This window comes from Elusimicrobiota bacterium (genome assembly GCA_041660925.1).
Taxonomy (GTDB): domain Bacteria; phylum Elusimicrobiota; class Elusimicrobia; order UBA1565; family UBA1565; genus JBAZUV01.
The window spans coordinates 115,344-173,014 of the sequence record JBAZVI010000006.1; the positions used below are offsets into that span (position 1 = coordinate 115,344).

Sequence of the window (57,671 nt, forward strand, 5' to 3'; positions counted from 1 at the left end):
GCGCGGCGCCCAGGCTCAGCGCGAGGAGCAGGACGGCGAGGAGTCCCTTTCTCACAGGCCGCTCCCCTTGATGATGGCCATCTTGAAGAACTTGTTGTTCGAGCCCCACTTGAGCTGGCCGATGTAGACGCCCGAGGCGACGGTCTTGCCGCCGTCGTTCTTGCAGTCCCAGGGCGAGTAGTACGTCACGCCGCCGACGAGCTGCCCCTGCGGGATCTCGCGCACGAGCTCGCCGGCCACGTCGTAGATCTTGATCTTGAGGTCGGAGGTCTCGCCCGCGGGCAGGTCGTAGTGGATCATCGTGCCGTCGAAGGAGACCGTCGGGTTCGCCGCCGCGGTGTCGTTGAGCGACTTGGTGTGGCGGATGCAGTCCGCGGGGTTCGGGAAGTTGAAGACCTTGATCTCGCCGCCCGTGTAGGGCGTCTGGCTCGAGTAGATGGGCGTCGAGGCGAGCACCACGAAGGTCGAGAAGTGGTCCACGGAGACCGTCACGGTCTTGTTCACCGTGTCGAGCCGCCGGTTGTTCGCCTCCATAACGTAGCGGCCCTGCGTCGGGTTGTAGTACCAGACGTTCACGTCGGACTCGTTGGCGGAGGTCGAGGCCGAGAGGTCGTAGGAGAAGGTCAGCTCGACGGCCTTCTTCAGCTGCGAGCGGATGCCGAGCGGCAGGAACACGTCGTAGAAGGCGCCGAGCGGGTTGATCCCGGTCGAGGCCATCGCGCGATAGAGCTCGACCGGCATGGCCTTGGGGCTCTCGAGGACCGCGAGATGCTGCGGCGCGTAGCCGAAGCGCTTGACGTACGCGGCCGACGCCGACTGGCGGCTGCGGGCGCGGCGCAGTTCGAGGGTGAACTGCGTGCTCGCCCCGGCGCCGAGGCCCTGAGAGTACTCGCTGTCGGTCTCGAAGGTCCCGGGCGGGATGTCGGCGCGGAAGCGCTCGTCGCGACCGAGGAGCACGTCCTCGTCGGTGGGCTCGAGGCGCACGTTGCCGCCCTGGATGTTGCTCACGCGCTCCTTGCGGGCCGACTCGAGACCGGTGAAGAAGTCGAAGATGCGGGAGTACTGGTAGTTGCGCCCGGTGGTCTGGTCGACCGTCTGCGAGTAGCCCTCGAGACGGAGGCTGAAACGGGTCTCGTTGGCCGCCGTGCGGTAGAGGGCCGTGAGGACCCGGCGGTTCTCGGCGATGCGCTTGTCGCCGCCGAGCAGCTGCCCGGTCCCTTCGGGCGCCGCGTAAGCGACGCCGGACGAGTTGGCCGTCGAGATCGTCAGGAGGGCGTCGAGGTCGTTGTCGGTCGCGACCTGGTTGCGCATCGGCTGCGAGCAGGTGATCTTGATCTGGAACTGTCGGCCGACCGCCGTGATCGTGCTCAGCTTCGCGTCGGCCTCGCAGTCCGGGCGCGTCGCGCCGTAGGTCAGGTTGATGCTCTTGGTCGTCTCGGCCTCGGCGGAAGTGAAGGTGACTCCCTGCCCTTCCGGCGGGAAGGAGAGTTCGTTGCCTTCCTTCGGCGTCAGGACGAGGTTGTAAGTCACCCCGGGCTTGAAGCCCGAGATGGAGTAGCCGCTGATCGTGCGCGCCACCGGGTCGGTCTCGACGGCTCCGATGACGAACTCGGTGAACCCGCGGTTGGCGGCGGCGATGCCGCCGACCTGGGTGTCGCTCGGCGCCGAGCCCGAGGGCAGGAGGATGCGGCCCGTGACGACGGCGCCTCGCGCGAGCGTCAGCGCGGTGGTGCAGGCCGAGGCCGCCGCCGTCGAGACGCAGAAGGAGCCGGTCGCAACGGTCACGTCGGCGTTGAGGACGCTGTAGCCGAGGCTGACGGCGCGCAGGGTGTAGGTGCCGGTGCTGAGGCCGACGATGCTGAACGCTCCGAACGCGTCGGTCTGCGCCTCGATGTCGCCGAGCGGGTTGCTCTTGGGCACGACGTTCTTCGGCTGCAGGAAGAGGGCCGCGGCCGGATAGCCCTTCTGCCCGCCGAAGGGATAGCTGAGCGCCCCGCCGTCGGCGGTGAGGACCTGTCCCGTGACCTGGCCGAGCAGCTCGGTCAGCAGCATCGTCGGAGGCTGCGTCGTCGAGATGCTGAAGTTGTAGAGGGTCTGCTCGCGGTAGACCTTGCCCGAGGAGGCCGTGTTGCCGTCGCGCGGGGCGAAGGTCAGGTCGTACTGCTGGGACACGAAGGTGGAGACCCAGATCGTGTACTCGCCGGAGGCGTTCGTGTAGGTCTGCACGACGATGTCGCTGGCGCCGAACGAGGGACGGGCGACGACCTTGATGCTGCCCAGCGCGGTCGTCGTCGAAAGCGCGTCGACGACGGTCCCGCGCACCGACTGTCCCTGGTTGAGGCCGAGCGTCCCGACGTCCTTGGTCTCGCCGGGGCCGGGCTTGAGCGCGGCCACGGTCATCGGGGCGTAGTTCTGGCTGCCCTGCGCGAGGTAGGCGAGGTCCCAGCGGTCCTGACCGAGACGCAGGTCGTAGGCCGTGTCGGGGATGAGCGGGCCGACGAGGAAGGTGCCGTCGGCGCGGATCGGACGCAGCGACATGCTGGCGGCGGCGACGACGTAGCCGCCCTCCACCCAGGGGTTCGCGGTGGCGGCGATCTTGAAGTTCGGCGCCAGCATCGTGGCATTGTCCTTCGTGATCTGCTCGCCGGTGTTCGCGTCCTTGACGCGTCCCGTGATGAAGGCGGCGCGCAGCAGCGTCAGGCTCTGGCGCGTGAGGTCCGTCGTCAGGCCCTTGGGAGAGAGCGACGGGTCGGGGAACTTGATGGGCCGACCCGCGTACTTCGGGACCTCGGCGACGTCCTCGACGGAGAGGGTGTAGAAGTCGCCGGCGGGCAGGTTGCGGAAGGTGTAGTCGAGCGAGTTCGCGACGGCGCCGGCGCCGGCGTTGCCGAGCGCGGAGTTCGTCGAGCGCACGAGTTCCTGGCGCTGGTTGTAGAGGTTCAGGCGCAGCGTGCGGGCGTCGAGGATGCCGTTGTCGAGCGAGACGGTCCCCGCCACGCTGTAGCCGTCGCGCAGGGTGATGGTGACCCCGGCGACGCTGTAGCTCGTGACGCTGACCATCTGTCCCGTGAGCGGTACGAGGGTCTCGCAGGTCGCGCAGGTCCGCAGGTTGGCCGTGCGCACGAAGTAGACGCCCGGCGCGACGTTGTTGATCGCGAAGCGGCCCGCCATGTCGAGGAAGCCGACGCGGTCGACGGCCGGGTTGGCGGTCGTCGTGATGGCCACGTTCAGCGTGCCGAACTCCTGGCGAAGAGCGACGACGCGGGCGAGGGAGTCCGTCGAGCGTGTGGCGATGGCCGGGTCGATGGCCCAGAGGCGGTTGTTCGCGTCGCGCAGGGGGACCGTCGCCGCGCCGACGAAGATCTTGTCGTTGGTGTTGAAGAGGGAGTTCTGGACCTGGTTGGCGATGGTCCCGGAGATCGAGTAGGTCGAACTGCGCACGTCGGTGACGCGGAAGTCCACCGTGGCGGAGGTGGTCAGGCCGTTGACGACCGCGACGCGGTGCTTGCGCGACATGCCGGTGGTGCGGTAGGTGAAGAGCACGTCGACGGTCTCCGTGTTCATGTTGGAGACGTGGAAGGTCGCCGAGCTGTTCTTGATGCCGCCGACGTTCGGGCAGAGCCCCGTCGCGGCCGGCACGGCCGCCCCGGTGCCCGTGCACTTGATGCTGAGGTCCGCGGTGGCGTACTGGACCTGGAACTTCTCGCCCACCCGCTCGGGCCGCACCGACGAGATCGTCTCGCCCTGCAGGTCGATGCTGCCGAAGTCGTTGCTTCCTTCGGGGAGGTAGATCATCCCGTCGATCGCGCCGGAGGACGCCTCGAAGGTGAACTGCAGGGAGGCCTCGGGGTTCTTGAACGGCGCGACGGTGGCGATGGTGACGCGCTTGGGGAAGCCGCCGGGCACGTCGAAGTCTCCGCCGCCGTGCTGCTCCATCCACGCGTAGAGCTGGTACTCGACGCCCGGGTCGAGGCCGGTGATGTGGAAGTTCGCCGAAGAGGTCACGGCGTTGGGATAGATCGAGAACTCCGCCTGACCGAAGTTCATCGAGCCGGGGGCCCAGGCGTTGACGTGGATCTCGACCGGGTAGCCGCTGTCGAGGTTCGGGAAGCCGGTCGTGTCGCCCTTGACGGTCACGGTGCCGGAGATGACGTTGGACGCGCTGGGGTCGCTGAAAGTGAAGTCCGCCGTAGAGATGTCGACCCCTCCGCCCATCCCGATGAGCGGGAGCGTCCGGGCGGCGAAGCCGCGCGTGTTGGCGACCATCCGGTACTCGCCGGCGACGAGGCCGCCCATGTCGTAGGCGCCCGAGACGACGCCGGGGGGCAGCCACACGCCGCCGAAGCCCTGCGGTAGCTGCGTGGTGGTGCTCAGCGGGATGGCGTTGACGGAGACGAAGAGGCCCGCGGGGTTCATGCCCGCCGGCATGTAGACCGTGCCGCCGAGGTGCAGCTGGCGGGTGAAAGCCGGGAGATTGACGTACGTCGCGCCGCGCTCGACGAAGACGCCCGTGGCGACCGCCTCATCGAAGCCGAAGACGTTCGCCCGCACCGTGTAGGTGTCGGAGGGCACGTCGTAGCGCAGCAGGGTCTTGGTGACGAAGCGCTGGACCGAGTTGTCCCACTGTCCGCCGTCGTCGAAGGTCGTCGTGCCGGCCGGCAGGTGCAGCGGGGCGAAGAAGGCCCGCGTATAGCTCGAGGTGTGGATCTGCATGCCGCCCCAGACCTCGCCGAGCGGCTTCGCCGGGTCGGTGCTGATCGACGGCGTCACGAACAGCGCCGAGGCGCGGTTCAGGTAGGCGTTGAGCGCCCCGGCCGGGGTCGAGGCGAGCGTCACGTCGGCCGAGGTCGCCGAGAAGGTCGAGACGATGCCGTTGGAGTCGATGCGCATCGAGCCGCTGCCCGCGAGGTAGCCGTCCTTCGTGAGGTAGAGCTGGTAGTCCCCCGCCGAGAGGCCGGGCATCACGAAGCCGCCGCGCGAGTCGCTCACGGTGTTCTGGCCGCCGAAGGGCCCGTAGGCGCTGATGTTCACGCCGGAGAGCGGCACCTGCGGCACCGTGCCGGAGTCGAGGACCTGGCCGCTCAGCTGCGGGGTGATGACGCGGACCTGCAGGGAGTCGTCGCGCACGCCCATGCCGACCTCGACGCGCACGAAGTAGCTGCCGGTCGGGACGCGGCTGCCGTTGTTGAGCCACGGGCTGTAGCGTCCGTCCCAGGTGACCTGGCCGCGCGTCGGCTGGCCGTAGCCCCAGGTCTGCCAGATGGGGTCGGGGGTCGTCTCCCCGCCCTTGTAGGGGATGGAGGCGACCATGACCGTCCAGCTCATGTTCGCGCTGGCGAGGTCGAAGTTGACGTAGGCCTGGTTCGGGGAGCTCGGGTCGCCGTTGGGGATGATGGTCGCCGACGAGAAGCCGAGCATGTACGGCTGCGTCGCGATGGAGACGCCCGTCAGGGTGTTCGTCGCCACGACGCTGAGGCCGGCGTAGAACGAGGAGGTGGCCGGTCCCTGCAGCATCGACAGGATCTCGACGTTCATGTCCCCGGTCGTCGTCGAGCGCGCCACGAAGGTCCGCGAGGAGCGGCCGGCCGTGAAGGTCAGCTGCAGCTCGTCGACGTACTGCCCGGTGGCGGCGCTCGAGAACTTGAGCGCGCCCTCGGGCTGGAAAAGGCCCGTCGCATAGTCGTAGCGGCGCGCCCGCAGGGTCGCCGTCGTGCTGACGAGGACCGTGGCGGTGTTGCCGCAGTTGTCCTTCGCATCCAGGACCTGGCGGTCCGAGGTCTGTCCCTGCGAGAGGGAGAACCAGCCGTTGCGGAGCATGAAGTACTGCGGCGTGCCGGGCGCGAGCGCGATCGTCGGCTCGCCCGAGATGAGCGGCATCGGCGCGGCGCCGGCGAGCGTGCCGGAGGAGGCGGAGCCGATGCGGAAGGTGTTGTCCTGCGAGTAGCAGGGCGCCCAGACGTTGTTGTAGGTGAAGGTCAGCGTCGAACCGGCGATGAGCTTCGTCGCGGAGGTCACGCGCGCCTCGACGGCGCCCGAGCCGATGTTGTTGTAGATGGGGGCGGCGGTCACCGTCGGGAGGAGGCCGGAGGGCGTGGAGACCCGCACGCTCACGTAGCCCCAGCCGCCGGCCTGCGTCGTCTGCGGCCAGGCCCAGCCCATCGGAACGCCGAAGACGACGACGCCGGAGGTCGGTTCGATGCCGTTGGCGCCGATGAGCACGGAGACGTTGATCGTCGAGACCGTGGCGCCCGAGGGAACCGCGGTCGGGACGGCGACGGCCCAGCCCTCGCCCGCGGGGTAGCCGCCCGTCAGGCCGCCGGCGGTGGCGTCGTAGATCGGGAAGTCGATGCCCGCGATCATGCCGTTCATCGGCGTGTACACGGCCTCGGCGCCCTGGTTGCGCGGCTGGTACATGCCGCGCGGCTCGTCGGGGTCGAGGAGGAAGTTGTGGTTGACGTCGAGGTAGGCGCGCACGAAGTAGGGCTGCCCGCCCGGCACGCTCACGTCGTAGGGGCCGACGCCGGTCGGTATGCTTCGAACGCCGACCGGTCGGCCTTCGAAGCGGGAATCCGCCCACATCTCGACGCGGAGTTCGCCGGACAGGGTGCCGTCATAGCTGACGACGCCCGTGACGCCCGCCTGCGGGACGGCGATGGAGGTGGAGGCGATGAGGCTGAAGTCCGCGCCCGTGAGCGCCTGACCGGCGCGCAGGTAGAGCGGGTCGGCGAGGCCCGGCGTCACGCCGAAGGTGCCGAAGTCCTCGCCGGGGTCGGGGTTGCCGTTGAAGTTCGCGTCGGCGAAGGCCGCGATGTAGTAGGTCGCTTCGGTCTTGAGGCTCCCGAAAGTGTACGGACCGGGGCCGGAGAGGTCCGTCCCCGCGACGTAGGAGTTCGAGCTCATGCTCAGCGACGAGAACAGGCCGGCCTTGATGGCGGCGCCCTGGCTGCCGTTGTAGCTGATGTTGCCCGTGATGGAGCCGAGCGCGCCGCCGCCGGAGCCGCCCATCTTCAGCGTGAAGCCGCCGGTGATGGCCGCGGAGAAGGGGCTGGCGGCGATGGAGTAGAGCCCGTCCTTGGGGAGGATCAGGTTCGTGACGCGGGCGTTGCCGTTGCCGCCGCTGTCGTCGTCGGAGCTGAGGAGCTCTCCGTCCGGGTCCATGACGTTCAAGTAGCTGTCGTAGAAGCCCGTCCCGATGAGGTCGATGGTGACGATCTGTCCTCGGCTCCCGTTGAAGGTATAGACCTTCTGGTAGGCGCCGCTCCGGTCGGCCGAGGTGCAGTCCGCCGCGCTGAAGCTCCCGGCGATCTCGGTGCTGAGCGAGATCGGGCGGCGGTCGCAGATCGAGACGTCGAGACCCGTCTGGGAGCCGCCCGAGAAGTAGAAGCCGGAGGAGGCGCCGCGGCCGGCGGGCTCCCCCTCCTCGGGGATGAAGTTGGAGTTCTGGTCGACGAAAGCGCGCAGGACGTACTGTCCCATCGGCACGTTGTTGAAGAGGTAGGGGCGGACCGCGCCGAAGGCCGCCGTGGAGCTGCGGATGGGCGCGACGGCGCCGACGGGGAAGAGCATGGCGCGGATCGTGCCGGAGCTCGCGAGCGTCCCCGCGTAGCGGATGCTGCCGGAGACCGTCTCGCTGAGCGTGCCCGTGCCGGCGCTGCCCGCGGAGCTGACGGCGCCGCTCGCGTTCATGTTCGTGCGCAGCACGATCCAATCGAGGTTCTGCCCGTTGTTGACGGTGCCCGCGAGGTACACGTTGGTGGAGTCGACGACGTCCAGACCGGCCGGCATGTCCTCGAGCGCGTTGTCCCTGCCGTCGAAGGTGCGGGTCGCGAGCAGGTTCAGGTTCGCATCGTAGCGGTTGACGCCGATGTCGCCGGCGTTCGTGCCCGCCTCGTAGCCGAGGTACACGGTGCCGTCGGGGCCGAGGCGCAGGCCGCCGGCCATATCGCCCCCGAAATGATTGAGCACCGGGCTCACGGAGACGTTCGCCGTCTCGTTGAACGCGGAGTCGAAGCGGCGCAGGCGCCGCGTGATCATGGCCGTGTCGCGCTCGTGGTAGGAGAGGTAGACGCTGCCGTCGCCGGCGACGGCGAGCTCGCCCCCCTCGCTCGCGAGGGAGCTGTAGTAGCTGACGTCCTTGACGGCCGTCGGCGCGCCGAGACCCGGGCCGAACTTCACGATCGCGGCGAGCACGCCGACGCCGTTCTGGTCCTTGCGGCGCTCGAGGGCGTAGACGTTCGTTCCGTCGGTGGCGATGCCGGAGCAGTCGAACCAGCCGCCGTTGTTCGGGGAGCCGGGGAAGTAGTAGTAGCCGGTGGCGTCCGCGGCGAGCGTCGCGGGATCGATGCGGAGCACGGGCTGACCCTGGGGGCCGAAGCTCCCGATGCTCGCGTAGATCTTCCCCCCCGCGTAGGTCATGCCGTTGATGCCGTCGCCGGTGTTCGCGTTCGAGGTCGTGAGCCGCACCTGCGCCGTCGTCACGAGGTTCCCGTCGAGCTTCTCGATGACCGCGCCGCGGTCGCCTTCCGGCAGGCCGTAGCCGACGAAGAGGTTGCCCGCCGGATCGACGAGCATCCGGTGCATCACCCCGCTGAGGTCGCTGGTGAGCGTGCGCGAACTCTTCAGGGCGCCGGAGGAGTCGATCTTCGCCAGGGAGAGGACGGTGCCGGTGTTCTGGAGCGTCGTCCCGAGCACATAGGCGTACGGTCCGCCGCCGCTCACGTTGTCCACCGCGAGGTCGATGCCCAGGTCGGTGGCGCCGCCGTCGAAGCGCACGCCGCCGGTCGCCGTGGAGAGCGTCCCGCCGAAGGAGTTGACGCTGCCGCCCGCGCCGCGGTCGGTCAGGATGCCGCCCCACACGCCCGCGTGGTCGTGGAACTGCGTGAGCATCGCCGAGCCCAGCGACGCGTAGGGCTGGAAGGCGGGATTGAACACTCCCGTCCCGGTCGGATCGCGGAAGGCGTCGAAGTAGAAGGTCGTGTTGTAGGGAAGGTCCGTGAAGCGGTACCGGAAGTCTCCCGGCCCCGCCGGAGCGTCGAGCCGCTGGGTCCACCGGGGCGCGCCGGTGAGCGTCGCGTTGTCATAGACCCGGATGAAGACGGGTCCGCCCTGGACGCCGAGGTAGACGACGCCGGCCTCGATCTGGCCGACGTTCGAGAAGTTGTTGCCGTAGCTGCCGGGGTCGCGGACCTCGATGTTGATGCCGTAGGTCGGCATCGTGCCCGCCCCGGTGGAGACGGTGACGGGGCTCCCGTAGCACGGCCCGTTCCCCATGCAGGTGGTCTGGCCGTACTGGGACATGGGCTCGCCGAAATCGCTGCGCCCGCTCCCGTTGGCGTCGACGTAGGCCATGAGGCTGTAGCTGGTGGCGGCGCCGAGGAAGTCGAGTCGGTAGGGGTAGGTGTTCTGCCCCGCGACGCGCTCGATGGTCGCCTGGGCCCAGTTCCATTCGCCGCCGGAGGTCTGGGGGTTCCACGCCTGGACGCGCAGGGACTGTCCGAGCGGAGCGGAGCCGTTGTAGGTGACCTGGCCGAAGACGGAGCCGGTCGGCGGGTCCGTGAGGGTCAGGGTCGTGGAGACGACCACGGAGCTCGACGCCGGGACGTAGAGCGGGAGGGAGTCGCCGTTGGGCAGTTCCAGGCCGCCCATCGGCTCGCCGAGCTCGCGGTCGGGCGAGCCGTTGCCGTTGCGGTCGAGGAACGCCCCGATGTAGTACGTCGTATTGCCGAGGATGCCGGTCTTCAGGAAGGTCCCGGCGCTCGAGAGGATGACGTAGTACGGGATGTACTGCAGCTCGCTGTCGGCGCCGATGCCGACGTAGAAGGGGCCCGTCGACGGCAGGGTCGGGTAGGCGATCGTGGCGACGAGCGAGGAGTTGCCCGAGGCGCCCGTGCCCATGTCGCGCAGGAGCAGGTTCAGCGTCGTCGTCGAGTTCGGAGAGACGGTGACCGGGGAGGAGGAAACGGCGGTCTCCAGGCCGTCGAGGGAGTCGCTGGCGTTCTGGTCCAGGTAGGCGCGCACGGCATAGTTCGTCGCGGGAGCGATGAAGTCGAGCGCGTAAGCTCCCGCGGCCGGCAGCGTCGTGAAGGCGACCTCCGTGAAGTCGTGCGTGCAGGTCGGGCAGTAGTAGGTCCCCACCGCGACGCGGATGGTGCCGGCCGCGCTGCCCTCGCGCAGGAGCTGGCCGGAGATGCGGCCCCCGACCGGATCGAGCACCGAAAGGTCGATGGCGGCGGGCGTCACGACGCCGCCGACGATGTTGATGCGGGTCGGGGAGCTGTCGCTGACCCCGTAGACGGCCGCCGGCTCGCCGCGGTCGCGCACGCCGTTGGAGTTGGCGTCCTTGTAGGCGCGCAGATAATAGGTCCCGTCCGGCATGCCCGAGACGGAGTAGGCGCCGGCCGCCGTGAACGAGGAGAGGCGCACGGGGAAGGCGCTGGTGTCGGGAGAGGTGAAGACCTGCACATAGTAGCGGCCGGGGCGGCTCCCCGCGTAGCTCAGCGTCCCGCCGATGGACGCGTTGAAGCCGCCGACGACGTTCAGCCGCAGGGCGTAGGGGAAGGTCATCGCGGGGTCGAAGGAGGTCGGCTCGATGCGGTAGATGCCGGCCGTGTTGACGGTGTGGCGGATGTACGCCCCGCCGGTGCGGTTGTCCTGGGCGACGACGTTGCCGTCGGGGGCCAGGAGGAAGAGCCGGTTCGGGTTGGCCCCGGACTCGAGGCGGATCTCGACGTCGGTGCCGAGGCCGATGGAGCCCGCGGCGCCGCCGCCCACGCGGAAGGTGTAGATGTCGGTGTAGTAGCTCGGGCCCTGGTCGAGCGCGACGCAGTCGGAGAAGCCGATCGTGCCGTTCTGCTGGCTGTTGGGGGCGATGGCGGTGCGGTCGCAGATGTTGACGCGCGTGCCGGGCACCGCGTTGCCGTTGGCGATGGGGATCGGGAAGGGCGCCGAGATGCCGCCGTAGGTGCCCGAGGGCTCGACCGCGGCGTCCTGCTGGTTGTCGCCGTTGAGGTCGCGGAAGCCCCGCAGGTAGTAGCTGCCGTCCGGGAGGCCCGTGAAGCTGAAGGGCGTGAGCGTGGTCTCGGCGTAGAAGGACACGGCGGCGTCCGGGCTCGTCGAGATGCGGACGCGGTTGACGCCGTAGGTGGAGACGCCGACGTACTGGAAGTCGCCCGAGATCGTGCCGCCGAGCGAGGGCTGGGCCGAGATGACGCCCGAGGGCAGACTCTGGTTCTGTCCGTAGTCCACGGCGAGGACGCGGTAGTAGTTCATCGCGCCGGAAGCCGGGGCCGGGTCGGTGTAGAGCGTCCCCGCGACCGCGCCGGTGGTGCCGAACACCGTCGAGGTCGTGATCGTCGCGAAGGTCCCGGCCGAATAGGTCGTGCGCTGGACGCGGTAGGCCGCGAGGTCGGAGAGCGTCGTGTTGTTGTAGTTGCGGGTCGGCGCGTTCCAGGTCAGCAGGACCTTGCCGATGCCGGCGGTCGCGACGACGCCGACGGGGCTCGCCGGCGGCATCGTGTCGACGGCGATGGAGAAATCGCGGCTGCCGATGGGGGCGCCGGCGACGGCCACGCTGGTGACGTACTGTCCGAAGTCCTCTCCGAGTCCCCGCAGGCCGTTGCCGTCCGCGTCGACGAAGGCGCGCAGCCAGTAGGTCGTGCCCCCGCTGAGGCTCAGGTAATAGGGAAGCTGGCCGCCGGAGGGGAGCGTGGAGATGCGTACCGGCGCGCCGGTGAAGGTGCTGGTGGCGTAGGCGTGGACCAGGACGCTTCCGGCCTGGCGGCCCGCGTAGGTGATGAGGCCCGCCGCCGAGGGCCCGCTGGCGGTCGGCGTCACCGCGGAGTAGGCGCTGTAGGTGCTCGACTGCACGCCGTTGTAGTTGAGCGCCCGGACCCGGTAGTGATAGGTCTGGGACGGGGCGACGCTCAGGTCCAGGACCGGGGCGCCGGTCGAGAGGAAGAGGAGCGCGTAGGGGGCGCTCGGCGAAGTCGCCCGCCGCACCTCGTAGGTCGTCGCCGGCGAGGTCGAGTTGCCCTGGTAGGACCAGGTGAAGGCGGCGCTGCTCACGCCCGTGAAGAGCTCCGTGACCGCTCCGGGGGTGACGGCGAGGGTCGCGAGCGGGGAGAGGGGCGTGCTCGCCGCGCCGTCGCCCTGGGCGTTGGCGGCCCGGATGGCGACGAACGGGGAGACGTAGTTGGCCGTGGAGAACCATTGGTCGTACGTCGTCGTCGAGGCGGAGACCTGGACGAGGGACCCGCCGGTGGAGCTGAGGAGCTTGTAGCTCACGGCGCCGGGAGCCGCGTCCCAGCTCCAATGCAGGGTCGCCGAGGAGAGAGGGGTCCCCGTGAAGCCCGTCACGCCGCCCGGAGCGGAGGCCGCGGCGATGTAGACGTCGGCGTTCGCGTAGCCGCCGACCGGGACGGAGACGAGGTTCGCGCTCTGGCCGAAGAGCTCTCCGGTGTCGTACTGCCCGTTGCCGTTGGCGTCGGAGAACATGAACACCGAGTAATCGGCGTCCGCGCTCAGCAGGCCGACCTGGTACCAGCGGTTGGTCATCATCGCCATGCCGGGCGACTGGTCGAGATAGTTCTGGTTCTCGAAACGGTAGCCGGGCTTGCCGAAGAAGCCGTGGCCCACGATCGCGATGATGGGCTTGTCGTCCGGGACGCTCGCGTGCTTCGTCATCTGGCCGGAGACCGCGCCGTGGTCGAAGAGGGCGATGTCCTTGCCGGTGACCGCCGCCCCGGTGTCCACGAAGACCGGCGCCCAGGCGCCGCTGATGAGGTCGACGAAGGTCGCCGTGGAGACCCCGTAGAAGCCCAGGGCGTCCGCGCCGTTGGGCTTGCCGCCGAGGTAGCCGCGGTAGGAGAGGAGGTAATAGGTGGCCGGGGAAGGCAGGCCGCTCATCGTGTAGGCGCCGCTGCTCGACTGCGAGTGGATGCCGACGAAGTCCACCTCTCCCTGCATGTTGGTGTGGGTGGCGGCGAGGATGATGTAGTCGCCCCAGGTCGTCGTGCCGGTGCTCGGATAGTTGACGGTGCCGGCGATGGAGCCGAAGCCGAGGGGGATCGTGAGGGCCACGGTGGTGGTGGAGTTGGCCTGGCAGTAGAACTCGCGCTCCGTCTTCGCGTTCTTCGCGACGTCGACCGAAAGCTCGGCCTCGACGCGGTAGGAATTCTGCGGGAGGCCGGAGATGCTGAAAGCGTAGGTCCGACCGCCCGCCACCGGGGTCCCGGAGCCCATCGGGAGAGTGACCGTGCTGACGAACGGCGGATACGCCCAGGGCTGGACGGCGCGCACGATCAGGTTCCCGGAGGTCACGCCGCCGGGATAGAAGACCGCGCCGTTGATGAACGCGGTCGTGGTGCCCGAGACCGAGTAATCGACGAAGAGGCGTCCCGAGTTGTTGTAGTAGTCGCCGGAGTAGTCGTTGGCGGCGAGGAAGAGGCGGCCGCTCTGGTTCGCCGTGAAGGTCGTGCCGGTGCCGATGCGGACCCAGTTGGAGCCCCACTCCCAGCCGCCCACGCGTCCCATGAGCTCGCCGATGTTGGCGTCGGGGGACACGCCCTGGTTCCCGGTGCCGGCGTGTCCGCCGGGCCCCGTGAGCCCGGACCCGACGGTCCAGGTCCCGGTGGCGCTCACCGTCACCGCGAGGCCGGGGTCGACCTGCAGACCCGTGTCCATGCCGCCGCTGTTGGGGCCGTTGTAGCCGGCGTTCTCCATCGCGCTGATGGAGAAGCGCACCGGCAGCAGGCCCGTGTGCACGGGGTACATGGACGGCTGGGCGAGCATCGTCCCCTGGCCCATGGTGAAATACGTGGCGCTCATGCTCAGGTCGACCGGAGCCGGGAAGGTGCCGTTCATCCCCCCCATGAGGTTCAGCGAGAGCAGGTAGGTCCGCGTGGAGCTCGCGGGGACGGTCTGCGGATTCCAGAAGGTCAGCGCGCCGGAGGAGACGTCGGCGGTCGGGGTCATCGTCAGGCTGCCGACCATGGAATCGTTGTCTTCCGGCATCCCGCCCGCGGGCATGTAGGTATCGATGACGCCGTTGCCGTTGGCATCGCGCCAGAGTTCGACCATGTTCGAGTGGCTCAGGTCGCCGTGGACGAGGTCGTACTTGAGGGCGGAGAGGGTCGCCGCGCTGCTGGGGCTCGCGTTGTAGAGGTCGAGCCGGATGAGCGGGTTCGAGCCGCTCATGGAGAGCGCTCCCGGGTGGAGCGCCGAGGTCGAGAGGGAGAGGTAGCCGCCAGGAGCCGTCCCGCCGCCGGTGAGGGTGAAGTTGCCCACGACCCGGGTGGAGCCGGCGACGACCGCGGAGACCGCGGCGGTGGACTGCGCCTCGAAGGGGTCCGCCAGGCCGTTTCCGTTGACGTCGACGAAGGCCAGGACCTGGTCCGCGCCGGCGGGGGCGCCGAACTCGTAGGAGCCGCCCCAGCTCGCGAGCTGGGCCGAGAGGCTGCGCGTCGAGACGGCCGGCGTGGCGGGGTCGCCGATCCAGGGCTGGACGCGGACCGGCCCGAACTGCGAGGAGTTGTTGTTGACCCAGCCGTTCACTCCGCCCCACGCGGAGAGCGTGATGTCGATGTTCGAAAGGTTGGTGCCGTTGGCGACGAAGACCGGCTCGGAGCGGGCGAGGCCCGCGTGCAGCCAGCCGCCGCGCGCAGTATGGCCCTCGGGATGCGCCCAGCTCGGGCCGCGCCAGGCGAACACGTAGTAGGTGTTCGGGGCCTGCAGGGTGTTGAGGGAATAGGCGCCGACGGCGCTCAGCTGCGTCGCGGAGTAGATCGTCTCGCCGCCGTTGGGCTCCGGGCTCGTCGTCGCGAGGACCGTGTAGTCGTCGACGGGGCTGCCGGAGAGCGAGATCGTGCCGGAGATCTGCGCCGTGCCGCCGCCGTCGGGGTTCCAGTAGATGACGCCGTTGGGGTCGACTTCGTAAGGGGAGCCGCGGCGCTCGCCGGTCGCATCCTGGGCGGTGATGACGCTGCCTGGTATCGCGCCGGTGGCGTCGATGTTGACCGGGAAGCCCCAGCCGAACTGCAGTCCCGTGAAGGTCCGCGTGATGACCTGGTCGATGTAGAGCTTCATCGCCGGGGTCGTGCGCGCGGGGGTCGTGACCCAGTCGTTGAAGCGCAACTTCTCGAGGTTCGCGCAATAGGTGTAGGTCCCGATGACCACGGTCTCGGCGTTGGCGATCTCGAGTCCCGCGCTGTTGCGGAAGTCGATGGTGCCGTCGTCGACGGTGAAGAAGAACCGGCTCATCGTGTCGAGGGATTGCAGCGTGGGCCCTCCCCAGTTCTCGACGCCGGCGCTGCGCACCGTGCCGCCGCCTTTGACGAGCAGGCCCTTGCGGCTGAAGCGGACGCGGGCGCTCGTGCCGGAGACGTCGAGGATGCCGCCGCCGGTGACCTCGAGGCGGCCGGCGACGCTGATCTCGGCGCTGTTGCCGACGCGCAGCCGCCCGCCCTGGACGTAGACGTTGCTCGAGAAGTCGAGGTTGAGATAGCCGCCCATCGGGTTGGTGACCTCGACGGTGCCGGTGTAGTTCGACTTGAGCGTGAGCACGCCGAGGTTCGCGCCGTAGATGTCCCAGAGGCAGGGCTGCGTGGACACGGCGCCGTCGAAGAGGACCTTCTCGCCCGGCAGAGGCTTCGCGCCACCCTGCCAGTTCGCGTCGTAGCTCGCGTTCGGCCCCAGGCCGCTGCTCCCCAGCCAGGTCCGGGTGACGTTGGAGGCGACGAGCCCGATCTCCACGTTGAGCTGCCCGAAGTTGTTCATGTAGTCGGAATCGTTCATCGCCAGCCAGAGGGTGCCGCTCTGGGTCGCCGCGAAGGTCGCGCTCGAGCCGATGAGGAACCAGGCTCCCGAGCCGACGCGGCCGACGAGCGCTCCGAGCGGAAGGGCCGGGTCGAGGCCGCCGTTGGAGCCGACGCCGTCGGCGCCCGAGGCGGCGTAGTCGCCGGTGCCCCAGGTGCCGGCCGCGAGGACCTGCACGTTCTGGCCGGGCTGCAGGAAGACGCCCGAGTCGAAGCCGCCCCAGGGATTGGGGTTGGCCCCCGGGTAGGAGTAGCCGCCGTCGGTGGGCCGCGCGGCGAGGGTCAGGCGCAGGCGGCTCATCCCGGAATCGACGGGGTAGAGGGCCGGCTGGGGCGCGATCTCGCCGTAGCCGATGCCGAAGCGCTCGGGACTGTCGATGCCGACGCCGATCAGCCCGCCCGCGGGCACGTTCCAGTAGTTGAGTCCGACGAAGTAGTTCTGCGAGGAGGCGGTGATGGTCTGCGTGCTCCAGAACAGCACCTGGGCGGTCGGGGGGTTGCCGGAGAAGTAGACGGAGCCGATCTGCCAGTCCGTGCCGTTCTGGAAGGTGCCGTCGCCGTTCTCGTCGCGGTAGACGCGGGCCTGCACGTTCCAGGGCGGCGCGTCGCCGAGCAGGCCGAGGTTCAGCGAGTTCCACTGCACGTTCCCCCCCGACGCCGCGAGGGTGAGCCGCAGCATCGGGACGTCCATGGCGCTCGTCGGGAGGGACGCGGGCGCGAGGTTCATCGTGCTGACGAAGAGCGTCCCGCCCGGGCTCGGGGAGATGGTCAGTTCGACCGGGTAGGTGGTCCCGGAGGTCAACGCGGCGATGGGACCGGAGGAGACGGAGACGTCCTCGCCGGAGTCATAGCCATAGTTATGGTTCGAGTCCACGTAGGCGCGGAAGTAGTAGGGGATGGACGCGTCGTTGGTGGAGAGGCTCGTGAAATAGTCGAAATTCGTGACCCCGTAAGCCGCCCAGCTGTCTTCCAAGGCGCGGTAGGGCTGCGCGGCGTCCGGCACGCCCCGCCAGACCTGGACGCGGAGGTCGCCCTGCTGCACGCTGTTGTTGGTGACCGTGACGCTCGCGAGGAAGACGTCTCGCAGGCCGATGCTGACGTTGGCGGCCGTCGAGTTCGCCGTCACGAAGATCGGGAGGGGCTCGAGGCCCGTGCTGGTCTGGACGCTGTAGTGGTAGGTGCCCTGCGGCTCGAAAGGCCCCGGCTCGTTGAAGGTCCCGTCGAGGCTGATGAAGGCGAACGCGTAGTAGGTGTTGGGCGCCTCGAGGTCCGGGATCTCGAAGGCGCCCGTCAGGACCCCCGCGTTCGCCTCATAGCTCGTCATGGTGTTGAATTCCGGCCACTGGGTGGAGACGACGACGTAGAAGCGGGCCGGAGACGACGCCCCGGCGTAGGTCCCGGAATAGGAGACCGTGCCCGTGATGCCGCCGGTGATGCGCGGCGGGACCGGGATCGCGGTCGAGAGCTGGATGACCGAGTCCGAGGCGAAGTCGGAGCCGTAGAGCGGGGCGTTCGCCGTCATCTCGCGGAACGTCATGCCGAGCACGTCGACGCCGCTCTGCAGGAGGGTGGGCGTCGTGTCCAGATTGGGGCTCCCGAGCGTGCCCTTGTTCTTGAACACCCAGAGCTTGCCGTTGCCCGGGGGCAGGTCCGTGTCGGTGTCGCTGACGAACAGGTTCCCGTTCATCTGGTCGAAGGCCAAGGCGTAGGGATGGGCGACGGCCGTGAGGGTGGAGACCGGGGCGTTCCCGATGAAGTTCGAGCTGTTCGGGAACATGCGGATGACGCCGCTGGAGGCCGAGGCCGCCCAGAGGTTGCCGGCGCCGTCGAAGGCCAGGCCGGTGGGGCGGTAGACGTAGGCGGAGGTCGCAAAGGTGCTCACCGCGCTGTCGCCGTAGCTCGGGGTCGGCAGGGTTCCGAGGTTCGAGAAGTGGACGATGGAGGCGAAGGACGGGGAGCCCGCCGGACCGCGGTTGGCGACCCAGAGGTCGCCGTTGCCGCTCTGGAAGGCGATCGCGGAGGGGTCGCGCAGGGCGGCGGAGAGGACGGCGCTCGTCGAGGTGGCGTGCATGCCCGCGCCGGTGTAGGTGATGCGCACGAGGCGGTCGTTATAGGGTGCGGCGACCTGGTTCGCGGCCGAGACCCACAGGTTGCTCAGACTGTCGAGGGCCATCGCGCCGGGGCGGATGACGCTGCGCGGCATGGTGCCCGAGGTGTTGACGGGGAACGTCGGGTTCGTGTACTCGTAGACGAGGTTGTCCTTCGTGATGGACGCGAAGAGCTTGTTATAGGAGAAGAACGCGGCCAGGCCGTTGTAGCCGACCCCCACCGCGGGAGGAGTCCCCGCGAGCGTCCGGCGCCCCAGGAGGGCGTCGAGGTCGGTCCCGGGCACCGTGCCGGCCAGGTAGACCTGCTGCCCGGTGGAGACCGTGAGGCCGTAGAGCTGCCCGTTGCCGGCGGCATAGGTCGCCGACGAGATGAGCTGGAGGATGGGCGAGAAGCGGAAGGCGGCGAAGCTGGGGCCGTTGACGGTGCCGCCGAGGTAAAGGTCCGAACCGTCGGTGGCCAGGTCGAGGACGCGCTCGTAGGCCGCCGAGGCGTTGGTGACCGCGTAGGCGTTGCCCAACGGATTGAGGTTGAGGTCGTACTTCTTGACGAAGATCTGGTCGCCGGACGGGTTGAAGGTCGCCAGGAACAGGCCGTTGCCCAGGACCTGGATGTCGTGGCCTTCGGCCTGGCTGCCCAGGTCGGCGCTGACCATCCGCTCATTGAGGACCGCCAGCGCGGGGCTGATCTTCACGAGCCGGGCGTCGGTGTTCCCGGCGACGAGGAAGTAGAGGTTCCCGTCGAGGTCTCTGGAGAGGCCGTTGAGCCCCATGGTGCTGGGGGCATAATAAGAGTAGTTGTTGACCGGGGTGAGCCCGGCGGCGTTGAGGCGGATGAACTCGGTGCGGCCCCAGGTCTGGCTCTGCCCGGCCGCGTAGACGTAGGAGCCGGTGGCGAGGATCGCCTCGACGGAGTGGAAGGACGATGTGTCGAGGTACACCATGTTGACGATGTTCAGACTGGAGTCGAGCTCATAGATCCCGACGGTGGAGTTGTCCGCGGAACGCATCGAGACGAAGAGGTTCCCCGCGGAGTCGATCGCCGAGGCCCCTCCGTCCATGGTCAGGGCGCTGAGCGAGCGCGAGCTCAGGAGCACCGTCCCGGTGAGGTCGTACTTGGAGACGAGGGTATCCTGCATGGCGCTCGTGCCGAACGGCGTGCTGCTGAAGCTCAAGGTGATGGAGTAGACCCAGGAGTTGACCGGGTCGACGAGGGTCTTGAGGGCGAGGTCGACGCCGCCGGAGCGCTTCGCGATGCGCGGCCCCGTCCCCGCGAAGTTCCCGCTGTAGTCGAAGAACGTCCAGTTCTTGTTGCGGCCTCCCCCGTCATGGCTGCGCTCCGCCAGGATGCCCGGGGCGTAGGAAGACGCGTCGGAGTCCTCGATGACGGCGTTCCTGACCGTATAGGATGACAGGCCCAGCAGGCGCCAGGCGCTCCCCTTCGTCATGCTGCGCAGGGTCGCCGGGGTCTCGTAGCCCGAGGCGTCAACGACGAAGGAGCTGATCTGGAAGTCGTAGTAGGGCGGCGCTCCGATGCGATGGTGGAACTTGACGGTCACGCTGCCGACCAGCACCTCGAAGAGGGCCGTCGTCAGGGGAGCGTCGACGACGAACTCGGTCGGGTTCGTCACGCGGACGGCCTTGAACGGCGTCCCCATGCCGCCGGTCACCTGCATCGTCTGCGGCGTCGTCCCGCTGAAGACCCCGGTCGCGTTGGGCACGTCGAAGTAGCCGCCCGACTGCCTCATGTCGCCCTTGAAGACGGCGCTGTAGGTCGTCGTGAAGGTGCCCGAGAGCATCGTAAAGTTGCCGTAGAGGATGGCGTCGGAGCCCATCGTGATGCGGGTCCCCGCCGGCTTCTGGATGATCTGGTTGCCCGCCTCGATGGGGCCGACTCCGCCGCGGCGGCGCATGCTCTGGTTGCCCGCGCCGTTGAAGGTCAGCGTGCTCGTGTCCATGTAGAAGACCACGGAGGAGGAGATGTCGATGTTCCCGCCGAACTTGATCTCGTTGCTCCCGAAGTGGACCGCGCCCATCGCGCTGGTGGAGGCGTAGAAGTCGAGAAGGTTCTCGAAGCTGGCGGTGATGGTGATGGTGCTCGTGAAGTTCGGCATCAGCGTCGTGGAGGCGATGGCGATGCCCGCGTCCATCGTGATGCCTGTCGGAGAGGCCCCGAACTGGATGCTGTCGCCGGGCTGCGGAGCGACTCCGCCGACCCAGTTCGCGCCGTTGGAAACGAGGGTGTCTCCGCCCGAGCCGTTCCAGACCCGCGTGACGCCGGTCGTGGAGACGGAGAAGCCGGTGGGCAGCGTAGCCCGGGTGTCATGCAGGGCCCGGAGGACGCCGCTGCCTCCGCCGTCCTCGACCCAGGAGACGTCGAGCTGTCCGCCGTTGTTGGCATAGCCCGCCCAGCGGGTCGCGGCATGGCGGCGGTCGCCGGCGCCGCTGGTCAGGTTGGCCCACCACCCCGCCCAGGCGCCGCCGACGCAGCTGCTGATCTTCACGTTGACGTCGGAAACCACGTCGCTGCCGGTCCAGACCACGTAGAGCTTGTTGGCCGCGTCGAGGGTCAGCGAAGGCGAGTACTGCGGGGCGGTTGGGATGTTCGTGACCTGGACGAACGAGTTCCAGGCCGGCGCGAACACCGTCTTGGAGGCGTACTTGATCTGGTAGTTCTGCTGAAAGGTGCCGTCGGTGCCCGTCCAGGCGACGTGCAGACCGTTGGAGGAGTCGACGACGACGCTGGGCGTGATCTCGTAGTAGCTTCCGATGAACGCCACCTGCTCCCAGGCCCCCCAGCCGCCCGCGGTGCGCGAGGAGTGGACGATGCTCTCGTACGCCCCGGTCCCCGCGCCCTGCCGGTGCTGAGCGACGACGTGCGGGATGTCGTCCTTGTCGACGACGAGCGCGGGATAGAGCGTGTCGGCGGAGTCATAGGATATGTCGATGTAAGGGCCGAAGCCGGGGCTCGTCGCCGAGCGCGAGGAGTAGCGTACGCGGCCCTGCTCGCTGCCGTTGTCCTGCCCGTACCAGGCCACGTGCAATCCGTCCAGACTGTCGACGGCGATCGCGGGTCGGACCTCGATGCCGTTATAAGCATTGTAGGGGAGGACCTGATAGGAGGACCACCCGGAAGTCCCGGGAGCGGCCGCCTGCACGTAGGCGACCTTCCCCTCGGGGCCGCTGGCGTCGATGACCGTGCTGTAGGCGGCGAAGACGACGTGGATCTTATCCGTCGAGTCGATGGCGAGCGCCGGGTCGGTCTGGTCGCCGACGGGCGAGGGGATGTTCTCGATGGGCGCCGCGGTCGTGTCCGCCCAGGTCGCGCCGTTGTCGGTCGAGCGCGCGAGGAAGATGCGCTTGCCGCCGCCGTACGCCTTCGAGTGCGCGAGGTAGAGGTCGCCGTTGGAGGCGCGCGCCATGCTGCGCTGGCTGTTGTAGGTCGGGTGGTCCAGCACCGCGCTCGTGGTGATGACGACGCCCGTGCCGGCGCCCGCCGACCCGTTCACGTTCAGGCGCTTCGTGACGAAGTCGGGGCCGGCGTCGCCGCCGACGAAGACCTGGCTCGAGGAGGCCACGGCCATCGAGCGGCCGCCGCCGCTGGCGGTCGGAAGCCGGTAGAGGTTTCCGATCCCATCGTAGCGGTAGCGGTAGGTGTCCACCCCGCAGGAGGCCAGCACGTGCCCGGTCACGGTGTCCACGCCCACGGACCAGAGGAACGGGATGCCCGCGACCGCCGCAGTGGACTGGAGGCCGAGGCCCGCAGAAGGATCGTAGACGACGAGGACCGAATCGGAGACGGGGCCGTTGGTGGCGAGGCCGACGGCGTAGAGCAGCCCGTCCGGCGCGCGCACGATGTCGTTGCCCTTGAAAGACCGTGCGTCGAAGCCGACCGAGGTCATCGCCGTGGGGGCGGCGAGGCTGAGGTCCGCGACTTCGCCGTTCCACTTGTAGAGCTCGAAGCGGTTCTGGACGTTGGCCGGGCTCGTGCCGGTCGAGAAGCCCAGCTCGAAGATGACCTCGCCGAGGCTGTCGTCGATGGCGAAGCGCGAGCGGGCGTTGTACACGTTGTTGATGTAGCTCGTGACGACGCGCAGCTCCGTGCCGGTGCCGCCGAGCAGGACCGAGGCGTTGAAGCGGCTGAGGAACACCTGGTTCGCGTTGAAGCTGAGGGTGAAGGCCTTCTCGGTCCCGGACTTCCGGATCCCGACCGCCTGGGCGCTGCCGGCGATGCTGTGCGAGGTGAGGAAGACGAGGTTCGCGTCGAACTTGTAGAGGGCGCTGGTGGCGCTGCTCGCAGCGACTTCGCCGACGACGTAGAGGTTGCCGGCGGAGTCGAGGGCGGCGTCGTAGGCGCGGTCGTTGGCGCTCTCGTGGACCGTCCGGGAGGCCACCATCGCGCCGAACAGGTCGTACTTCACGATGGTCCAGTCCTCGTTGGCGCCGCCGGTCGTCTGGTAGCCGACGGCATACAGGTACGGGGTGCCGGAGACCGTGGAGAGGACGACCTTGTTCAGCTCGTCGAAGTAGCCGCTGTCGTAGACCGCGCCGCCCGCCTGTGAGAAGTCGCCGGTGAAGGACTGCGCGCGCGCGGGAGCGGAAAGGAAGGGGAGGAGGAGGAACCCCGCCGCTATAGCGGCGGAGAAAAGGTGGCAGACGGCCCTGAGGGCCGCCCGCGGAGCACCTGCTCGGCGTGGCATTCTCGGCGTTCGCTTCAACCCACGGCTTCCCGGAAACGCGGTCTAAGCTACGGTCTTGATTGTACCACAACGGACCCGCGATTTCCTCACGACTTGCGTCACAGCGACAAAAGTCACAAACGGCACGGACCGGACGGACGGCGCGTCAATAATCGTACGTAAAGCCGAAAAGATAGCTGGAGGTGTTGTAAGAGTATTTGTAGGTCTTCTCGTACGTCATGTTCGAGCGCGCCATCAGGAAGTTCGCCTGCGCGTTGAGCCGGAAGTGCGGGGCGACGGGATAGGAGTAGTTCATCCCGACGAGATAGCGGCTCTGGTACTGCGCGGAGTCCTGATAGAGCCCGTTGGCGTCCTGGACGAGGCGGCCGGCATACTGCGTCCGCGACCACGTCATGGCGAGCCCGGCGGTCTGCGGCATCTTCATGTCGTCGCCCCAGGCCACCGAGACGCTCGGGCCCATCGAGTACTGGGTATAGCTGTAGGAGTCCGGCACGTACTTCGTCTGGCCGGCGTCATAGGTGTTCTGGTTGGAGCCGTTGTACGCGAGGCCGAGCTGGAAGCCCCCGGTGACGCGGACCGTGTCGGAGCGGAAGCTGCGCGGATAGGTGGCGCCCAGGCCGGCGCTCTGGCTGAAATCCTGCCGGTTCGCGTTCTTGTACTGCCCCGCCGCGTCGACGAGCTTCTGGTCCGGGAACTTCTGCCAGAGGAGGCTGTAGGAGGCCGAGAGAGAGACTTTCGGGTCGTCGTAAGGATAGGGCCGGGTCAGGGTGACGCTGACCTGGTTGTTGATCGTGTCGAGCACGTTCTTCCCCGCGGTCTCGCGGCCGAGCGGGTTGCCCAGCGGGTCGGTCCCGGACTTGGACTCGAGCGACTGATAGTTCGGGAAGCGCACGTAGTAGAAGTCGTAGCCGACGCGCAGCGAGAAGGGGTCGCGGTAGACCTTCTCCCCCTCGAAGCCGACGCCGAACTTCTGGTAGTCGAAAAGGCCCTTCCCCCAGGCCTCGTCGCGGGTCTCCTTGAGGAGCTCGTGCTTGTAGCTCACCGAAGGCTTGATCTTCCAGTCCGTGCCCGCGATCGCGCGCAGAGCCGAGAGCCCGAGGCGGTTGTCGAACTGCTGCTGGAAGAGCGTGCCGGAACCCACCGCGTCGGTGACGGCCTTCGTTCCCTTATAGTAGCCGCTGTAGGTCGGCAGCAGGGTCCACCCGCTGTCGAGCTTCACGGCCGGAGTGACGTTGGCCGAGACGTTCGCGTTCATGCGGCTCTTGTCCCCGGCGAAGAAGTACTGCCCCCCCATAAGCGAGAGGTTGTACATGGGGACGTACTCGACGGCCCGGGCTGCGGTCGCCATCAAAAGAAGGAGCCCTGCGCAGCCGCGCAGGGTCCGGTTGAGTCTCGTCTGGAGGCGGTTCAAATCGTTTCCCTGTCTCTTATTAAGGAATGAGTCCCGACTCGATGAGGATCTTCGGCTCGAAGACCAGGTCGATGCGGCGGCCGCCGAACTCCGAGGCGGTGATGATCTGCTGATAGTTCCACTTCAGGAGCGTCGCCTTATACGCGGAGCCGCTCGTGGCACCGGAGAAGGCCGAGAACGGAGCGACCTTGCCCGCGTCGTCGATGACGTAGGTGTCGTACTTGTCCCATTTCGACCCGTCGCCGTTCTTCGAGTAGATGATGTAGTGGAAGAGGCCGCTGTCGCGGTAGCCGGTGCAGTTGTCGAGAGTATCGCAGTTCGGCGAGCGGAGCACGGAAGTCACGTTATTCACCGTGCGCTGGTCGCCCACGCCGTTGGAGTCGCCCATGCTCTGGACGCCTCCGCAGCCAAAGCCGACGCCTCCCGCCGTGCAATTCGCCCCGCCCGCAGCCGCATTGTAGGCGCCGACGGCCGAGGTCCACGTGTTGTGGTTCTGACCGTTGTAGGCGAGGGAGTAGGTGTCGTAAAGAGCGGCCCAGAAGCTGGTGTTCGCGTTGCGCCCCGGATTGGCGCCGGCGGTGTCGGCGGTCGGAGCGGAAACGGAAGCGTAATCGTTCTTTGCCGCATCGAAAGCGAACGTCACCTCATCCCCCGAGACCTGATTGTTGTTCAGGTCGACCAGGTGACCGCCGCTCGCCGTCTCGACGACGCTGTCCTGCGTGTTCGAGTAGCCGGTCTTGAAGTCGGTGACCCAGTAGTCGCAGGGGGCGCCGACGCAGCCGGGGACCTGGCGCAGCGCGACGCTGAGGTCGTCGGGGAGCGCCTTATTGAAGGTGCCCTGTCGGAAGAAGTAGTCGAAGCGGTCGGCGCGCTCGTTGAGGACGACGAACTTGTAGGTGTCGGCGGCCGGGCGGATGATGTACTCCTCGATGCGCACGCGGTAGCCGTTGACGTCCACCATCGCCTTGCCCTGCTGGTAGACGGCGTTCTTCTGCTCGAGGGCGGCGGCGGCCTGGACCTCCTCCTTCGTCATCTCGAGGCCGACCTCCCGCTTGAGCGCCTGGCGCTCCTTGGAGTCGGCGGGCCCGCCGTCGTCGGCCTTGCCTCCGATGGCCCCGACGCGGCCGACGCCTCCCTGGTCCACGTCCACGCGCTGGCCTTCCTTGAGGAGGACCTCGCTGCCGCGGTTGTCGGCGACGCCGAGCGAGCCCTTGAAGAGGTCGACCGAAGTGCGTCCGTCGTCGCGGACGCTCACGTCGAACTCGGTGCCGCGCACGGAGCAGACCGCGGTCGGGGTGCGCACGGAGAAGCGGCGGCTGAGGACCTTCGAGACCATGGCCTTCATCCAGCCGACGCCGATGCGCATGCGCGCGTCGTTGGCCGCGGCGTTCTCGAGCTGGAAGGAGCTGCGCGGGCCGATCTCGACGCGGGAGCCGTCGTCGAAGGTGAGCACCGCGCGCGCGCCGGGGTCGGTCTTGAGCTCCTCGCCGGGCTGGACCTCGCGGTTGACGGCGACCTCGTTCCAGAGCACGGAGCCGGTCCCGCGCAGATAGACCTTGCCTTCGACGGAGGTCAGGGTGACGGCGGCGGCGGCGGGGAGACAGAAAAGGAGGGCGAATAACGAAGCGCCCAATAGAGGAAGGGTGCGGCGGGCCTCGGCGTGGTTTGGCATCGCTCGCGCAGCTACGTTGAGAGTCTAGCAGTGGACCTCGGACCTGTCAAGCCGACGGCAATGTGACAATGGTCGCGTACGGTATAAACAGCTCGCCCTCCCGCACGGGCCGCCGTGCTATAATCAGCCCATGATGAACCAGGACTTCGTCCAGCTCGTCGCCGACCCGTTCCGCGTGGTTCTGCACCGCGTCCTCTCGCAGGTGCCGAGCTTCGCCGCCGCCTTCCTCTTCGTCCTCATCGGGCTCTTCGTGGCCCGGCTGCTGCGCTCGGTCGTCGAGCGCGCCCTGGAGCGGGCCAAGATCGACGACGCCGTCCAGAAGGTCGGCGTCGGAGAGGTCCTCGCGCGCCTGGGCATGGGAAAGTCGCTGGGCTACGTCGTCGGCTTCCTCGTCTACTGGTTCGTCCTCTTCGCCTTCTTCGTCTCGGCGGCCAACGCCGTGAACCTGGCGGCCGTCTCCGAGCTCCTCGAGCGCTTCATGCTCTTCCTCCCCTCGGTCATCGCGGCCATCCTCATCCTCTTCGGCGGGCTCATGTTCGCCCGCTTCCTCTCGCAGGTCGTGGCCAACGCCTCCTCCGCCAACGACATCCGCGGCGGGGACGTCCTCGCCAAGGCGGCGTACGTCGTCATCGTCGTCTTCTCGACGCTCATGGCGATGGAGCAGCTCGGCATCCAGATGCTGCTGCTCGCCTCCAGCGTGCAGATCATCCTGGCCTCGCTCGGTCTGGCCTTCGCGCTGGCCTTCGGCCTCGGCGGCAAGGAGGTCGCGGCGGAGATCATCAGGGACATATTGAAGCGGGACGTGCACCCGCACAAGTAACCTCCCTTCCCCACTGCCTTCCACCACGGGGAAGGGCAGGGAAGGGGGCGGACGCAAAAAAGAAGGCCCGCGAAAGCGGGCCTTCTTCTTTTTCATCAGCTCTCCCCCCTCCTACACCTCGCCGGCACCCCGGCGCTGAAAGTGCCGGGACCGGGCGATTAGGGAAGCCTTATAGCCCAGACTCCCCGAGGGGAGAGGAGGGGCGGAAGGGGAGTCACTTGCGCTTGTCTGGCGTGATAGGGGGCGCGGGCACGGCCGGCGGAGCGCTGGCGCGGCGCTGCGGCGCCCGGCGGATGAGCTGGACGGGCGGGATGAAGGGCATGGGCCGCTCGACGCGCGACATGCCGTCCTTCATCGGGTCCGGCGCCGCCGCGACGGCCGCCGCCGGAGGAGCCGGCGCCTTCCAGCGCGCGAGCAGGCGGCGTCCCGCGGAGACGAGCAGGAGCGCGGCGAGCAGCAGCGCCGCCGCGAACACCCCGTTGTAGATGAGCCGCTCGGTCTTCCGATCCATGCCTACCGGCTAGTCCATGTAGTCGCGCAGTCCGCGGGAGCGGGAAGGGTGGCGGAGCTTGCGGATGGCCTTGCTCTCGATCTGACGCACGCGCTCGCGGGTGACCTTGAAGATGCGGCCGACTTCCTCGAGGGTGCGCGGGTAGCCGGTGCCGATGCCGAAGCGGAGCTTCAGGATCTTCGCCTCGCGGTCGGTCAGGGACCCGAGGACCTTCTCCACCTCGGCGCGGCGCAGGAAGCCCTGCGCGGAGTTCGACGGCGCCGGGCCGGCCTTGTCCTCGATGAAGTCCTCGAGATAGGAGTCCTCGTCCTCGCCGATGGGCGTGGCCAGCGAGATGGGCTCCTGCATGATCTTCAGGACGTTCTTCACCTTGTCCACCGAGATGTGCAGGTGCCGCGTGTACTCCTCGAGGGTGGGCTCGCGGCCCTGCTCCTGGCGGTAGCGGCGCGTCACCTTCATCAGCTTGCTGATGAGCTCCTTCATGTGCACGGGGATGCGGATCGTGCGCGCCTGGTCGGCGATCGCGCGGTTGATGGACTGCCGGATCCACCAGGTCGCGTAGGTCGAGAACTTGAAGCCGCGCTTGTACTCGAACTTCTCGACGGCCTTCATGAGCCCGAGGCCGCCCTCCTGGATGAGGTCGGAGAGCTCGAGGTTCGAGTTCACGTGCTTCTTCGCGATGGAGACCACCAGGCGCAGGTTCGCCTTGATGAGCTTGAGCTTGTCCTGGAGGATCTGCTCCTCGAGGGTGACGATGCGCTTGTCCAGCTCGAGGAACTCGACGACCTGGATCGGCAGCGAGTGCACGAGCCGGTCATGGCGCTCCAGCACGATGCGCATGTTCTCGAGCGCCGCTTCGACCGCGCTCGGCGTGTAGCCGGTCTTCGAGCGGAACTGCTCGTTGGTCAGGCGGCCCTTGGCGTTGAGCTCATGCAGGCGCAGCAGCTCGGCGGGGTCGATGCCGTAGCGCTTGCGGTAGTGGGCGACCTCGTCCTGGCACTCGCGGATCTTCTGCGCGAGGCTCTTGATCTTGTTGGTGAGGCGCTTGATCTTGTCCTGGTTGAGGTTCAGCCCGAGGATCTTGTCGACGATCTCGCGGTTGCGCGCCTCGATGGTGCGGTGGACCTTCTGGCGCATCTTGTCGGAGAGGCGCGGGCTCAGCAGGCGGCGGCGCAGGCGCTCGACGACCTTCTCGGACTTCCCGATGAACTGGGCGACCGCCTTCATCTTGCGGCGCATCGCCGAGAGCTCCTGGGAGGTCTTGCGGCCGCGCGGCATGAGCTCCTTGGGCGTCATCTCCTGCAGCGAGATGAGGGTCTCCCAGTTGCGGATCTCGCGCATCGTGATGGGGGACTCCAGCACGAGCAGGCGCAGCTCCTTCTCGCGCTCGCGGACGTTGCGGGCGAGGGTGACTTCCTCCTCGCGCGAGAGCAGCGGCACCTTGCCCATCTCGGAGAGGTACATGCGGATGGAGTTCGAGACGTCCGGCGTGGACTCCCACTCCTCCGTGTACGCCTCGCGCTCGGCGGGCGCCGAGACCTTCGCCTTCTTGCGGTTGACGACCTCGATGCCGAGGTCCTCCAGCGTCGCCATCAGGCCGTCGATCTCGTCCGACGACATGTTGGCGGCGGTCAGCGACCGGTTGATCTCCTCGAGCGTCAAGTAGCCGTGCTCCTTGCCGAGTTCGATCAGATCCCCGAGTGCCTGCTTGGGCGTCGCGCTCATCAGTCTCTCCTCGTCCCTTTCAGTTCAGATAAAAGCCGCATATATTCCGTCTTCAGTTCCGCCGACCCTTCCCCGGCGCCGCCCTCGGCGGCCATGCGCAGCACGACCGGCTCGAGCTCCTTCAGGCGCCGCTCGCGGCGCGCGCGTCCCACGATGCCCGAGAGCACCGCGGCGGGGTCGCTGAGGGCCCGCTCGTCGACGAGCAGGACCGAGGCCAGCGTCCGCGCCTCCCCTTCCAGCGCCTCCAGAACCCGCGCCGGAGAGGTCCCCCCTTCCGACGCGCCGTACGTCGAGCGCATCGCCGCGAAGACCGCCCGCGCGCGCGGGTCCGAGAGATCCGCCTCCGCCACGAGCGCGTCGTCGAGCGCCAGCGCGGGCTGGCGCAGGAGGCAGAGGAGGATGTCCTTCTCCGCCGCCGGGACCGGCTTCGCCGCGCGCTCCGCAGGCGCCTTCGGCGCCAGGGCGCGCATGCGCGAAGGCGGCTCGCCGCTGCGGCGCAGCTGCAGGAGCAGCGACTCCTCGTCGGCGTCGAGCTTCTGCGACAGGCGCCGGACCCACTCGCGCTTGAGCACCTGGTCGGGGCAGCGCGCGATCGTCCCCAGAACCTCGCCGGCGACCTTCGCCTTGTCCTCCGGCTCGAGGAACGCGCCCGCGCGCCCCTTCAGCGAGAGGACCGTGCGGAACTCCGCGAGGTCCGCGCCCTCTTCGAGGCACTTGTCGAGCCCGCGCCGGCCGCTCTTCATGAGCAGCTCGTCGGGGTCGAGCCCGCCGGGGACCGTCGCGACCCGCACGCGCAGGCCCCGCTCGAGCAGCATCTCGGCGCCGCGCATCGCCGCGGTCGCGCCCGCCGCGTCCGGGTCGAAGAGGAACGTGACCTCTTCGACGTAGCGCGCGAGCGTCGTCGCGTGGTCCTCCGTCACGGCCGTCCCGAGCGGCGCGCAGGCGATGGGCAGCCCCCATTGATGGGCGGCCAGCACGTCCATGTAGCCTTCCATCAGCACGACGCGCCGGTCCTTGCGGACGGCCGACAAGCCTTCAAAGAACCCGTACAGCACCCGCCCTTTCGAGAAGAGCGGCGTCTCGGGGGAGTTCAGGTACTTCGGCTCCCCGGCGCCGAGCACGCGCGCGCCGAAGCCGACCGTCTCCCCCTTCGCGTTCCGGATCGGGTACAGCACCCGGCCCCAGAAATAGTCGCGGTACGTCCCGTCCTCGCGGCGCGCCGCGAGCCCCGCCTTCATCAGCAGGGCGGCGTCGTAGCCCTTCCCCGCGGCCGCCGGCAGCAGCCCGCGGCCGGCGCGCGGCGCGTAGCCGAGCTGGAAGGCCTTCACCGTCTCGGCCTTCAGCCCCCGCTTCTCGAGGTACTGCCGCGCGCTCAGCGCCTCGGGCGACGCCATCAGCTCGCCGTGGTAGAACTCGCGCGCGAACTCGAGCGCGTCGAGGAGCCGCCGGCGCTCGCGCGCCTGGGGGCTCGACTGCCACGAGTCCTTCGGCAGCGTCACGCCCGCACGCGTCGCGAGCTTCTCGACGGCCTCGGGGAACTCGAGGTTCTCCACCTTCATCAAAAACGTGAAGACGTCGCCGCCCGTGCTGCACGAGCCGAAGCAGTGGAACGTCCCGCGCTCGGGCGACACGATGAACGACGGCGTCTTCTCCTGATGGAAGGGACAGCAGGCCTTCCAGTTGCGCCCGGCCCTCTTCAGGCCGGGCACGTACTCCCGGACCAGTTCCTCGATGGGGACCCGCTGGCGGATGTCCTCCAGCGTCTGCTCGGTGAACTGTGCCATGGGAGCCGCGCCCCGAAGGACGCTCAGCCCCTCATCGCGCGCTTGCGCCGCAGGCGGCGCATCTTGCGCAGGGCTTCCTGCTGGCGGAGCTTGCGCTTCACGCTGGGCGTGAGGTAATGCTCCCGCCGCTTGATCTCCTTGAGGATGCCGTTGCGCTCGCACTCGCGCTTGAACCGGCGCAGCGCCTCCTCGATGGATTCGTTGTCGCGGATCTTGACGAAGACCATGTTATGTATTCACCGCCTTGGCTTCTCTCAGCTCACTCGTTGATCGGCGCCCCGGGCCGTCGGCCCCGGACGCCGTTGAAATCTAGCCCGGAGGCCAGCCCATCCGCCGCCCGCCGAGCAGGTGGTAGTGGAGGTGGTCCACCGATTGTCCCGCGTCCCGCCCGTCGTTGGTCACGAGGCGGAAGCTCGCGAGCTTCAGCTCGGCGGCCACGGCCCGGGCGGCGGCCTGCAGCTTCCCGAGCAGGGCCTCGTCGTCGGCGCCGCTCGCGGAGAGTCCCGCGATGTGCCGGCGGGGGATGAGCAGGATGTGCGTCGGGGCCTGGGGGTTGAGGTCCTTGAAGGCGACCACATGGTCGTCCTCATAGACCTTCTGAGACCTCACGGTCCCCTCGGCGATCTTGCAGAAGAGGCAGTCCTTGCTCATGAAATGGCTATAAACCCTTTTGGAAACAGGGATTCTACTATAACGGCCGCCCCCCCCGCCAGCCAGGGAAGTCCGCCCCCCGCTCCCTGGTGCCTGCTACCACACTTTTACACTTTTCAAACGACGGCGGAGGCGTCGGGGCCGGAGGAGGAGACGACGCGGGCCCAGTGCAGGCCGGGACCGGGGTCGCGGTCCAGGACGACCTTGAGGAAATGGTCGGTCATGGCGGTGACCTTCGGGAGGGACTCCTCGACGAGGACGCGCCGGCGGGAGCCGACGGCGGCCGCGGCGAAGGCGCCCCGCAGGGAACGGTCGAGCCGGCGCAGGGCCTCGGCCCGCCGCCGCAGCTCGGGCGCGGGGACCTGCCCGCCCATCGCCGCCGCCGGGGTCCCGGAACGGGCGGAGAAGCGGAAGACGTGCAGGCCGGAGAAGGCGGCGTCCTCGGCGAAGGCGCGCGTGGCGTCGAACTCCTCGTCCGTCTCCCCCGGGAAGCCCGTGAGGAGGTCGGTGAAGACCGCGGCGCCAGGGAGGCGCTCGCGCAGGGCCATCAGGCGCCGGCGATAGAAGACCGCGCCGTACCAGCGCCCCATGCGCTTGAGCACGGTCTCGGCGCCCGACTGCAGGGGCAGGTGGAAGGAGGGACAGACCCGCTCGCCGAGGGCCGCGTAGCCGTCGAGGAAGCGGTCGGTGCAGTCGGTGATCTCGAGCGAGGAGAGGCGCAGGCGGAAATCCCCCTCCAGCGCGGCGAGTCGCTGGAGCAGACCGAGGAGGTCGGTCCGCTTCCCTCCCTCCGCGACGAGGTAGCGCCCGAGCCGGATGCCGCAGAGCACGAGCTCGCGGTGGCCGCGCGCGATGAGCGCGCGCGCCTCCGCCTCGACCTCCGGCAGGGGTCGGCTCCAGAGCTTCGGCCGGACCGAGGGGACGACGCAGTAGCTGCACTTCATGTCGCAGCCGTCCTGCACCTTCACGAACGCCCGCGCGTGCCCGGAGAAGGAGGAGAGTCCCGCGTACGCGGGGGCCGGGCCGGCACGCGGGCGTCCTCCTCTCGCGCCGTCCTCCGGCGCACAGGACGGCGCCGGAGGGCGCAGCACGAGCTCCGGGAGGGATTCCTTCTCGGCGTTGCCGGCGATGATCGCGCCCGGCGCGGCCGCGCGCACCCGCTCGGCCGCGCGCGTGGCGAGGCAGCCCGTCACGATGAGCCGCGCCGCGGGGTTGCGCCGGTGGATGCGGCGCAGGAGCTGGAGCGCGTCCTTGTCGGCCTCGTCGGTGACGCTGCAGGTGTTCACGACGCAGACGTCGGCGGTCTCGAAGTCGGGGACGGCGACGGAGACCCCGTCGCCGAGGAGACGCTCGCGCAGGCGCTCGGTCTCGTACTGGTTGACCCGGCAGCCGAAGGTCTTGAAGAAGACCCTCATGGAGCGCGCAGCCTCAGAAGGACGATCTCGGCGGGGGCGAGGAAGCGCATCGGAGGGCCCCAGTTCCCCGCGCCCGGACTCACGTAGAGCGTCGACGCCCCGGAGCGATAGGGTCCGTAGACCCGCTTGTAGACCGCGCGCACGAGGAGCGTGAAGGGGAAGAGCTGGCCGCGGTGCGTGTGCCCGGAGAGCATGAGGCCCACGCCCTTCTCCGCCGCGAGCTCGAAGCGCAGGGGCTGGTGGCTCAGCAGGATGGAGGGCTTCGCGGGGTCGAGCCGTCCGAGGACCTTCCCGACGTCCTCGTCGTCGAGCCGCGCGGCCATCTGGTCGTCGATGCCCGCCACCTGCAGCCCCCCCGGAAGGACGCGGACCTCTCCGCGCAGCAGCGGCAGGCCGCTGCGGCGGTAGGAGGCCAGGGAGGCGTCGACGCCGTGGTAGTGCTCGTGGTTCCCGAAGACGGAGAGCACTCCCAGACGCGGCGCGAGCCCGGCGAGCTGACTCGCGAGCCGTTCCTCTCCGGCGAAGCCCGGGTCGAGGAGGTCGCCGGTGAAGACGACGAGGTCGGGCGAGAGGCCCTTCACGCGCTCGAGGATGCGTTCGAACTGGTCGAGAGAGACGCTCAGCCCCAGGTGCAGGTCCGAGAGCTGGACGACGCGCAGTCCGTCGAGCTCGCGCGGCAGGCGCGGCAGGCGCACCTCGACCTCGCGGACCCGGGGGACCCGGGCCGCGTCGAAGAGCGACCAGCCGACGGAGAAAGCGGCGAGCAGGAGGACGCCCCAGGCCGCGCCGCGGTGCGCCGGCCCCGCCCAGCGCGACCAGCGCAGGGCCGTCTCGAGGAGGTCTCCGAGCACGGCGCTCGAGAGCATGAGGAAGGACGCGCCGAGCCAGATGAAGGAGAGCCAGGCGAAGGCCCGCGTGAAGGGGGTCGAGTGGCTGCGCAGCAGCCACATCCCGAGCGGGAAGGAGAGCGCGACGAGCAGGAGCAGGATCCTCAGCGTTCCGGGCGCGACGGGCAGGTTCGGGAAATGGCGCAGCGTCCACCAGGCGATGTAATACTGCATGCCGAGGTAGACGCAGACGACGGACGCGATGAAGGCGACGACATGGAGCATGCGGGTCTCAATCCTCGCGGCTGCGGCGGGAGTCCTTGAGCCGCGCGCGGTGGCGCTTGTCGGCGAGCATGCGGTCCTTGGAGGCGCGGCTGCGCTTGCGGTTGCGCCGGCGCTCGAGCTCGAAGAGATGGCGGCGCCGCGCTGCCTCCGCCCGCTCGCGCGTCTCGAGCTTCTCGGCCAGGCGGCGGCGGGCGATGAGGCGGTTCTGGGCCTGCGAGCGTTCGTCGGTGCAGCGGACGCTCAGCCCGGTCGGGAGGTGGACGAGCAGGACGCCGGTCTCGACCTTGTTGACGTTCTGCCCGCCGGCTCCCGCCGAGCGCAGGAAGGTCTCGCGCAGGTCCTCCTCGCGCAGGGGCCGCGGCGTCACTTCAGCCTCCCCACGAGCGTGAACTCCTCGCGGTCGTGGTAGAGGTGCCGCGCGCGCAGCAGCGCGCAGCGCGGGAGGAGGCCGCCCTCGGGGGAGCGGAGCTCGCGCAGCAGGGGCAGGGGGTCTTGGCGGCCGTACTTCACGTTCACGATGAAGCGACGGCAGGAACCCGCCTCCACCCAGCGGCGCAGCAGTTCGAGGACCCGGCCCGGCTCCTCGATGAGGTCGCAGAAGAGCCAGTCCACAGGCCGCTCGGGGAAGTACTTGAAGGCGTCCTCCGGTGCGTGCGCGATGAGCGGATGGTCGAGCGCGCCGCCCTTGAGCGGGCCGTTGTCGACGGCGACCACCCGCGCCCCGCGCCGGGCCGCGCTGTAGCTCCAGCCGCCCGGGGCCGCGCCGAGGTCCGCGACGCTCTCCCCCTCCAGCGGGGACTCGCCGAGCACGCGGTAGGCCTCCTCGACCTTGAGGAACGAGCGCGAGGGCGCCTGAGGGTCGTCGGCCATGCGCCGCTGCCCGCCCGCGAAGGCGATGCGCGAGACGAAGGCGCGGCGGAAGTCGGCGAGGTAGAGGAACATGCCGCGGGCGGCGCCGGGCTCCGGCCGCCCCTTCTCGGCCAGGCGCAGGACGCGCGCCATGCGGCTCGTCTTCTCGAGGAAGACCTCCTCGACGGCACGGCAGCGCGCGCCGAGACCGGCGACCCCGGCGGCCTCGAAGCAGAGGGGCCAGGGCTTCTCGTAGCGCTCGGTGCGGCTCGTCTCGAGGAAATGGTCGGCGGCCCGTCCCGCCAGCGCGTTGACCGAGTCGCCGCGGAGCTCGACGGGCTCGAAGAGCGTGAGATGGGCGAAGCAGAGGTCGGAGCGCTCGCTCTCGCAGAGGGCCCAGCCCGGCCCCTTCTCGAGCGCCGCGCCGGCCTCCTTGGCGAGGAAGGCCTCGAAGCCCGTCTGCCCGACGTGGAGGACCCGGGGCATCAGCCTCCGGTCATGATCTTGATGAGCGCGGCGGGCGACTGCGCGGTGACGAAGGCGTTGAGGAGGGCGTCCTCGCGGCAGAGGAGATGGAGGCGGTTGAGCACGCAGCGCGTCGTCACCATGATCTCGCGCTCGAACTGCTCGACGATGGCGCGCACCTTCTCCGGGTCCCCGGCGTTGGCCTGGTTGATGTTCAGAAGGAGGCGGTGGGCGATCTCGTGGGCCTGCATGAGCGGGTGGATCCCCTCGTAGTACTCCCAGTACTTCTTGCCCACGTCGCAGTAGCAGATGAGACTCAGGGTGCAGACGTAGGAGAGCGCCTGCTGGATGGGGACCTCGGCGCTGCGCACGAGCTTCCCGTCCTCGGCCTTGAAGAGCACCCGCACCGGGGTGTAGGAGCGGTACTTGTCGGCCTGCCGGACGATGGGGAGGATGGGGTGGATGGCGTGGCAGACGCCGGGCCGGCCGAGGTCCGGGCACATCGCGCATTTCTCCAGGTCGATGGCCTGCCGCGCCTCGGGGGAGAACTTCGCCGGGTCCTCCCAGAACTCGGCGGCGACGCGCTCGATGTTGGCGAGGGTCAGATCGAGGCGGGTGCCGTCGGGCATGAAGATGTAGAGTCCCGGCTCGACGCAGGACTTCTCGAGGTCCTCCAGCCGCTCGCCCGGCTTCTCCGGCGGCTTGCCCGCCTCTTCCGTCGCCATGCCTCCATCATACAAAAGCAGGGACCGCGGCGCGGTCCCTGCTTGCGTGCTCCAAATCCCCCCGGGACTCCCCCGCGGGGATTCCCGCTTACTCCGCGACGAGGCGGATGCGCGCCACCGCCGACTCCGCGGCGCTGCCCCTGAGCGGGCTCCCTTCCCGGGCGACGAGCATGTACTTGCCCGGGGCGAGCTGGGCGGAGGAGAAGGCCTGCTTCTTGTTGTCCTGATGGAAGGCCTCGTAATGGGCGAACTTGCCGTCGTAGAGCGTCTTCTGCAGGTCGCTGTAGCGCTTGAGCTCGTAGTTGTCGAGCAGGAAGAGGGTCACGCCGTTGCCGCTGAGCACGGAGAGCGAGAGCTTCACCTGCGCGAGGTTGTCGAGGGTGAACTCGCAACTGCTCCACTCGTTGTTGAGGAGACGGGACTCCTTCTCGAGCAGGACGCGTTCCTTGGCGCAGCCCAAGGAGAGGGCGGAGACGACGAACAGCACGGCGATGCGGATGCTGGACTTCATGCGGTCCTCCTGGGGGCATGGGCGCCCCAAGTCGTGAATCGGGAGGTCCGTCGAAGTCCGTCTGTCCCGAGCTACCGTCGTCCGTCTGCGGCGCCGATAGTATATATGAATATAATGAACGGCGCACTAGCAACAATCGTCACATGCGGCGCGGAAGGCCGATTACAGCGCGCCGAGATCGTGGAGGACCAGCGCCGCGGCGACGATCGCGGCCGTTTCGCCTCGTAAGGTCGTGGCGCCCATGTGGAAGAGGTGCGCCCCCTCCATCTCGGCGAGCTCGGCTTCCTCGTCGGAGAAGCCGCCCTCGGGGCCGATGAAGAGGTTCACCTTGAGCGCGTCCCTGTGGTGCTGGCGCGCCTTCACGAGGGCCTCGTGCAGCGAGGTCATCGCGCCGGAGGGCTTGGCCCAGCCGACGAAGGTGGCGCCTTCCTTCGAGGCCTTCACGATGGCCTCGCGGTACTGCTGGGGAGGGTAGAGCTCGGGGATCTCGGCGCGGCCGCACTGCTTGGAGGCGGCCGTGAGGACCTTCGCCCAGCGCTCGATCTTCTTGGGCGTTCCCTCCTCGCGCAGCTGGACGACGGTGCGCGGGGTGAGGATGGGGACGATGGCGGAGACGCCGATCTCGGCCGCCTTCTCGAGGGCCCAGTCCCAGCGCGAGGAGCGCAGGAGCCCGAGATAGAGGGTCATCTGGACCTGGGTGCCCTTCTTCGTGGCGTGCAGGGTCCCGGTGATCTTCCCTTCGACGATCCCGTCCTCGCCCACCTTCTCGATGACGGCCGCGTAGCGCCCGCCCTTGCCGTCGAAGAGCTCGAGGGTCTGTCCCGGCTGGCAGCGCAGGACCCTCGCGACATGGAAGGCCTCCGGGCCGCGCAGGGTGAAGCGGTCGTTCTGGACGTCTTCGCGAGCGACGAGGAACTGGGGCATCAGGAGCCTCCGCCGAAGATCTTTCCGAAGATGCCGCCATCCTCTTTCGGCGGCTCGCCGCCCTTCCCCGTCGCCTCCGCCGTCTTCTCGGCCTTCTCCGCCTTCTCCGTCTCGGCGGCGTCCTCCTCGTCGGCTTTGTGCATGAGCCGGCCCAGCTGTTCGACGAGCTCCTTCTCCGGGCCCTCGAGATGTCGCGGGACGTCGACCTCGACGCGCACGAGCAGGTCGCCGTAGCCGCGGCCGCGCAGCTTGGGCATCCCCTTGCCGGGGAGGCGGAAGAGCGCCCCATGCTGGACGCCGGCGGGGATCTTGATGCGCGACTTCCCCTCCCCGAGCGTGGGGACCGAGAGGGTGCAGCCGAGCGCGGCCTGCGGGAAGCTGATGCGCTGGCGGTAGACCAGGTCGTCCTCGTCGCGCTCGAAACGGGAGTTCGTCTTCACCCGCACGTCCACGTAGAGGTCGCCGGCGGGACCGCCGCGCGCGCCCGCCTCGCCCTCGCCGGCGACGCGCAGCGTGGCGCCGTCGTAGACTCCGGCGGGGATGCGGAGCGTGAGGTGATGCTTCCTGCGCGCGGTGCCCGAGCCGCGACAGTCCTTGCACGGGGTCTCGATGGTCTGCCCGGCGCCGCCGCAGGCGGGGCAGGTCTGGCTCATGGAGAAGAAGCCCTGGGAGTACTGCACGCGCCCGGCCCCGCGGCAGGTCGCGCAGCGCTTGAGGCCGGTGCCGGGCCGCGCGCCGCTGCCGCGGCAGGTGGCGCAGGTCTCGATGCGCTCGTAGTCGATGGGCTTCTGCACGCCCTCGTAGGCCTGCTCGAGGGTGACCGTCGCCTCGAACTTGAGGTCGTGGCCGCGGCGCGTGCGCGCGTGGCCGCCGCCCGGCTCGCCGAAGCCGCCGCCCCCTCCGCCGAAGAAGCTCTCGAAGATCTCCCCGAACATGTCGTTGGGATCTCCGCCCTGGCGGAAGCCGCCGCCGAAGCCGCCGTGGCCGCCGTGGGCGCCGTGCTGACCGCTCACCCCGGCCTCGCCGAACTGATCGTAGAGCTGGCGCTTCTTCCCGTCGGAGAGGACCTCGTAGGCCGAGTTCACCTGCTTGAAGCGCTCCTCGGCCTCCTTGTTGCCGGCGTTGCGGTCGGGGTGGAACTTGAGCGCGAGCTTGCGGTAGGCCGCCTTGATCTCGGCCTCCGTGGCGTTCCTGGGGATGCCCAGGAGCTCGTAATAATCTTTAGCCATGCGCGCTCGGGAGCGGGGCCGTCCTCAGCCCTGCTTCTCCTTGTCCTTGTCCTCGTCGACGACTTCGGCGTCGACGACGCCCCCGTCGTCCTTCCCCTTCGCGTCGGCCGACCCGGTGGAGCCGCCGCTCTTGGCGTTCTCGGCCTTGGCCTTCTCGCCGGCTTCCTTGTAGATGGCCTCGCCGAGCTTCTGGGAGGCGGCGACGAGCGCGTCCTTCGCCTTCGTGATGCGCTCGACGTCCTCGCCCTTGAGGGCTTCCTTGAGCTCGGAGACCCCGCGCTCGATGCTGCCGCGCTCCTCCTGGGAGACCTTGTCGCCGTGCTCGCGCAGGGCCTTCTCGGCGGCGTAGAGGACGGTGTCGGATTCGTTCTTGGCCTCGATCTTCGCCTTGTTCTTCTTGTCCTCCTCGGCGAACTGCTCGGCCTGGCGGATGAACTTCTCGACCTCGGCCTTGTCGAGCTTGTTCTTCGCCGTGATGGTGATGTGGTGCGCCTTCTTCGTGCCCAGGTCCTCGGCGTGCACGTTGATGAGGCCGTTGGCGTCGATGGCGAAGGTCACCTTGATCTGCGGCACGCCGCGCGGAGCCGGCGGGATGCCGTCGAGGTCGAACTTCCCGAGCGAGACGTTGTCCTTGGCCATCGGCCGCTCGCCCTGGAGCACGTGCACGGTGACCGCGGGCTGGTTGTCGGAGGCCGTGGAGAAGACCTGCGACTTCTCGACCGGGATGGTCGTGTTGCGCTCGATGAGCGCGGTCGTGACGCCGCCCAGGGTCTCGATGCCCAGGGTCAGCGGGGTGACGTCGAGCAGGAGCACGTCCTTGACCTCGCCGGTGAGCACGGCGGCCTGCACGGAGGCGCCGGAAGCCACGCACTCCATGGGGTCGATGCCGCGCTCGACCTTCTTGCCCACGTGCTCCTCGACGAAGCGCTGGACGACGGGCATGCGGGTCGGGCCGCCGACGAGGATGATCTTCGTGACGTCGGAGGTCTTGAGCTTGGCGTCGTTGAGCGCCTGGTCGATGGAGTGCCGGCAGCGCTCGACGATGTCGCCGACGATGCTCTCGAGCTTCGCGCGCGTGAGCCGCTGGACGAGGTGCTTGGGCACGTTGTTCTCGGCGGTGAGGAAGGGCAGGTTCAGGTCGGTCTCCATGACGCTGGAGAGCTCGATCTTCGCCTTCTCGGCCGCCTCGCGCACGCGCTGGATGGCCATGGGGTCCTTCGAGACGTCGAGTCCGGTCTCCTTGCGGAACTCGCCGACGACGTGCGCGACGAGCGCGTTGTCCATGTCGGTGCCGCCGAGCTTCGTGTCGCCGGAGGTGGAGAGCACCTCGAAGACGCCGCCGCCGAACTCCATGATCGTGACGTCGAGCGTGCCGCCGCCGAGGTCGAAGACCATGATCTTCTCGTCCTTGCCCTTCTTGTCGAGGCCGTAGGCGAGGCAGGCGGCCGTGGGCTCGTTGACGATGCGCACGACCTCGAGGCCCGCGATCTGGCCCGCGTCCTTGGTGGCCTGGCGCTGGTTGTCGTTGAAGTAGGCGGGGACGGTGATGACCGCCTTGCTGACCGGCTCTCCGAGGAAGGCCTCGGCGTCGCGCTTGACCTTCTGGAGCAGGAAGCCGGAGAGCTGCTGCGGGGTGTACTCCTTGCCGTGCAGCTTGAAGTGGTAGTCCTCGCCCATGCGCCGCTTGAAGGCCATGGCCGTGCCCTCGATGTTCGCGACGGCCTGCCGCCGCGCGGGCTCGCCGACGAGGAGCTGCGAGTCCTTCGTGAAGGCCACGTAGGACGGGAAGGCCTTCCCGCCGACGCTCGTGCCCTCGGCCGAGGGGATGATGGTCGGCTTGCCGCCTTCCATGACGGCGGCCGCCGTGTTCGAGGTGCCCAGGTCGATTCCGATGATCTTGCTCATATTTATATGCCTCCGTTCGTCCTTACTGCCTCCCCCCGCGGGGGAGGGCTGGGAGAGGGGGTGTTCCGTCCCTCTCCGCAAAATTCTCCTTCACGTCCTCCCCCACCCTGCCCTTCCCCGACGGGGAGGGGCGGCGAGGAAGAGCTACGCCGTCTTGCCCTTGGCCGTTCTTACTCTGGCCGCCCGCAAAACCTTCCCCCCCAGGGTGTAGCCGCGCTGGAGCTCCTCCACCACGGTCCCCTCGGGATGCTCGTCGGTCTCCACCTGGCCGAGCACCTCGTGCAGGTTGAAGTCATACGGCCTGCCGACGCTCTCGATGCGCGCGACGCCCTCGGCCTCGAAGAGCTTGGTGAACTCCTTGAAGATGAGCTCCAGGCCCTGCACCAGGCCGCGCACGTCGCCGGAATCCGCGCCCACCTTCTCCAGCTCGGCGCCGTGGCGCACGACCTGCTCGTGGGCCGAGACGAGGACGTCGTAGAGCGGCAGCATGCGCGCGAGCAGCTGCTCGCGGCCGTGGCGCTCCCACTGCGGCTTGTCGCGGTCGACGCGCTTGCGGTAGTTCTCGAACTCCGCCTTCAGACGCAGCAGCTGGCCGTAATAATCGGGTGCGTCCGCGGGCGCGGGGGCCGCGGCCTCCGGCGCTGCGGCGGCCTCGGACGCCTCGAGGGACTCGGAACCCTCAGCGGGCTCTTTTGGGCTTGTCTTCTTTGGGTTCGACATCCCATGCCTCCAGCGCCCGGCTCACGACGTGCCCCATGTAGTCGACCAGCGACATCATCCGCGTGTACTCCATGCGCTTGGGGCCCAGCACCCCGAGCAGGCCGACCATCTGGTCGCCGGCACGGTAGGTGGTGGTCACGAGGCTGATGTTGCGCAAAGCGGGCAGGTTCGTCTCCTCGCCGATGAGGACGTCCACCCCCGTCTCGTCGCCGGCGCGGGCGCGCTCGATCTGCTTGCGGAAGCGCTCCTGCAGGAGCTCCGAGAGGCGGTGGCGCTCCTCGAGGACGCCGACGAGCTGCTGGAGCTCGCGCAGGTCGCCGAGGTCGCCGGTGTGCGCGACGACGCTCGTCGCCCCCTCGAGGTAGAGGTCCTCGGGGGCGACCGCGGACTCGAGCTCCCCGAGCAGCGCGTGCGCGAACTGCTGGAGCTCGCGGATCTCGTGCTCGGCCTGCTCGAGCTGCACCGCCAGGATCTGCTGCACCTCGCGGATGGACTTGCCCTCGACGTGCTCGTTGAGGAAGCGGTTGAGCATGTGCACGCGGTCCGGCGTGGGCACGAAGGAGAGCTGCATCGGCCAGTGCAGGACCTTGCCCGACTTGGTGACGATGATGGCCAGGACCTTGTTGCCGCCCAGGTGGATGAGCTCCAGGCGCTTGAGGCCCTGGCTCTCGACCTTGGGGGAGATGACCAGGCCCGCGCCGTGCGAGGCGCTCGAGAGCAGACGCGAGGTCTGCGAGAGCACCCGGTCGAGCTCGTCGAGCCGGTTGCCGTACTGCTTCTCGATCTCCGCCTTCTCCGCGGAAGCCAGTCGCTGGACGTCGTGGATGTAGTCCACGTAGAAGCGGTAGCCGCGGTCGGTGGGCACGCGGCCGGCGGAGGTGTGGGGCTGGTGGAGGTAGCCCTCCTCCTCGAGCTCGGAGAGGATGCTGCGGATGGTGGCGCTGGAGAGGTCGAGGCCCGCCTCTTCGGCGATGACGGAGGAGGCGATGGGGCGGGAGGTCTTGATGTGGTAATGGACGACCCACTGCAGGACCTTCTTCTTGCGCTCCTCGGCGACCTTCGGGTTCAGTTGGCGCATGGGGGCTGTCTGATAATTAGCAATCGCGTCTACTGACTGCTATTTTACGCCAACCGCCGCCCCTTGTCAATCCCTCCCGCCGCTTGCGGAAACCCTGCGGACCGTCTATATTAGGTCGTGCCCTCCAAGGACCCTTCCCAGGCCCACAAGCACTCCGCGAACCACCGAGAGGAGATCCTCGACAGCTCCTACTGCGGCTGCTTCTACTGCCTGGCGATGTACAGCCCCCGCCGGATCAAGGAATGGACCGATGACGGGAAGACCGCCGTCTGTCCCGAATGCGGGACCGACGCGGTCCTCGGCTCGGCCTCGGGCTACCCCATAGAGGAAGAGTTCCTGCGGAAGCTGAACCTGCTCTGGTTTTGAAGGCGGCTAACGGCGGCGGTGGCGCTTGTTCCAGCGCTTGCCGTGACGGTTGTGCTGCCCGGAGTCGGCGCGGAGGTTCTCGCGGGCGGCGGGGCTGATCTCCGGATCGCCGGGGGTCGGCAGGTCCTCGCGGACCTGCTGGAAGCCCTTGCGCAGGTCTTCGGGGCGGATCGTCGGGGAGAGCGCCTTGGCCCAGCCCCCGGGCATGCTCTCCGGCGCGCGCCGGCTCACGCTCTCCGAGGCTCGGCGGCCGGGCCTGCGCAGGGCGTCCATGCCGATGCGCTCGGCCAGCGACGGATCGTCGACGAAGGGGTTGCGGTTGCCCTGGTAGCGCTCGACGAGGTCGTTGCGGCGCCGCTCGAAATCGGTCGGCGGATGTTCGCGGTTCCAGCGCAGGAGCATCTCGAGGCGCGCGCCCCAGAAGCGGCTGCTGTCGCCGGCCATGATGTCGCCGTCGCAATAGCGCACGAAGAAATAGAGGAGGGCGCGGGCGACGCGGCCCTTGGTGAAGTCCGGGGGCTCGAAGACGCTGCCGTCCGATTTGGCGCCGCCCTTGTTCTCGTAGGTGGCCCCGCCCTGAACCTCGCCGAAAGGCATGTGGCCGCGCACGCTGTTGGGGTGCATGAAGGTCGCCATCAGGTGGTGCACGTCGGACTTCATGGGCAGGCGCTTGTTGAAGAAGGACTGGGGCCAGACGTGCTCGATGTTCATGCCGGTGTCGTTGTAGCCGTCCCCGTTCTCGTCGCCCCTCTCGCCGTAGCGGCCGCCGCTCTCGCCCGTTCCCGGGACGAAGACCCCCGAGTACGCGTCGACGATCCCGCGCATGCCGCGGAGCGTGACGTTGTCGGCCGTCCCGAAGATGAAGGCCGAGGCCTCCTTGTAGTCGTGCGCGTGATGGCCCTTCGCCTCGATGTCGTGCAGGGCCCAGAAGAGGTCCTGGCCGGAGAGTCCCTCGACGGCCTTCAGATACCCGGTCTGGGGAGCGACCGGTTCGACCGGGATGGCGTCGGAGTCCTGCCGCGCCTTCGAGCCGTCGAACATGCGGTCGAGCCGCCGCCCCGCGCGCTCGTCGCCCTTCGCCTCGCTCTTCGAGAACTCCCCGTGCCTCGCATCCGCGATGGACTTTTCCAGCGCCTCGGCCAGCTCGGAAGAGGAAAGGTCTCCCTCCTCGGCGGAAAGGGTCTGGGCGGAAGGGCCCTCGGGGAAGCCCCGCACGGGCTTCGTGTCGGCCGCGCGGCGCTCGGAGCGCGCGGCGGCGGCCGGGGAGACCGAAGCGGCGGCGGCCTGCGCCCGGAAGCGGGCGGGGAGAGCGGCCTGTACGGCGCTCGGGACGGGCTGCGCGTGCGCCTGCGCGGAGTCGGCGATGGCGGAAGCGGGGAGGATGAGGCCGTTATTGAGCGGAGACTGGAGCCAGGGACCGCGGGCCAGGTTCGCGCCGGCGCCGACGGCGGCGGCGGAAACGACGCTCCCGACCGGAAGGGTCGGGAGAGGGACCGGCTTGGGGGCGACGAGCTGGGCGCTCGGCCCCGTCGGGAACAGGGCGGTCAGGAGGAAGAGTCCGAAGAGCCCCTTCGTGCGCCTCATGCGGATAGAGTACGCGCTTTAAGGGTTTCCCGCCTGGGGCCGGGGACCCTCGACGGGGCTGGGCCATAAGGCCCAGCGTCGTTCGTTACGTTTTCAGCGGCGCTTGTCCCGGCGCAGAGACTTCTTCGCCGACCGGCCCTCGGAGGAACGCTCCTTGCGCGAGCGGGACTTCTCTCGGACCGCTTTTCGCGCGGGTTTCGACGAAACGGCCCGTGCGTCCTTCCTCGAGCGGTCGGAACTCCTGAGGGAACGGTCGTTCGCGGAACCCTCCCGGCCCGGAGCCCGGCCGGAGGTGCGTTCGTCCTTCTCCGTGCCGACGCCGTAGAGCTCGCGCATCTCCGCGTCGTTGGTGGGCTCGGAGGCCTCCTCGGGGGAGGGCGCGTCCGGGTCCTCGCGGGTCCCCGGCCAGCGCAGCGCCTCGACGCCGATGCGGTCGGCGAGCGTCGGGTCGTCCACGAAAGGGTTGCGGTTGCCCTGGAAGCCTTCCACGACGTCGTTGCGGCGCCGCTCGAAGTCGGTCGGCGGATGCTCGCGGTTCCAGCGCAGGTAGGTCTCGACGTGCGGAGCCCAGAAGCCGCGGGCGTGGTCGCGGAAGATGTCCTCGTCGCAGTAGCGGACGAAGAAGTAGAGAAGCGCGCGGGCGATGCGGCCCTTGCTGAAGTCCGGCGGCTCGAAGACGACGCCGTCGGAGCGGGCGCCGGCCTTGTTCTCGTAGAGGCTCGAGTCCTTCGCCTCGCCGAAGGGCATTCGGCCGCGGAGGTGGTTGGGGGCGCGGAAGACCGCCATCAGGTGGTGGAGGTCCGAGACCATCGGTTCGTCATGCTCGAAGAAGGACTGCGGCCAGACGTGCTCGAGGCTCATCTCCGTCACGACGCCGTTGCCGTCGATCTCCCCGAGGTACTGCTTCCCCTCCCGGCCGGTCCCCGGCACGAAGACGCCGGAGTACGGGTCCACGAGGCCGCGCTGCCCCCTCTGCATGACGCTGTCCGCGGTCCGATACAGATACGGAGGCGTCTTGTACTTCCCCCTGGAGCGTTGCCTCGCGCTCACGACGTCGCCGAGGGCCCACGCGAGCTCCTTCCCCGAGAGGCCTTCGAGACCTCCGAGGTACGCGGTCTTCGACGCGCCCGCGGAAGGAGCGGCCGGAGCCTCGATGAAGCGGGGCTGCGCGTCCCCCTCGAGAGCGGAACGGCGGTCCCCCTGCGAGGACCGTCGGTCGCCGCGGGAGGAACGACGCTCTCCGAGGACCGGGGCGTCCGCCGTCTTCGCATGGCGCCCCGCCTGCGAATGCCGCTCCGACTTCGGGCGCTTCTCCCTCTTCCCGTTCCCCTTCTCCCGGCCCTTCTCGCGCGTGGAGGAGGGACGCCCGCCCTTCTTCGTGATCGAAGCGTCGACGCCCAGGTCGTAGAGGTCGGCGCTGCGGACGTTCACCGTGACCTCGTCGAGCATCTTGTAGCCCTTGGCCTCGCCCTCGCGCAGGACCAGCGTCACGGGGACGTCGCGGAGCTGGATCGTGGCCTCGAGGGTCTTTCCTTCCCGGACCATCTTCACGTAGCCCGCGAGCGGCCGGCCCTGGTTCTCCGGCTTTGAGAGCTCGTAGACGGACATGAAAGCGTCCATCTCGCGGTCCATCTTCCGGGACGCCTGCTCCCGTCCGTTGAGGTGCTCGAGATACTCGTCGAAGCTCTCGAAGCCCATCTCCTTCAGGTCGGCGAGGACGGCCGCGTGGACGGTCTTGGGATCGCCGCCCTCGAGGTAGGTCTCGAGGAGCGCGCGGTTGTACATGTCGGAGAAGCGCCGCAGCGGGGTGGACGGATGGTCGTACGCCTCGGCCCCGAGCGCGAGGCCCTCGTGCCCCAGGGCGTCGTCGGCCGCGTATTTCGCGCTGTTGCGGCTCATGAGCGTGAGCATCTGCGCTGTGTTCTTCAGCTCCTGCGAGGCCCCCGGGAGGGCCTGAAGACGCTTGAGATAGGTCCACAACGGCTCATCGACCTCCCACGGCACGCCGAGGGCGAGAAGCTGGGTTCGCAGCTTCAGGTTCCGCTCCTCGGTCTGGGGCGGATGCACGCGGCTGATGTGAGGGATCCCGTGGTCCTTGGAGATGGCGTCGAGGCGGGCGGCGATGGCCTGGTTCCCGTAGACCTTGAGTTCCTCGATGATGTGGTGGGATTCCTTGACGAGCGGCGGGTCCATGACCAGCTCGGCCTTCCAGCTCCCGTCGGCCAGCTTGCGGTAGCGCGTCTCTTCGAACTCGAGCTTGAGCTTCCCGCGCTCCTCGTCGTGGGCGTCGAGCTTTCCCGAAAGCTCCCGCGCGAGGGAGACCTGCTCGAGGTGGGCGATGCCGTGGTCCGGCTTCCCCTCCCAGAGCGCGGCGACCTGGTCGTAGGTGTAGCGTCCCTGCACGCGCACGAGCCCCAGGAAGACCTCGGACTTCTCGGGGAGGAACTTCCCCTCCGGGCTGAAGGACATCTTCGAGATCATCGAGAGGGAATCCTTCCCGTCGAGGAGGCTCGAGACGTTCTTCGACACGACCGGATGGTTCATCGGATATTCGGGAACCCCGTCCTTGTCGAGAGTGTAGAAGGTGTTGCCGATGCGCGCCGCGGCGCGGAAGGCCGGCGTCCCCGGCTGCACGTACTGGGCCACGTCGGAGGTCGCCAGGTACCAGGTATAGCCGCCCTCCGCGCTCTTCTCGACGTAGTACGCGTCGTCGAGGTCCCCCGCGCCGATGGGGTCGACGGTCACGAACGGGAGCGCGCGCAGGTCCTCGGTCCGTCCCTTGCTCTCCTTCATGCGGCGAAAGTCGGCGGCGGGGTCCTGGGTCCGTCCGATCTCCTCGGCCTGACGGATGACCGCCTCGTCGAAGTAGCCCCGCGCGCCGTAGCGCAGGGCGATCTCGCGCGCGGCGATCTCGGGAGTGATCGCGGCCCCGAAGTCGGCGAGCGGGACCGCCTCGAATCTCCCGTCGCGAAGGGGACGCACGAACGCCTGCAGGATGGAGCCCTCCAGGACCTTCGCACCCGCCGCCAGAGGCAGAGGGGCGTAGAGCGTCCGGGAAGGATCGTCTGAGAAGAGGGCGGAGAGCCGCAGCTCCCCCTCCTTGCCGCGCAGGACCCGGCCGATGACGACGTCCGCCCGGTAGGCGCCCACGGGACGCACGGAGAGGACCTTCTTCCCGTCGAAGCGGACCTGGACCAGGGCGTCGGAGGGGATCCCCTGAGCGAGCTCGACGGGGACGGAGACGAACTTCATCTTGGAGTTCCCGTCCGGGTCGGTGGTCTCGAGACGCACGGAGATGCTCCCGTCGCGCCGGACCAGCGGGGTCGGCGCGCTCTCGTCGCCGACGAGCTCGGCGGCGCTCACGGCGCCTCCCTCGAGACCCGCCGGCAGGGCCTTCGCGCCCTGTGCATAGAGGAACGCGTCTCCGCGGGCGAGCGGCTCGGGCCCGGTGAGCGTGAACTTGCGCAGCATCTCGAGCGTCATGGCGCCCGGCTCGCCCGCGCGCGGCGGTTCGGCGGGGACCGGCGTCTGCGCCACGGCCGGGGGCTGCGCGGCGGACCGGAGCGTCACCGCAGGGGGGACGGCGTCCTTCCTGGACGGCCCCTGCGAGCGAGGGCGTACCTGAGGCCGCGGGGCCTGCGGCTTCTCGGCCCCCGTCTGCTCGATGGAGCGCGAGGACGGCTCCTCCGGCTCCATGAACGTCGCCTCGGCGTCCTTTTGAAGGACGGCGTTCTCGATCTCCTCCTTGACGGCGGGGATGACGCTCTCGTCGGAGACGCGGAAGCCGATGTCGAAGAGATGGAGATGCCGTCCCTTCACGCTGCGCATGGGAGCCCCCGCAACGCGGGGCTTCTTGAGGGATATCCCGCGCTTCTCGAGGTTCTGGATCGCCCCGGCGATCGCCACGCGCATGTCCCGGGCGCTCAGCTTGGAGACGCTGCCGATGGAGGCGTCGCCGCCCGCATCCTCATACGAGGAGACCGACGGCGGGCTCTGCCGCTCCCTTCGACTCTTCCCGGCCTTTCCGACTCCGCGCACGGAGGACTTCAGGGCCTGGAGGTCGATGGCTCGCCCTTCCGCCCGTCCCTCGCGATAGTTCCTCGCGGCATGGATCAGCTTCGCCCAGTAGCCCCTGCCGAGCAGGTCGAGGAAGTTCGCGGGCGCCATGAAGGGGTTGTGCACGCTCCAGAGCCGGCGCGCTTCCTCGACGCTGCGCGCGCGCCCCTGCGCGTCGAAACCGATGAGGACGAGGCGGTCCATGAGCTTGTCGAAGCTCCCCGCTTCCAGGATCGTGCGTCCTTGGTCGGCGTCCGCGACGCGGCCCGACTGAATGACGAGTTGCTCGACGCCGACCCCGGTGGGGCCTCCGCGCCAGAACTTATAGGAACCGATGACCTCGGAGAAGAAGCGCTTGGCCAGCCGGATGTCGCGCAGGAGACGGACGTCCGCCCCCTCGCCTCCCAGGCGGAGGACGGCACCGAGCTGCGCGTCGAAATATTCGGGGTAGGCGTTGGCGTACTCCGGGCGGTTGGTCAGCGTGACGTCCACGTCCAGCAGGAGTCCCTCAGGCCCCTGGACGTGCACGGGCAGCATATAGACGCCCTCGACGAGCTTCCCCGAGTCCGGGTCGGTGAGCGACACCACGCCGCCCGTCTGGACGCCGGTCTTCACTCCGGGGAACAGCCAGGCGGTCTCTCGGCGGACGTGCTTGGAAAGGGCCGCCTGGATCGCGTCCAGGTTCCGCTCGACGAACTGCGCGACGTCCTTCGCGTTCCACTGCGCGGGGAGGTCGACCTGGATGTCGTAGTCGGGGTTCTCGTCGCTGTGCGTCAGGCGGGAGGTGGAACCGCGCGAGATCACCTCGACCGCCTCCCCCTCCCGGAGGATGCTCTGCATCGCGGCACGCACTCCGCGCGCGACGGACTCGTCGCTCGTGCGCACGCGCTCGAGCTGCTCGGCGGTGAAATCGACGCCCGGGATCGGACCCGCGCTCGACGTCTGTCCGTGCGCGAGGGACGCCGAGACCTTCGGCGACGGCAGGGTCCCGTCGGGGCTGGAGGCGACCGTCTCCACCTCCGCCGCGACCGCGGCGCGCAGGACGCTCCGCTCGGGGCGCTTGGAACCGGCCTGCTTCCGCGGCCCCTGCTCGACGGCGCGGGACGCGCGGACGACCGGAGCGTCCTGAGCCTTCTTCGGGAGCGCTTTGGCCTTCACGGCCTCCGGATCGAAGCTCCCCACGGCCGCGGCCTCTTCGGCGGACATGGCGGAGCGGCGCTCCGCGGGCTTCTCCTGGAAGGTCGCCTCCGGGTCCTGGCGGAGGAGGGCGTCCTTGAGGGCCGCCTCCGCGGCGGCGGTGGAACCTTCGTCCGCGACGCGGAAAGAGACGTCGAAGATGTTGCGCCGGTCGACCCGGCGCTCGGAGACTTTCGAGTCCATGACGACGATACCGTTCTTCCCCAGTTCGGCGACCGCCCCGGCGACGACCTTCCGCACGGTCCGGACCGTCAGCTTGGAGACGGCATGGACGGAAGGACCGGAGAACTCCGCCTTCCCGGAGAGCTTCCGGTTCGCGAGCGCGACGGAGCGCAGCTGCGCGAAATCGATCGCCCCCCCGAGAGAACGCGCCTCGCGATAGGCCTTCGCGCCATGGATCAGCTCCCCGGACCAGAACGCCTTGCCGAAGAGGTCGAGGACGTTCGCGGGGGACCGGAGAGGATTGTGCACGACCCATAGCCGGCGGGCCTCTGTGAGACTGCGCTCGCGGCCCTGCTCGTCGAAGCCGATGAGGGTGATGCGGTCGATGAACTTGTCGAAGCTCCCGGGCTCCTCGATCGAACGGCCCTTCTGCGCGGGCGCCACGACGCCCGACTGCATGATGAGCTGCTCGACGGCGACGTCGGCGAGCCCGCCGCGCCCGACCTCGAGATCCCCGAGCACCTCCGCGAAGAAGCGCTTGGCCAGACGGATGTCGTCCTGGAGGCGGACGACGGCCTCATCGCCGTGTATGCGGCGAACCCCTTCGAACTGCGCGCGCAGATACGCGGGATAGGCGTCGGCGGACTGGACGTCCGCGCCGGTCGGGACTCCGGCCGGAGCGCCGCCGCGTCCTCCGGCGCCGTCGAAGAGCTTGTCCAGACGCCCCCCCCCGCGCCCGACGCCGGCCGTCTCGACGCCCTTGCCTTCGACCGGCTCGTCGACGGACTCGAGGAGGGCTCCGACGGAAGGGAGGGACTTCTGCGGCTGCGCGTCGGCGACGGGAAGGAGAGCCTTCGACGGGGTCTTCACCGCGGCGTTCGTGTCGGCGGCAGCGGGCTTCGCGGCCTGGACGACGGGAAGGCCCTGCGCGGCCGGCACGGCGTGCGCGTCCGCGGCCGCCGCCGGGAGTTGGAGCACGGGCCGCACCGCGAGGCCGGGCAGCCCGAGCCCCGTCTCGGCGCCCGTCGCGACGGGCGCGGGCAGCGCGAGGCGTTGAGACGGCGCGGGGAGGGCGAGCGCGGCGGGGAGGTTCTGCGGGACCGAGTGCACGGAGACGACGGTCTGGGCTTGCGAACTGGAAGGCCGGAGAAGGGAGATGAGAAGGGTTGCGACCAGCCACGGCGGGTTGGTGGTCATGCAGTTATTCTAAGCGGTCCGCCGTCGGGGCACATGGGGCATGCTGCCCGGCAAAAAAATGGGTCCACGGCCCCTCGGGCAATCAGAATAATCCGAAACAGGCAGGGAATCCCTCAACGGGAGATTCCCTGGGGGGTTCGGAGCGCCTCTCTCGTAGCGCGATGCGATGAGATCAGAGAGCCTGAAAATCCGACGCCAAGGGGATCGACCTCGTTTTCCAGGTCGAGAAAGGGCGCCGGATTTCCAGGCTATTCTTTGCCGAACTTCGCCCAGAACGCGGCCCAGTACTGGGGATGCTCGCGCTGCGATTGCTTCACGAGAGCGCGCACGCGCTCCCAGCCGGACTGGCCCTTGGGCATGACCGGAGCGGGGATGGGCTTTTCGCGCAGGAGCTGCACGAGCGCGGCCTGGTCGCGGCGGTAGTCCGCGACGAGCTTCTGGAAGGCGGGCGACTTCGCGGCGGCGCGCAGGTACTGCAGGTCCCCGCGGGCGCGGGGAGAGCGGAACACCGCGACCATCCGCTGGAGCTCCTTGATCGTGCCGAGGATCTCCTTGAGCTCCTCCGGCAGGATCTTCGACATCGTGTCGATCTCCTCGCGGAGGTTCTTGAGCTCCGCCGCATGGCCTTCCTTCGTCGAGAGGATCTCGAGGGCCGCGCGGGTGCGCGGTATCTGCTGCGCGATCTGCTCGCGCACGGAAGCCGCCTCCTCCTGGAGGAGGGCGATGCGCGAGGAGTAGGCCCGCACGGGGTCGGACATCTCGTCGATGTCGAGATACTGGGAGTAGCCGCCCGCCTTCAGGCCCTCCCAATAGCCGTCGGGGTCCTGAGCGAGACTCCGGGCGTCCTCGGTCGAGCCCGTCGCCTTCCCCTTGTTGGTCCGGACGGCGACGAGGTAGCCCGTCTGGCGCGCGCGCTGCTCGTTGATGAAGGCGAGCGAGAAGGCCTCGGCGGCCTCGGGCGTGATGCGCTCCACCTGCGCCTGGTTGACGAGGTGGCGGAACTCGTGGGCGATGTTGGCGGCGACGTACTGGATGGCGAGGTCGCGGTTCTCGAACTCCAGGTACTTCGAGTTGAAATAGTAGGCGTACTGGTCGGGGACGACCATCCCGTGCGTGCCGTTGATGTCCTCCATCTCGCCGTCGTGGAAGATCGTGCTGTCCGCGAAGTCCTCCGGCATGATGGTGACCTTCCTGCCGCCGCGCGTGTACTCGTCGACGAGCTGGCGCAGCACCTCGCGCCCCTCGGGGGCCGTCTGCATGAGGTCGAAGCAGGCGCGCAGGAAGTCCTGCCAGCCCGCGGCCTCGCCGGGCCTATGGGGGCGGAACTCCCCCTTCATGTCCTTCTCGTAGCTCCGCGCCTCCTCGGGCGAGGCGAAGCGCACGACGCGCTCGACCTCGGACCACGGGACCGCGTCGGGCGAGGTCTGGCGTCCGGGGCGCAGGCGCGCGGACTCCGGGACCCGCGCGTCGCCGAGCCGGGCGAAGGCCGCGACGGGAAGCCCCTCGGGAGCGGGGCGGGAAGCGTCGAAAGTGCGGCCGATGCGGCTCGAAGCGGCCTCGTCGGAGACGCGCTCGCCGCGCGCGGGAGCGAGTTCGGCGGAGGCGCCCCTGAGCGAGGCGGCGATGGCCTCGGTCGGGGCGGTGCGCTCCTCGATGGCGCGCTCAGCGGAGGCCGCGTGCTCCGCCGACGGGGCGGTGCGGAGCTGCGCGCGCGCGGCGGCGGGAACGGCCTGTACGGCGCTCGGGACCGCGGCCGCGGACGCCTGGGCCGCCGGCACGGCGGCCGCGTGGGTGTCGGCGGAGAAGCGGGGAGCGGCGGACGGGACGCCGGCCGCGGGCAGGGAGAGGTTCGAGAGCGTCGGGACGCCGAGCGTCGGCGCCAGGGTCCCGGCCGGAGAGAGCGAAGGGACGACCGGCGCGGGGAGGGCCGTCGCGACGGGCGCGGTGCGGATCGAAGTCTGCGCGACGGGCTGGGCGCCGACGAGGGCCGGGAGGAAGAGGAGAGCGAGGGCGGCGGCGCGCGGGGCTTTCATTCCATAAGGATGCGCCGTTTCCACCCCCCCGCCTGAGCCGGAGTACCCCTTCCGGCGTGGGCCCGAAGACCCCCCGATAAAAGGAAGAAGGCCTCCCCTTGCGGAGGAGGCCTTCTTCCTTTAAGTTATAATCTCGGCGGTTCTTTCTACTTCCTCTTCGGCAGCGCCTTGGTGTTCGAGATCACTTCGTCGATGACGCCGTAGGCCTTCGCCTCGTCGGCGGAAAGGTAGAAGTTCCGCTCGGAGTCCTTCTCGACCTTCGCCGGGGTCTGTCCGGTGTGCTTGGCGATGATCTCGCAGAGGATCTTCTTCGTCTTCGACATCTCCCGGGCCTCGACCTCGATGTCGGTGGCCTGGCCCGAGATGCCGCCGCCGGAGATGAGCGGCTGGTGGATCATGATGCGGGCCTGCGGCAGGGCGAAGCGCCGGCCCTTGGTGCCGGCGGCGAGCAGCACCGCGCCGAAGGACATCGCCATGCCGATGCAGATGGTCGTGACGGGGGCCTTGATGTACTGCATCGTGTCGTAGACGGCCAGCCCCGCGGTGACGAGACCGCCGGGCGAGTTGATGTAGAGGTTGATGTCCTTGGTGTTGTCTTCGCTGTCGAGGTAGAGGAGCTGGGCGATGAGGATGTTGGCCGAGTCCGTGGTGACCTCGCCCTCGTAGCCGCCGACGAAGATGATGCGGTCCTTGAGCAGACGCGAGTAGATGTCGTAGCCGACCATGGCGCCCTGGTTGGCGCGCTCGATGACCTGCGGGATGATGTAGGGCATGATGTGGACCTCGTCGTGAGACAGTCTCCCCGGAGGGAGCGCCGCTATTAAACATTTTTCGGCATCGATATACCAATGAGCCCGCGGGACCGCCGCCTCTACGCCTTCTTCGTCGCCACCTACCTCGCCGAGGGGCTCATCGGCGTCGCCTACGAGCCCATCTACTTCCTCCAGAAGGACGTCCTGCGCCTGACCCCCTCCCAGAGCGCCGCGTTCACGCTCGTCATGACGCTGCCCTTCCTCGTGAAGCCGCTGCTGGGGCTCCTCACCGACGCCGTGCCGCTGCTGCGCCGCCGGCGTCTGCCCTACATCGTGCTGGCCGCGGGCGCCGCCTCGGCCGGCTGGGCCGCGCTCGCCCTGCTCGGAGAGTACCGCTACGCGCCGACCCTCTTCCTGCTGACGGCCGTCAACGTCGGCATCGCCTTCGCCGACACCCTCTGCGACGGCGTCATGGTCGAGTGCGGCAGGCCCACCGACCAGACCGGACGCTTCCAGGCCGTCCAGATCGGCACCCTCTACGCGAGCCTCCTCGCCGCGGGGCTCGGCGGCGGCTGGCTGGCCGAGCACGCGTCCTACAAGGCGGTCTTCGGCCTCACCGCCCTCTTCCCGCTCCTCATCCTCCTCTCCGCGCTCGGCCTGCGCGAAGACCCCGCGCCCGCCCCCGCGGAGCAGGCCCGCAAGACCTGGGCGAGCCTCTCCGGCCTCGTGGGGAGCAGGGCCTTCTGGGCCTGCTGCGCGCTCATCTTCCTCTTCAGCTTCAACCCCTTCCTCGGGACGCCGATGTTCTACTTCCAGAGCGGCCCCCTCGCGTTCTCGAAGATGACCATCGGCGCGCTGACCTCCGTCTCCGGCCTCTTCGGCGTGCTCGGAGCCGCGGTCTTCGGACGCTTCCACAACACCGACGGCGCCTTCTTCGGCCGGAGCGCGCGCCTCGACACGCCGACCCTCGTGCGCGCCAGCCTGCTCGCCGGCGCCGCCGTCGCGCTCGCCCACCTCTTCTACCGCGGGATCGTCAGCGCCTACCTGCTGACGGCCCTCTACGGGACCCTCGGGGTCTTCATGCGCCTGGCGCTGATGGACCTCGTGGCGAGGATGAGCCCCGAGCACGGCGAGGCGACCGCCTTCGCGCTCTTCATGGCGGTCTTCAACCTCGCCGCCCTCGCCTCGAACACCTTCGGCGGCTGGGTCTACGAGCACGCCGCCGCCGGGGCCGGGGCCTCGTCGGCGATGAACCTCCTCGTCGTCACCGGCGCGCTCTGCACCGGGGCGGCGTGGGCGTTCCTGCGCTGGATCCCGGAGGCCGGCCTGCGGCCCGCGCTCCGCGCGGGGGAGGCGGTATGACTCCGAAGGATTTCCTGGAGACCGTGGGCCGGCGCGCGGGCGTCATCGTCCCGCTCTCGGCGCTGCGCACGCGCCGCGACCTCGGCATCGGCTACATCGGCGCGCTCGACCCCTTCTTCGACTGGATGGAGAGCGCGGGCCTCAGCGTGCTCTCGCTGCTGCCGCTCAACGACCTCTCGCCGCTCGACTCCTGCCCCTACTCCGCCATCAGCGCGCTCGCGCTGGACCCCGCCTACGTCTGCCTCCAGGAGGTCCCCGAGATCAAGCACTCCCCGGAGGCCTGCCGGCGCCTCGACGAGACCGCCGAGTCCCGCGAGGCCGAGCTCTGCCGGCGCGCCGACCACGTGCATTTCGGCGACGCCCGCGCGCTCAAGATGCGCCTCCTCGAGGACGCCTACCGCCGCTTCGAGGAGAAGGAGTTCGACCGCGACACCCAGCGCGCGCACGAGTTCCTCGCCTTCGTCGCGCGCAACCGCTGGCTCAACGACTACGCGCTCTTCAAGACCCTCAAGGAGGAACGCGGCTGGGAGGCCTGGCACCACTGGCCCGAGGGCCTGCGCGAGCGCGATCCGCGCATGCTCTCCGACTACCGGGTCAAGCACGCGCACCGCATCCGCTTCCACCAGTACGTGCAGTGGCTGCTCTTCACGCAGTGGCGCGCCGTGCGCGAGCGCGCCAACGCCCGCGGCATCCTCCTCTTCGGCGACCTCCCCTTCGGGCTCTCGCGCGAGAGCGCCGAGGTCTGGTCGCGCCGCGAAGACTTCGACATCGCCCTGAAGATGGGCGCCCCGCCCGACCCCTTCAGCGAGACCGGCCAGGACTGGGGGCTGCCCGCCTACCGCTGGGCGCAGATGAAGGAGCGCGGCCACCTCTTCTGGAAGGCGCGCCTGCGCCAGGCCGCCGAGCTCTACGACCTCTACCGCCTCGACCACGCCATCGGCTACTTCCGGACCTGGGTCCTGGAGAAGGACCCCCAGCACGGCCGCTTCGACGTCGAGCCCGAGTCGGCGCAGTCGCTGCGCGGCGAGGAGTTCATGCGCATGGCGCTCGAGGAGTCGGGCCGTTCGAGGCCCGTGGCCGAGGACCTCGGCGTCATCCCCCCCTTCCTGCGCGAGGTCCTCCCCCGACTCGGGATCCCGGGCTACAAGGTCGCGCGCTGGGAGCACCTCGAGGACAACTGGCGCTTCAAGGACCCGAAGGACTTCCCTCCGCTCTCGATGGCCGTCGCCGGCACCCACGACACGGAGCCCCTCGCTTCCTGGTGGGAAGGCATCCCGGACGACGAGCGCGGCCGCTACTGGGAGATGGTCGTCGGGCATCCCGAGCCCGCGCCGCCCTTCGCCGGAGCCCACGAGGCCCTGCTGCGCTCCCTCTACGGGGCCGGCTCCGCGCTCGCGCTCCTCCAGTTCCAGGACGTGCTCGGGACGAAGGAGCGCGTCAACGTGCCCGCGACGGTCGGCGAGCACAACTGGACCTACCGCGTCCCCTGCGCGGCCGAGGACCTCGTCGTCTTGCCGCAGTTCGTCGAGGGAGCGCGGCGCCTCAAACGGCTGGCGGCAGAAAGTGGACGCCTCATCAAGAAGAATTAGGGCGTCCACTTTCCGCCCCCTCACCCCCAAACCCCCTCTCCCGGCATGGCGGGAGAGGGGGTTTGATTATCCCGGGGAAACAGGCTAGAATCACGACAACATGCCGAACTGGGAGAAGATCTGCGCCGTCGCCGAGATACCCCCGGGCACCCGGAAGCTGTTCCCCCTGAGCGCCCTCGACATCCTCGTCTTCAACACCGGCAAGCGCTTCTACGCCACCGCCGCCGAGTGCCCCCACCTCGGGGAGAGCCTCATCGACTCCGAGCTCCAGGGCCACGTCGTGCGCTGCAAGAGCCACGGCTACAAGATGGACCTCGCCGACGGCAAGTGCGTCAACGACGCCGAGCTCGGCCTCCCGGTCTTCCCCGTCGAAGTCCGCGACGGCGACGTCTGGGTGAAGTTCTAACCTCGCTCCCCCTCGGCCGGAGAAGGGCATTGCCCCGCATCCCCACCACCGTCAAAGGCCGCAAATCCCGCGACATCCTGCTCGACAAGGCCGCCCAGGCCTTCGTCCGCCGCGGCTTCCACGCGACCTCCATCGCGCACGTCCTGCGCGAGGCGGAGATGGCGGGCGGGAGCTTCTACCAGTATTTCCGGGACAAGGAGGACGTCTTCCGGGCGCTCACGGAGCGCATGCGCGAAGGCTTCCTGCGCACCCTCGGCGACGAGCGCGCTCCCGCGGTCGTCTGCGAGCGGCTCTTCGACTTCTTCGAGGCCTACGGCCCCGAGTACCAGGCCTTCCGCGAGACCGAGTTCATGAGCGTGGAGGGTTCCTGCCGGGCCTTCTACACCGAGGCGATGTCGCGCCTGCAGGAGCTCCTCTCCATCGACGAGCCCACCGCCTGGGCCTTCTTCGGAGCGCAGAGCATGGTCGCCGTGCGCTTCGGCATCTGGCGCCGCCGGCGCGTGAGCGCTGCGACGCGCTCCGCCTTCACGACCATCGCCCTGCACGGGATCGCCCGCACGCCGACCGAGCGCTGGAAGGACCTCTCCCTCCCCCATCCGTGGACGGAGATGGCGGACCCCTCTCCGACGACGAAGGGCGAGCGGACCCGCCACGCCATCGTGGGGGCCGCGCGGGAGCTGTTCGCGAAGAAGGGGTACGCCCTCACCCACGTCTCCCACATCGCCGCGGCGGCCGGCACGGCGCAGGGGACCTTCTACGTCCACTTCCGAAGCAAGCGGGAGGTCCTCGCATGCATCGTGGAGGAATACCGCCGCCGCCTGCTCGACGGGGCCCTCCAGGTCACGA

The 57,671-nt window shown here is 69.1% G+C and carries 30 protein-coding genes (2 of these 30 cut by a window edge); 6 read left to right on the plus strand and 24 right to left on the minus strand.

Annotated elements, in window-relative coordinates; genetic code table 11:
• From WC969_09860 to WC969_09875, 4 genes are all read right to left on the minus strand, one after another.
• On the minus strand, positions 1–55 hold the start of the coding sequence (locus WC969_09860) for a PorV/PorQ family protein (GenBank protein MFA6030148.1). It extends 899 nt beyond the left edge of the window; the window shows 55 of its 954 coding nt (coding positions 1–55); it begins with the start codon at positions 53–55; its stop codon lies beyond the left edge, outside the window.
• Positions 52–22,614, minus strand: coding sequence for a hypothetical protein (locus WC969_09865; GenBank protein MFA6030149.1), 22,563 nt, complete (start codon positions 22,612–22,614; stop codon positions 52–54). The genes WC969_09860 and WC969_09865 overlap by 4 nt, the downstream gene beginning before the upstream one ends.
• A 145-nt stretch (positions 22,615–22,759) precedes the next feature.
• Positions 22,760–23,962 (minus strand): hypothetical protein, encoded by a 1,203-nt coding sequence (locus WC969_09870; protein ID MFA6030150.1) that lies wholly within the window; start codon positions 23,960–23,962, stop codon positions 22,760–22,762.
• 82 nt (positions 23,963–24,044) lie between these two features.
• The gene (locus WC969_09875; protein MFA6030151.1) at positions 24,045–25,697 is read right to left on the minus strand and encodes a FecR family protein; all 1,653 of its coding nucleotides are present in this window, start codon (positions 25,695–25,697) and stop codon (positions 24,045–24,047) included.
• A 130-nt stretch (positions 25,698–25,827) separates the two neighbouring features.
• Between WC969_09875 and WC969_09880 the strand changes: the two genes are divergently transcribed.
• Positions 25,828–26,517: a hypothetical protein gene (locus WC969_09880; protein MFA6030152.1), complete on the plus strand. Its 690-nt coding sequence runs from the start codon at positions 25,828–25,830 to the stop codon at positions 26,515–26,517.
• 214 nt (positions 26,518–26,731) lie between these two features.
• Here the strand turns inward: WC969_09880 and WC969_09885 are convergent, their stop codons facing one another.
• The 16 genes from WC969_09885 to hrcA all read right to left on the minus strand — a co-directional run bounded on the left by WC969_09885 (position 26,732) and on the right by hrcA (position 42,121).
• A complete protein-coding gene (locus tag WC969_09885) occupies positions 26,732–27,028 on the minus strand; it encodes a hypothetical protein (GenBank protein ID MFA6030153.1) in 297 nt (98 codons plus the stop codon).
• Between the two features lie 9 nt (positions 27,029–27,037).
• The gene (locus WC969_09890) at positions 27,038–28,753 is read right to left on the minus strand and encodes a sigma-70 family RNA polymerase sigma factor (protein MFA6030154.1); all 1,716 of its coding nucleotides are present in this window, start codon (positions 28,751–28,753) and stop codon (positions 27,038–27,040) included.
• Positions 28,753–30,537: a DNA primase gene (gene dnaG, locus WC969_09895; protein ID MFA6030155.1), complete on the minus strand. Its 1,785-nt coding sequence runs from the start codon at positions 30,535–30,537 to the stop codon at positions 28,753–28,755. Before dnaG ends, WC969_09890 begins: the two co-directional genes overlap by 1 nt.
• A gap of 23 nt (positions 30,538–30,560) precedes the next feature.
• Positions 30,561–30,764 (minus strand): 30S ribosomal protein S21, encoded by a 204-nt coding sequence (rpsU, locus tag WC969_09900; GenBank protein ID MFA6030156.1) that lies wholly within the window; start codon positions 30,762–30,764, stop codon positions 30,561–30,563.
• Positions 30,765–30,846: 82 nt separating this feature from the next.
• Complete coding sequence (locus WC969_09905) at positions 30,847–31,188, minus strand: histidine triad nucleotide-binding protein (GenBank protein MFA6030157.1); 342 nt, start codon at positions 31,186–31,188, stop codon at positions 30,847–30,849.
• 116 nt (positions 31,189–31,304) lie between these two features.
• Complete coding sequence (locus tag WC969_09910) at positions 31,305–32,603, minus strand: MiaB/RimO family radical SAM methylthiotransferase (GenBank protein ID MFA6030158.1); 1,299 nt, start codon at positions 32,601–32,603, stop codon at positions 31,305–31,307.
• The gene (locus WC969_09915; GenBank protein MFA6030159.1) at positions 32,600–33,715 is read right to left on the minus strand and encodes a metallophosphoesterase; all 1,116 of its coding nucleotides are present in this window, start codon (positions 33,713–33,715) and stop codon (positions 32,600–32,602) included. Before WC969_09915 ends, WC969_09910 begins: the two co-directional genes overlap by 4 nt.
• A 7-nt stretch (positions 33,716–33,722) precedes the next feature.
• Positions 33,723–34,082 (minus strand): peptide chain release factor-like protein, encoded by a 360-nt coding sequence (locus tag WC969_09920; GenBank protein MFA6030160.1) that lies wholly within the window; start codon positions 34,080–34,082, stop codon positions 33,723–33,725.
• Positions 34,079–35,050, minus strand: a complete 972-nt coding sequence (locus WC969_09925; GenBank protein ID MFA6030161.1) for an SAM-dependent methyltransferase — start codon at positions 35,048–35,050, stop codon at positions 34,079–34,081. The genes WC969_09920 and WC969_09925 overlap by 4 nt, the downstream gene beginning before the upstream one ends.
• The gene (locus WC969_09930; protein ID MFA6030162.1) at positions 35,050–35,754 is read right to left on the minus strand and encodes a hypothetical protein; all 705 of its coding nucleotides are present in this window, start codon (positions 35,752–35,754) and stop codon (positions 35,050–35,052) included. Before WC969_09930 ends, WC969_09925 begins: the two co-directional genes overlap by 1 nt.
• 88 nt (positions 35,755–35,842) lie before the next feature.
• On the minus strand, positions 35,843–36,265 hold the full coding sequence (locus WC969_09935; GenBank protein ID MFA6030163.1) for a hypothetical protein: 423 nt from the start codon (positions 36,263–36,265) through the stop codon (positions 35,843–35,845).
• A gap of 162 nt (positions 36,266–36,427) precedes the next feature.
• Positions 36,428–37,189, minus strand: coding sequence for an RsmE family RNA methyltransferase (locus WC969_09940; GenBank protein ID MFA6030164.1), 762 nt, complete (start codon positions 37,187–37,189; stop codon positions 36,428–36,430).
• The gene (dnaJ, locus tag WC969_09945; protein MFA6030165.1) at positions 37,189–38,418 is read right to left on the minus strand and encodes a molecular chaperone DnaJ; all 1,230 of its coding nucleotides are present in this window, start codon (positions 38,416–38,418) and stop codon (positions 37,189–37,191) included. The genes WC969_09940 and dnaJ overlap by 1 nt, the downstream gene beginning before the upstream one ends.
• A gap of 24 nt (positions 38,419–38,442) precedes the next feature.
• Positions 38,443–40,323, minus strand: a complete 1,881-nt coding sequence (gene dnaK / locus WC969_09950; protein ID MFA6030166.1) for a molecular chaperone DnaK — start codon at positions 40,321–40,323, stop codon at positions 38,443–38,445.
• Positions 40,324–40,467: 144 nt separating this feature from the next.
• Positions 40,468–41,043, minus strand: a complete 576-nt coding sequence (locus tag WC969_09955) for a nucleotide exchange factor GrpE (GenBank protein ID MFA6030167.1) — start codon at positions 41,041–41,043, stop codon at positions 40,468–40,470.
• The gene (gene hrcA, locus WC969_09960) at positions 41,003–42,121 is read right to left on the minus strand and encodes a heat-inducible transcriptional repressor HrcA (protein ID MFA6030168.1); all 1,119 of its coding nucleotides are present in this window, start codon (positions 42,119–42,121) and stop codon (positions 41,003–41,005) included. Before hrcA ends, WC969_09955 begins: the two co-directional genes overlap by 41 nt.
• Before the next feature lie 117 nt (positions 42,122–42,238).
• Here hrcA and WC969_09965 point away from each other — a divergent pair, with 117 nt between their 5' ends.
• Positions 42,239–42,487, plus strand: a complete 249-nt coding sequence (locus tag WC969_09965) for a cytoplasmic protein (GenBank protein MFA6030169.1) — start codon at positions 42,239–42,241, stop codon at positions 42,485–42,487.
• 6 nt (positions 42,488–42,493) lie between these two features.
• Here WC969_09965 and WC969_09970 read toward each other — a convergent pair whose 3' ends face one another.
• The 4 genes from WC969_09970 to WC969_09985 form a co-directional block, all read right to left on the minus strand.
• The gene (locus WC969_09970) at positions 42,494–44,071 is read right to left on the minus strand and encodes an endonuclease (GenBank protein MFA6030170.1); all 1,578 of its coding nucleotides are present in this window, start codon (positions 44,069–44,071) and stop codon (positions 42,494–42,496) included.
• A gap of 93 nt (positions 44,072–44,164) precedes the next feature.
• Positions 44,165–50,683, minus strand: coding sequence for an RNB domain-containing ribonuclease (locus WC969_09975; GenBank protein ID MFA6030171.1), 6,519 nt, complete (start codon positions 50,681–50,683; stop codon positions 44,165–44,167).
• 248 nt (positions 50,684–50,931) lie between these two features.
• Complete coding sequence (locus WC969_09980) at positions 50,932–52,716, minus strand: hypothetical protein (GenBank protein MFA6030172.1); 1,785 nt, start codon at positions 52,714–52,716, stop codon at positions 50,932–50,934.
• Positions 52,717–52,862: 146 nt separating this feature from the next.
• Positions 52,863–53,489, minus strand: coding sequence for an ATP-dependent Clp protease proteolytic subunit (locus WC969_09985; GenBank protein ID MFA6030173.1), 627 nt, complete (start codon positions 53,487–53,489; stop codon positions 52,863–52,865).
• Positions 53,490–53,564: 75 nt separating this feature from the next.
• Here WC969_09985 and WC969_09990 point away from each other — a divergent pair, with 75 nt between their 5' ends.
• The 4 genes from WC969_09990 to WC969_10005 form a co-directional block, all read left to right on the plus strand.
• Positions 53,565–54,830, plus strand: coding sequence for an MFS transporter (locus WC969_09990; protein MFA6030174.1), 1,266 nt, complete (start codon positions 53,565–53,567; stop codon positions 54,828–54,830).
• A complete protein-coding gene (malQ, locus tag WC969_09995; protein MFA6030175.1) occupies positions 54,827–56,419 on the plus strand; it encodes a 4-alpha-glucanotransferase in 1,593 nt (530 codons plus the stop codon). The genes WC969_09990 and malQ overlap by 4 nt, the downstream gene beginning before the upstream one ends.
• A 100-nt stretch (positions 56,420–56,519) precedes the next feature.
• Complete coding sequence (locus WC969_10000; protein MFA6030176.1) at positions 56,520–56,825, plus strand: Rieske (2Fe-2S) protein; 306 nt, start codon at positions 56,520–56,522, stop codon at positions 56,823–56,825.
• Positions 56,826–56,854: 29 nt separating this feature from the next.
• Positions 56,855–57,671, plus strand: the 5' portion of a protein-coding gene (locus WC969_10005; protein MFA6030177.1) for a TetR/AcrR family transcriptional regulator. Its footprint extends 350 nt past the window's final position; only the first 817 of its 1,167 coding nucleotides appear in the window; its start codon is at positions 56,855–56,857; the stop codon falls past the right edge of the window.

Coding starts and splice junctions, on each gene's coding strand:
- WC969_09865 (MFA6030149.1), bottom strand. CDS start 22,614: ATGCCACGCCGAGCAGGTGCTCCGCGGGCGGCCCTCAGGGCCGTCTGC.
- WC969_09870 (MFA6030150.1), bottom strand. CDS start 23,962: ATGGCGACCGCAGCCCGGGCCGTCGAGTACGTCCCCATGTACAACCTC.
- WC969_09875 (MFA6030151.1), bottom strand. CDS start 25,697: ATGCCAAACCACGCCGAGGCCCGCCGCACCCTTCCTCTATTGGGCGCT.
- WC969_09880 (MFA6030152.1), top strand. CDS start 25,828: ATGATGAACCAGGACTTCGTCCAGCTCGTCGCCGACCCGTTCCGCGTG.
- WC969_09885 (MFA6030153.1), bottom strand. CDS start 27,028: ATGGATCGGAAGACCGAGCGGCTCATCTACAACGGGGTGTTCGCGGCG.
- WC969_09890 (MFA6030154.1), bottom strand. CDS start 28,753: ATGAGCGCGACGCCCAAGCAGGCACTCGGGGATCTGATCGAACTCGGC.
- dnaG (MFA6030155.1), bottom strand. CDS start 30,537: ATGGCACAGTTCACCGAGCAGACGCTGGAGGACATCCGCCAGCGGGTC.
- rpsU (MFA6030156.1), bottom strand. CDS start 30,764: ATGGTCTTCGTCAAGATCCGCGACAACGAATCCATCGAGGAGGCGCTG.
- WC969_09905 (MFA6030157.1), bottom strand. CDS start 31,188: ATGAGCAAGGACTGCCTCTTCTGCAAGATCGCCGAGGGGACCGTGAGG.
- WC969_09910 (MFA6030158.1), bottom strand. CDS start 32,603: ATGAGGGTCTTCTTCAAGACCTTCGGCTGCCGGGTCAACCAGTACGAG.
- WC969_09915 (MFA6030159.1), bottom strand. CDS start 33,715: ATGCTCCATGTCGTCGCCTTCATCGCGTCCGTCGTCTGCGTCTACCTC.
- WC969_09925 (MFA6030161.1), bottom strand. CDS start 35,050: ATGCCCCGGGTCCTCCACGTCGGGCAGACGGGCTTCGAGGCCTTCCTC.
- WC969_09930 (MFA6030162.1), bottom strand. CDS start 35,754: ATGGCGACGGAAGAGGCGGGCAAGCCGCCGGAGAAGCCGGGCGAGCGG.
- WC969_09935 (MFA6030163.1), bottom strand. CDS start 36,265: ATGAAGTCCAGCATCCGCATCGCCGTGCTGTTCGTCGTCTCCGCCCTC.
- WC969_09940 (MFA6030164.1), bottom strand. CDS start 37,189: ATGCCCCAGTTCCTCGTCGCTCGCGAAGACGTCCAGAACGACCGCTTC.
- dnaJ (MFA6030165.1), bottom strand. CDS start 38,418: ATGGCTAAAGATTATTACGAGCTCCTGGGCATCCCCAGGAACGCCACG.
- dnaK (MFA6030166.1), bottom strand. CDS start 40,323: ATGAGCAAGATCATCGGAATCGACCTGGGCACCTCGAACACGGCGGCC.
- WC969_09955 (MFA6030167.1), bottom strand. CDS start 41,043: ATGTCGAACCCAAAGAAGACAAGCCCAAAAGAGCCCGCTGAGGGTTCC.
- hrcA (MFA6030168.1), bottom strand. CDS start 42,121: ATGCGCCAACTGAACCCGAAGGTCGCCGAGGAGCGCAAGAAGAAGGTC.
- WC969_09970 (MFA6030170.1), bottom strand. CDS start 44,071: ATGAGGCGCACGAAGGGGCTCTTCGGACTCTTCCTCCTGACCGCCCTG.
- WC969_09975 (MFA6030171.1), bottom strand. CDS start 50,683: ATGACCACCAACCCGCCGTGGCTGGTCGCAACCCTTCTCATCTCCCTT.
- WC969_09980 (MFA6030172.1), bottom strand. CDS start 52,716: ATGAAAGCCCCGCGCGCCGCCGCCCTCGCTCTCCTCTTCCTCCCGGCC.
- WC969_09985 (MFA6030173.1), bottom strand. CDS start 53,489: ATGCCCTACATCATCCCGCAGGTCATCGAGCGCGCCAACCAGGGCGCC.
- WC969_09990 (MFA6030174.1), top strand. CDS start 53,565: ATGAGCCCGCGGGACCGCCGCCTCTACGCCTTCTTCGTCGCCACCTAC.
- malQ (MFA6030175.1), top strand. CDS start 54,827: ATGACTCCGAAGGATTTCCTGGAGACCGTGGGCCGGCGCGCGGGCGTC.
- WC969_10000 (MFA6030176.1), top strand. CDS start 56,520: ATGCCGAACTGGGAGAAGATCTGCGCCGTCGCCGAGATACCCCCGGGC.